Origin of the sequence: Nocardia uniformis NBRC 13702 (assembly GCF_001613345.1) — a bacterium.
Lineage (GTDB): Bacteria > Actinomycetota > Actinomycetes > Mycobacteriales > Mycobacteriaceae > Nocardia > Nocardia uniformis.
On sequence record NZ_BDCE01000080.1, the window covers coordinates 1 to 57,671 of the forward strand.

Sequence of the window (57,671 nt, forward strand, 5' to 3'; positions counted from 1 at the left end):
TCTTCCAGCTCTCCGGGCACGGCATCGCACAGGAACAGATGGATGCCGTATTCGACCGCACCCGAAGCTTTTTCGCCCTGCCCGAAGCCGCCAAGGGGCAGTACCCGCTGGTCAAGGCGAACAATGCGGGTTGGGAAAGTCTGAGCCAGGTGCGCCCCTCCATCGGTGTCCCCGATCAGAAGGAGTCCTACCAGGTCACCCGCCCCCATATGGCGGGTCTGTGGCCCAGCGACGACGAGCTGCCCGGATTCGCCGCTGCCATCCTCGATTTCGAATACGACTGCTGGACCGTGGCCATGCGTGTGCTGTCCTGCTTCGCCGACCGCCTCGGCCTACCCCGCGAGCACTTCACCGCCGCCCACAATCCGGAATCGGCGCAATACCAGAGCACGCTGCGCCTGCTGCACTACTTCGCCGTGCCCGAGGAACTGCGCGATATCCCCGGTCGTTGGCGCGCGGGTGCGCACACCGACTTCGACTGCCTCACACTGCTTTTTCAGCGCGATGGCCAAGGCGGCCTGCAGGTCTGCCCCGGGAAGGAGATGGAGGAGCGGCAGTGGACCTCGATCACGGCGTCCTCGTCGCTGATCACCTGCAATATCGGTGACATGCTGACCCGCTGGAGCGATGACCTGCTCCCATCCAACTTCCATCGCGTCCGCAGCCCGGGCCGCGACGAATACCAGGGCGACCGCTACAGCATCGCCTACTTCGCCCAGGCCGACCGGGATGCCGTCATCCAGGGACCGCGCGGTGTCTACCCACCCGTCACCGCCGCCGATTTCCTCACCCAGCGCGTCCAGGCGAACTACCGCCCACGGCTGTAATTTCGAATCGACCCGGAAAGGACCCCCATGACCGACGACGCCGGTGCCGCCCTGCTCGGCCCCTCCGTGTACCGCCAGTTGCGGCAGCTGGTGTTGTCCGGGGAGCTCGAACCCGGCGCCCCGCTGAGCGTCCCGGCCCTGGCCAGCCGCCTGGGCGTCAGCCGCAGCCCCGTCCGGGAGGCCGTCCAACAGCTCATCTACGAGGGCCTGGCCGTCAATGTCCCGCATGCCGGTGCCCGAGTCGCCGTGGTGGACGACGCGCAGATCCGCAATGTCCTCTCGGTGCGGGCCGTCCTCGACGGCCTCGCCGCCGCCGAAGCCGCGGCCCGTCTTACCGAAGCCGACCTCGAAAAGCTCGGCGCACTCCTCGCCGTCCAGGAGGAAAACCTCCGCGATATCCCCGACGCCGCCCGGGATACCGAACTCGACCTCGAATTCCACACCTCCATTCGAGACTGTTCCGGCAACCACACCCTCATCGGCGAACTGGCCCGCCTGGAAGCTCAGGCCCACCTGTACCGGGGCGATCTGTGGACGCGGAACCGCAACCGTCACATAGCCTTCCGTGAGCATCGGCGCATTTTCGAAGCCCTCGAGTGCGGTCACGCCATCGATGCGCGCACCGCCGCCGAAGCCCACGTCCACGGCCTCATCACCCGTCTCGACCGCCGCTGATCAATGCGCATTGCGGTAGGCGGGCGCCTTGCTGCTGACAGTGGGGGTGAGGGTGCGCAGCAGGGGGAGGGCGCGCCGCGCGACCACGGTGGACAGCACGATCACACTGTGCGACCGCACCACCGAATTGGTGCGGTCGATACTCAGCAGCACGTTCTGCAGTCCGGCGTGCGAATCCGCCCCGATTCGGCACAGCACATCGCTGGAACCGGTGGTGGCGTAGGCCTCGAGTACGCCCGGAATAGCGGTGAGATCGGCCGCCACCGCGTCCAGCGCACCCTGCGCGATCTCCAGTGTCACGAACGCCTCCACATCGAAACCCGCTGCGGTGACATCGATCTGCGGATCGTAGGAGGCGATCACCCCCGCCTCCTCCATGCGCGCGATTCGTGATTGCACCGTCGCGCGCGCCACCCGGGTCCGCCGGGAGAGCTCCAGAATCCCCGCCTTCTGGTGTTCGTGCATGGCCGTGAGGATGGCCAGATCCAGTTCGTCCAGCTTGGCGGGAGTGCGTGCCATGGCGGGTCTCCGTTTCGAAACAACATCGAAGGTCTTCTATTCAAATTGTCCAGCACGAACGCGAACTCGGTGGCGCAATTCACCATGGTGTCTACTCGAAATCGACGATATTGCTCATTGGCGCCCCGCAGGCCTTTCCTTGATTCATGAGCATCGAGGCACCCGCTCCGCGACCCGCCGATCTTCCGCCCGACGACGAACTGCGCCGCCTCGTCGGCCTGGTGGACCACAATGCCGCCGCCGACCCCTTCCCGGTACTGGGTTGGGACGTCCTGGTGTGGGTGGTGGGTAATGCCACCCAGGCCGCGCACTTCCTGGAATCCGCCTTCGGGCTGCGGTTGGAGGCCTACTCGGGCCCGGAGACCGGCAACCGCGATCACAAGGCGTTCGTCCTGCGCAGCGGCGGCGTTCGATTCGTCGTCAAGGGCGCGGTGGATCCGACGAGCCCGCTGGTGACGCACCACGATCTGCACGGGGACGGGGTGGTGGATATCGCCCTGGAGGTTCCGGATGTGGACCGCTGTATCGCCCGGGCCCGCTCCCAGGGCGCTACCGTCCTGGTCGAACCACACAATGAGACAGACGAATTCGGTACCGTCCGATCCGCCGCCATCGCCACCTACGGCGAAACCCGGCACACCCTCATCGACCGCTCCCGCTATACCGGCCCCTACCTCCCCGGCTATATCGCGCGCAGCTCCAACTACCGTCCGCGCTCCGGCGACCCCCGCCGACTCTTCCAGGCCATCGACCACGTCGTCGGCAATGTGGAACTGGGCCGTATGGACCACTGGGTCGAGTTCTACCGCCGTGTCATGGGTTTCGAGAATATGGCCGAATTCGTCGGCGACGATATCGCCACCGACTACTCCGCCCTGATGTCCAAGGTCGTCGCCAATGGCAACCACCGCGTCAAATTCCCACTCAACGAACCTGCTAGGGGCCCCAAACGGTCCCAGATCGACGAGTACCTGGAGTTCTACCGTGGCCCCGGCGTCCAGCACATAGCCCTCGCCACCAGCGATATCCTCACCGCCGTCGACTGCCTCCGCCGCGAGGGCATCGAATTCCTCGCCACCCCGGACAGCTACTACTCCGACCCTGAACTCCGCGCCCGTATCGGCCACGTCCGGGTCCCGGTGGAAGAACTGCGGAGCCGCGGCATCCTGGTGGACCGCGATGAGGACGGCTATCTCCTGCAGATCTTCTGCAAACCCATTACCGACCGTCCCACCGTCTTCTTCGAACTCATCGAACGCCACGGCTCCCTCGGTTTCGGCAAGGGGAACTTCAAGGCTCTCTTCCAAGCCATCGAGCGCGAACAGGAGACCCGCGGAAACCTTTGACCTCGGACGGAAGGTCGTGGTGCGCCGCAGGACCCGGGCGTCGGTAGAGTTCGGGTCATGCGGATGACGTCAGCGATCGTCACGGGGATGACCTTCGCGCTGTTGCTGTCGGCATGCGGGGGCAAGGACGAATCCGATACGCCCACCGTGCTGCGGCCACCCCCCAAAGTGGCGACACTCGGCCCCTTCGTCGGCGAATGCGGTCATGTCACCGATGACGAGGTACGCGATATCGGCGGTCTCGGTTCATTGGCGCGGGTGTTCAAGAACTCGGTCGGGTGCAACTGGCAGGCCGCCAGTTCCGCCAGTGTCACCTTCGCCTCCTACCGCGGCAGCCCCATCGACCGCGAGAAGGCGTGGGTGGCCAGTGTCGGCCGTGATCCGCAGACCATCGAGGTGGGCGGCAAGACGGGTTTCGAGGCCCTCGACCCCAGCAACCGGGTCTGCGATCTGGCCATCCAGCTCGACGACGACTTCTTCGAATGGTCCATGTCCTATGGCATCTTCGGCAGCGATGGTCTCGGCAACCCGTGCGACCGCACCCGCAGGCTGGCCGAGCTGACCGTCCAGCGGCTCGGATGAGGGGAAACGGTATGCGGCGTGGCAGCAGGGCTGCCGGTGCGCTCCTGGCGGCCCTGGCCCTGACCGCGGCCCTCAGTGGTTGCGGGAAGACCATCGAGGGCACCGCCCTCCCGGCGGGCGGCACCACCGGCGACGGCGGTGGCCGACTCAATACCAACTTCGACAAACTACTGCGCGAATGCGATGTCGTCTCCCTCGCTGACATCGGCAAGGTGGTCGCTGAGGGCAGTTACGTGAACTCGTCCTTCAACGGCGCGGTGTGTATGTGGGACCTCGAAGGCGGGGCTGTCGGCAGTGGCATGGTCACGCTGAGTTGGTATGAATTGGGCTCCCTCGCCAACGAGAAGAAGAACAACGACCGCCTCGGTTATCTGACCGATGACATCACCGTGCAGGGCCGTCGATCGCTGGAGACCAGGCGTCCGAACGATCCTGATTCCTGTGGTGTGCACGCACCCGCGGCCGATGCCGGAATTGTCGGCTGGTGGGTGAATTACCGTGCGGGAGGGGCGCATCCGGATCCGTGCGAGGCAGCACGAAAGCTCGTGGAACTCACTCTGAACCTGGCCCGATAATCCCGCCCGCCGCTCACCGCGACCCCATGAGGGGCCCTCCGGGACGCTCTCCATACCATGTCCCGACCCCGCTGCCATACCATTTCCGGGACCCCTTTTTGCCCCTCGAAACGCCGACGGGTATCGTGGACCGCTGTGCCCGGAAGCATACGGGCAAGTTTGTGCGCAGTACGTAGGCCAGCGAGAGCGGCTGACCGTCCCAGCGTGCCCGGAAATCGGATCCGCGCGTGCGTACGACACGCCCGACCTCGTGGTGAGGAAACGCCATGGGATCAGGGCGCAAAGCTCGAATGACGACGGCGTGAACGACGGGCCTGGAGGCGGCAGCTTGCGTCACCACGTAAGGCCCCGGGCACGCCGAAGTGAATACCGACATGAAGTTCCAGACATCTGGTTACTAATAAGGAAAGCCGGTCTATGCCAACCATCAACCAGCTGGTCCGCAAGGGTCGCCGCGACAAGGTCACCAAGACCAAGACCGCGGCCCTCAAGGGGAGCCCGCAGCGTCGCGGCGTGTGCACCCGCGTGTACACCACGACCCCGAAGAAGCCGAACTCCGCGCTGCGTAAGGTCGCGCGTGTTCGCCTGACCAGCGCGGTCGAGGTCACGGCGTACATCCCCGGTGAGGGTCACAACCTGCAGGAGCACTCGATGGTGCTCGTTCGCGGCGGTCGTGTGAAGGACCTCCCGGGTGTGCGCTACAAGATCATCCGTGGCTCACTCGATACCCAGGGTGTGAAGAACCGCAAGCAGGCCCGCAGCCGCTACGGCGCGAAGAAGGAGAAGAGCTGATATGCCACGCAAGGGCCCCGCACCCAAGCGTCCGCTGATCAACGACCCGGTTTACGGTTCGCCGCTGGTCACTCAGCTGGTCAACAAGATCCTGCTGGACGGCAAGAAGTCCACCGCCGAGCGCATCGTCTACGGCGCCCTCGAGCAGGCGCGTGAGAAGACCGGCACCGATCCGGTCGTCACCCTCAAGCGCGCGCTGGACAACGTCAAGCCCGCCCTCGAGGTGAAGCCCCGCCGCGTCGGTGGCGCCACCTACCAGGTGCCGGTCGAGGTCCGTCCGGGCCGCTCCAACACCCTCGCGCTGCGCTGGCTGGTCAACTACTCTCGCGCCCGTCGTGAGAAGACCATGGTCGAGCGTCTGGCGAACGAACTGCTCGACGCCAGCAATGGCCTGGGCGCTTCGGTGAAGCGTCGCGAGGACACCCACAAGATGGCTGAGTCGAACCGGGCGTTCGCGCACTACCGCTGGTGATTCGCCGCCCCGGCACCCCGTTCGGATGTGCCGGGAGACGACTCACAGTCCGGCGTGGCACCTAGACGTCGCGCCGGACGTTGACACAGTGATGACCACTGGGCAGGCCTCTTATTCAAGAGGACCAGGGTCGTTCCCGAAGATCCCAACTGACAACGAGCGGGGAAGATTTCCGTGGCACAGGACGTGCTCACCGACCTGAACAAGGTCCGCAACATCGGCATCATGGCCCACATCGATGCTGGTAAGACGACGACCACCGAACGCATCCTCTTCTACACCGGCATCACCTACAAGATCGGTGAGGTGCACGACGGCGCCGCGACGATGGACTGGATGGCGCAGGAGCAGGAGCGCGGCATCACCATCACGTCCGCCGCGACGACCTGTTTCTGGAAAGACAACCAGATCAACATCATCGACACGCCGGGTCACGTCGACTTCACCGTCGAGGTCGAGCGCTCGCTGCGCGTCCTCGATGGTGCCGTTGCCGTCTTCGACGGCAAAGAGGGTGTCGAGCCGCAGTCCGAGCAGGTGTGGCGTCAGGCCGATAAGTACGACGTGCCGCGCATCTGCTTCGTGAACAAGATGGACAAGCTCGGCGCCGACTTCTACTTCACCGTGCAGACCATCAAGGACCGCCTGGGTGCGCGTCCGCTGGTGCTCCAGCTGCCGATCGGCGCCGAGGACACCTTCGAGGGCATCGTCGACCTGGTCGAGAACAACGCCAAGGTGTGGCGGGGCGAGACCAAGCTCGGCGAGCAGTACGAGGTCGTCGAGATCCCGGAGGATCTCAAGGAGAAGGCCGCGCAGTACCGCCAGGAACTGCTCGAGACCGTCGCCGAGTCCGATGAGGCGCTCCTCGAGAAGTTCTTCGGTGGCGAAGAGCTCACCATGGAAGAGATCCAGGGCGCGATTCGCAAGATGACCGTCAACTCGGAGCTCTACCCGGTGCTGTGCGGTTCGGCGTTCAAGAACAAGGGCGTTCAGCCCATGCTCGACGCCGTGATCGCCTACCTGCCGTCTCCGCTGGACGTGGAGTCCGTGCAGGGCCACGTGCCGAACAAAGAAGACGAGATCCTCACTCGCAGGCCGAGCACCGAGGAGCCGTTCGCGGCCCTGGCGTTCAAGATTGCGACGCACCCCTTCTTCGGCAAGCTGACCTACGTTCGCGTGTACTCCGGTCGGGTCGACTCCGGCGCCCAGGTCATCAATGCGACCAAGGGCAAGAAGGAGCGTCTGGGCAAGCTGTTCCAGATGCACTCCAACAAGGAGAACCCGGTTCCCGAGGGCATCGCCGGCCACATCTACGCGGTCATCGGCCTCAAGGACACCACCACCGGTGACACCCTGTGCGATCCGCAGAACCAGATCGTGCTGGAGTCCATGACCTTCCCGGACCCGGTTATCCAGGTCGCGATCGAGCCGAAGACCAAGGCCGATCAGGAGAAGCTGGGTTCCGCGATCCAGAAGTTCGCCGAAGAGGATCCGACCTTCAATGTGAAGCTGGATCAGGAGACCGGCCAGACCATCATCGGTGGTATGGGCGAGCTCCAGCTCGACATCTACGTGGACCGCATGAAGCGCGAGTTCAAGGTCGAGGCGAATATCGGCAAGCCGCAGGTGGCGTACCGCGAGACCATTACCAAGACGGTCGACAAGTACGAGTACACGCACAAGAAGCAGACCGGTGGTTCGGGCCAGTTCGCCCGCGTCATCATTGGTCTGGCTCCGCTGGTCGATGCCGAGGACGGCGCGACCTACGAGTTCCAGAACAAGGTCACCGGTGGTCGCGTTCCGCGCGAGTACATCCCGTCGGTGGACGCCGGTATCCAGGACGCCATGCAGTACGGCGTGCTGGCCGGCTTCCCGCTGGTCAACGTGAGTGCCTCGCTGATCGACGGCGCCTACCACGAGGTCGACTCCTCGGAAATGGCGTTCAAGATCGCGGGCGCCATGGCCCTCAAGGAAGCGGCCCGCAAGGCCGGTCCGGTGATCCTCGAGCCGCTGATGGCCGTCGAGGTCATCACGCCCGAGGATTACATGGGCGAAGTGATCGGCGACCTGAACTCTCGCCGTGGCCAGATCCAGGCCATGGAGGAGCGCAGTGGTGCCCGTGTCGTCAAGGCGCTGGTTCCGCTTTCGGAGATGTTCGGCTACATCGGTGACCTGCGGTCGAAGACCCAGGGCCGGGCGAACTTCTCCATGGTGTTCAATTCGTACGCAGAGGTTCCGGCCAATGTGTCGAAGGAGATCATCGCCAAGGCGACCGGCGAGTGAGCGTAGCGAACGAGCAATCGAACGCTGCGTAATCTCATTGGTCGGTTGATCGACCCCCAGTAATTCAAACCGCACTGCTGCAGAAAAGCACGCACTAACTAGTCCAGGAGGACAACAGTGGCGAAGGCGAAGTTCGAGCGGACGAAGCCCCACGTCAACATCGGCACCATCGGTCACGTCGACCACGGCAAGACCACGCTGACGGCGGCGATCACCAAGGTGTTGGCGGAGAAGTACCCCGATCTGAACGCGGCCTTCGCGTTCGATCAGATCGACAAGGCGCCGGAGGAGAAGGCTCGTGGTATCACGATCAACATCTCCCACGTCGAGTACCAGACCGAGAAGCGCCACTACGCCCACGTAGACGCCCCCGGCCACGCCGACTACATCAAGAACATGATCACCGGTGCCGCCCAGATGGACGGCGCGATCCTGGTCGTGGCCGCCACTGACGGCCCGATGCCGCAGACCCGCGAGCACGTGCTGCTCGCCCGTCAGGTCGGCGTGCCCTACATCCTGGTCGCGCTGAACAAGTCGGACATGGTCGACGACGAGGAAATCCTCGAGCTCGTCGAGATGGAGGTCCGCGAACTGCTGGCCGCCCAGGAGTTCGACGAGGAAGCCCCCGTCGTGCGCGTCTCGGGCCTGAAGGCGCTCGAGGGCGACGCGAAGTGGTCGGAGTCGATCGTCGAGCTGATGAACGCTGTCGACGAGTCGATCCCGGACCCGGTCCGTGAGACCGAGAAGCCGTTCCTCATGCCGATCGAGGACGTCTTCACGATCACCGGTCGTGGCACCGTCGTCACCGGTCGTATCGAGCGTGGCATCGTGAATGTCAACGAAGAGGTCGAGATCGTCGGTATCAAGGAGAAGACGACCAAGACCACCATCACCGGCATCGAGATGTTCCGCAAGCTGCTCGACAACGGCCAGGCGGGCGATAACGTCGGTCTGCTGGTTCGTGGCATCAAGCGCGAAGATGTCGAGCGTGGCCAGGTTGTCATCAAGCCGGGCACCACGACTCCGCACACCGAGTTCGAGGGCCAGGCGTACATCCTGTCGAAGGACGAGGGCGGCCGCCACACCCCGTTCTTCAACAACTACCGCCCGCAGTTCTACTTCCGCACCACGGACGTGACCGGCGTCGTTACCCTCCCCGAGGGCACCGAGATGGTCATGCCCGGCGACAACACCGAGATGAGCGTCAAGCTCATCCAGCCGGTCGCCATGGACGAGGGCCTGCGTTTCGCGATCCGTGAGGGTGGCCGCACCGTCGGTGCCGGTCGCGTCACGAAGATCATCAAGTGATTCTCTGATTCGCTGAATCACTGAGAGGGCCGTTCCCCTGCGGGGGAGCGGCCCTTTCGCTATTCAGGCGGTGCATCGGTCCGTTCGGAGGCAGGTTCGTTCGGCTCGTCGATCCAGTCGGCGACCGCGGTGCCCGAGACCATTCCATCGGAGCCGGGTAGGACGGTGGCGGGCCGGTCGTCGCGGTAGGTTTCGGCCATTCGGGCGGCCTGTTCCCGGTGCCTGTCCTCGACCTGCGGCTCGGGGATCGCGGGTGGTGAATTCTGTTGCGCGTTCTGTTCTTCCGTTGTGCTCATAACGCAGAGCTGCCCCGATCGGCGTGCGGCAAACTCACCCCAGCAGGCGCGCGTGCACCTCATCGGTATCGGCGGGGGCTGCGCCGAGAATCCGTCCGGAGTCGAAAGTGGCTGCAGCGGTAGGGAGTTCGCCTGCGCGGCCACTGTGTAGGACCCGGATGGAGCCGCTGCCCGCGGTGGGGCGGCCAAGGGCGTCCATGCGTCGCAGGGTTTGGCCCGCAACGGCTTCCGCGCTGTCGAAGATGCGGATGCCCGCGGGGAGGGCGGCGAGAATGGCCTCGATGACGAGGGGGTAGTGGGTGCAGCCCAGCACAATGCCCTCGGTGCCGACGGGGGTACGTGCCGCGGCGCTGGCGATCGCCTCCTCGATGGCGGGCAGATCACCGCGGTCGATGGCGTCGGCGAGGCCGTGACAGGCCACCCCCGTCACCTCGGCGCCGCCGCCGAAACGGGTGATGAGGTCGGCCTGGTAGGCGCTGGCGGTGGTGGCCGCGGTAGCCCAGACGGCGACCTTGGCGCAGGCCGCCGCGGCGGGCTTGATGGCCGGTACGGTGCCGATGACCGGCACGTCGGGACCGACCTCGGCGCGGACGTGCTCGAGCGCGGTCACGCTGGCCGTATTGCACGGGATCACAATGACTTCGGCGCCCTCGCGCAGCGAGGTGCGGGCGGCCTGGAGCACGCGATCGACGACCCACTGCTCGGGTTTGGGCCCCCACGGGGCCCCGTCCGGATCCATTTGCAGCAGCAGATCGAGATCGGGCCGCAGTTTCCGCAACCACGCACCGGTGGGCAGCATCCCCAGTCCGGAATCAATCAGCGCGACGATCACACCTGTCACGGTAGTGAACGCTTCACTTGCGATGCGAACCGTGTCCCAAATAACGCCGAACCCACCCGACGCTCAAGGAACGTGACAACTGATCTCGCGAGGATCGGGGTAACTCGTCGGGTACGCCCGAAGTCGGTTCGGCTCCAGACCGCCGGCACGCGTGCATGCCGGTCGGCGGCTCTTAGCCGGGCGCTGAAGATTCGGGGAGGCGGGGGAGTGGCTCTCAGCCGGGCGCTGAAGATTCGGGGAGGCGGGGGAGTGGCTCTCAGCCGGGCGCTGAATATTCGGGGAGGCGGAGCAGTGCGCGCATCTTCATGACCTTGCCGGTCATGCCCGCGCCGACGACCGCCACCAGCGTCCCGTCGCGGAAGTAGTGGGCGAGGAATTTGCGGCCCTGGTCCTCGACGATCCGAATTTCGTCGGCCAGCGCGGGCAGGCCGAGGACCTGGATCTTCATGTCGTACTGGTCGCTCCACACATAGGGGACCTGTGCGGCGGGGGATTCGGTGCCGAGCAGGGCGCAGGCCGTGATCTTGGCTTGCTCTCCGGCATTGGTCCAGTGTTCGACCCGCTTGTTGCGGCCCACCCGGTGCGGCCAGGCGGCGACGTCGCCGACCGCCCAGACACCGTCGACGCCGGTGCGGCCGAATTCGTCGGTAATGATGCCGCCGCCTTCGGTGGGGGAGGCGAGTGGGATGCCGGAATCGGCGAGCCAGTCGGTGGTGGGAATCGAGCCGATACCGATGACCACGAGGTCGGCGTCGACCACGCTGCCGTCGGTCAGGCGCACCCCACGCACCGCATCGCCCTCGGTCACCAGCGTTTCCACGCCGATGCCGCAGCGCAGGTCCACCCCCTCGGCCCGGTGCAGCCGTGCCACCAGGGAACCGATCTGCTCACCGAGCGCGGCGGCCAGAGGTGTTGGTTGGGGTTCGACGAGCACAACTTCCACACCGCTCATCCGGAAGCTGGCGGCGAGTTCGCAGCCGATGAAGCCGCCGCCGACGACCATGGCGCGCGCAGCGGTGCCGAGGTGGTCGCGCATCCGCGCGGCATCGTCGTGCGAGCGCAGTACGTGGACGCCGGAGACCTCGGGCAACCCCGGAATGCGCCGGGGCCGCAGACCGGTCGCGATAACCAATTGGTCGTAGGTGAGCCGGCTGCCATCGGCGAGTGTGATCGCGTGCGCGGCGGTGTCGACCCCGGTAACAGTGGTACCGAGGCGAAGTTCGATCCGCTGCTCGGCGTAGAACTCGTCGGGGCGCAGCGCGGTGCTGTCGAGGTCCCCGCGCATGAACTGTTTGGACAGTGGCGGCCGATCGTAGGGCGGATGATTCTCATCCCCGATCAGGAGGAGTTCGCCCTCGTAACCAGCGCGGCGCAGTTCCTCGGCAGTGCGTAGCCCCGCCAGCCCCGCACCGACAATTAGAACGTGTTTCACCGACTGCGCCATACCGGCAACCATAACTGTTCGACGTGACGACGGCCGCCGCGCTGTGTCACGCACCACATTCATTCTGCTCCCGAATCGTGGCCGGACATTTATTGATCGGGCGGTCAATCAGGAATAGAACGGAAGGTAGAACAAACCACTAGGCCTTTTAGGGAGGCACACCATGTTCACCGAAAGCCGCATCCAAGGCGCGGTCGCCGTTATCCTCGGCGCCGTCGCCGCGCTCTCACCCCTCTGGGTAACCGTCAATGACAATGCCAGGTTGAGCCTGATCGTCCTCGGTGTCCTGGTGGCCCTCACCGGTCTGGCGCATCTGGCCAAACGTGCCGGGATCATGGCCGACTACGCCATGGCACTGTTCGGCGTACTGATGGTCGTTTCCCCCTGGGTGATGGGCTTCGACGGCCTCAGCGGTGCCGCCTGGACCGCATGGGTGGTAGGCGCATTGACCGTGGTCGTCGCCGTCACGGCACTGCCGCAGGTTTCGGGTCGTCTGCATACGGCTACACATCACTGATGCAGATGCCGAAGCCGCATCGAGCGGGGCGTCGCCGGACGAAGAACGTCGACGGCGACGCCCGTCAGCTCATTCTGGATGCCGCCGAAAAACTTTTCGCGGCACAGGGTTTCGATGCGACCCCGACAGCGGCCATTGCCGCGGCCGCGGCCGTCCCCAAGGGACTCGTCTTCTACTACTTCCCCACCAAGAGTTCGATCCTGTCCGCGCTCATGGCCGAGCGGGTGCCGTCCCCGCCCCTCGACGATATCGATTCCGTGGTGGCCCCTGGCGATCCGGCCGCCAGTCTGCTGAACCTCGATGCCGCGCTGAATCTGCGCGACCACCACTCCTCGGTCCTGCGCGTCATCATGTGGCGGGAGGCCGACACCCATCCGGATGTTCGAAAGCAACTGCGCCGCATGCGCGATCAACTCCTCGATGTCACCGCCCGGGTGCTACAGGCCAGCGCCGCCGTCCCCGTCAAACCGAACACCCTGCGCGCCTGCGCGGCGGCCTGGGTTTCGGCCATGTTCGCCATAGCCAGCACCGACCGCCTGCTCACCCTCGATGGTATGACCCTGCCGACCGCGGATGAACTGTTCAATGTGGCGCAGGTGGTGGCCGCGGGTATGACGCATATGGGTTAATGCTGTTGTTCGCAAAGGGGACTCGTTTCAGACCCGGAGCGCGGTACGTTCCGTGACCCGGTAAGAATGTCGGCCATGGATGCCGATTACACCAGCGACCTGGGGCACACCCTGAACCCGCGGCAGGAGAACTACCGCCTGACCCACCCGGACACCCCCGATTCCGGTAGCGGGTCGAATGCCACCCTCACCGGCATCGACACCGGCGCGCACACCACCCAGGGTCGAGCCACCCTGAATCCGCCCGACAATTCGGTGCAGTGGAGCACTTCCGGAAACCACCGCACCACGACCACCACCGAATCCGAACCCGCCCACACGAATTCCCGACCGCCCGAATACCGACCCACCGAATTCGGTACGGCACCAGCGACGAACGCCGGTTCGGCATTCGATCCCGGCACCCCCAACACGAATTCCGGTGGCTCGCCCTTCGGTACCGCCGCCCCCGCGACGAACTCCAACGGCTCGTCTTTCGCCACCACCCCCGCCAGCTCGAACAACTCTTCCTACGGCACTGCCTCGAACAGCTCGTCCTACGGCACCCGCGCCCCCTCGGCCGCCGGCGCTTCTTCGTTCGGTACCGCCGCCCCCGCCACCCATGCCGCCCCGGCCCAGGCCACTGCCAACGTCGCCGCGCTCACCAGCGCTCGCGCGGCCGGCGCCGCACCGGCGTCCACCATCGAACCGCAGCACGTGATGCGCCTGCTGCTGGCCAGCCACGATCTCGATACCGCCGCCAGCAAGGCGGAGGCGGGTGAGGGGTCGGTCGACGACCTGGCCCGCGCCGCCCACCGCACCCGCGCCGCCGCGGTCGAATTGATTTCCGCCTGGTACGGGGGGACGGACCATATGCGAAATTTCGCCGAGGCGCTGTTACAGGCGGCCTCCGAAACCGCTTGAGCGCCGCTGACACCAGGACTGTCTGATTCGGGTCGCCGCGATGGCGCGGCGTCCGGTCTCGGTGTCGGTCGATCATCGTACGATCCGATCCGGATATCCGATCGGACGAGGAGGCGGCGGTGAGTGCAGCCGATGGATCACCGAAACCGACGGCGGCAGCCGTGCGGTCGGCCTTGGCCGGGGTCGCCGATCCCGCCGACGCCATTCATCTACAACGCTTCTTCAAGACCGGCCCGGGGGAGTACGGGGAGGGGGACGTCTTCATCGGGGTGCGGGTACCGCAGACCCGTAAGATCGTGAAACACTTTGCGGAACTTCCGCTTTCGGAGATCGACCAGCTGCTCGACAGTGAGGTGCACGAGCATCGGCTGGCCGGATTGGTCATTCTCAATGGCCGGATGGCGCGGGTCTCGCGCAAGCGCGGCGCCGATGTGGCCGCACAGGAACTGATTGTGGAGTTGTATCTGGCCGCCGTGCGGCGGGGACGGGTGAACAACTGGGATCTGGTCGATGCCTCGGCCGAATTCATCCTCGGCCCCTGGCTGCTGGATCGGCCGCGCGGGTTGATTTATGAACTGGCACAGTCGGATTCGCTGTGGGGGCGGCGCGTCGCACTGCTGACCACCTTCGCGTTCATCAAAGCGGGCGATACCGGCACCACCCTGGACCTGTGCGAGCGCCTGCTCACCGACCGCCGTGACCTGATCCAGAAGGCGGTGGGGTGGATGCTGCGCGAGATCGGCAAGCGGGTGGACCAGACGATCCTCACCGGTTTCCTCGACGCACACGCCGCCGAGATGGGTCGGACAGCTCTCAGCTACTCCACCGAACATCTCACCCCGGAAGAACGCGCCCACTATCGCGCACTGCGTTGAGCGGCCGAGTCGGCTTACCGAACTGGCTTTTTTGTGTGATCCAGATCGCCTCATCGAGTCGCCGAGGAATTTCTCTCCGAATGAGGACTCCTTGTGTTCATCTTACGTTTAGCTTGCGTTCATCTGTCGCAACCATTCTGTGACTCGCCCAGAACAGACCGAAAGTCTGTAAAGCGCGAGCGGTAACCGACCTATATTCGGATAACGGCCGCAGCGACTCCGTCAATGTCACACAACAGCAGACCGCGCGTCGACGAGCGTTCTCCATCGCATTCCCGCCGGAAGAACGCCCGTACAACCCCGCGCTGTCGGAAATCCGATTCCCCCATGCCTTTACGCAAACTGATCCCCCTGGCCGTCCTCGCCGCCGCCGTGGTCGTGCCCGCCACGCAGGCACACGCCGCCGATGTTCCGGGTGTGCCGCCGGAGCTCCAGCAGCCCGCTCAACAGGTGCGGCAGCAGGCCGACCAGTGGCAGCGGGGTCTGCCCCAGCCGCAGCAGGACCAGGTGCAGCAGTTTGTCCAAACCCTGCCCGCGCCCTTCTCGCAGGTACTGCCGCCGGTCTTCGCCGACAATCTCGATGGCTGGATTCGCAATGCGCTGCACGTGATGGCGCAGCACAATATTCCGGGCGACTACGACAGTATTTTCCGCAACATCATGCGGGAATCGGGTGGCAATCCCCGCGCCATCAACCTCTACGACTCCAATGCCGCGGCCGGTATCCCCTCCAAGGGCCTGTTGCAGGTGATCGACCCCACCTTCCAGGCCTACCACGTCGACGGTACGTCCTGGGATATCTACGATCCCGTCGCCAATATCGCCGCGGCCTGCAACTATGCCGCCCACCGCTACGGCTCGATCAACAACGTCTTCGGGGCGTACTGAGTTCTCGTGTCCGAACGAACATCGGCCGCCGCGTCGAAAGACGCGGCGACCGAATTGTTTTGCCCCGCAGGCTCAGAACTGGATCTTCAGGTGATCGGTCACCGGTCGTGCCTGGCAGCCGAGGATATACCCGTTGGCAATGTCCTCCGGGTCGAGGATTTCGGCGTTCTCCATTTCCACGGTGCCCTCGAGTACGGTGCAGGCGCACGAGCCGCACTCGCCCTCGAGGCAGGAGTAGGGCACGTCGAGCCCCTTGGAAAGCATGATGTCGACCAGGGTCTGGCTGCGCGGCCAGTTCATGGCGTGGGTTTCGCCATCGAGTTCGACCTCGACACTGGCGGCGTCGGCGGCTTCCTCGGCGCTGATCTCGGCGGGTGCGACATCGGCGAACGGGTCGCCGGACAGTGAGTTGAACACCTCGGCGTGCGTGCGATTGCGCGGCACCCCGAGCTGGGCGAGCGCATCGTGCACCCGGTCCATGAACGGCTTCGGTCCGCACATGAAGGCCTGGAAATCGGTGTAGGGCCGGGTGAGGGTGGCCAGCGCGTCAGCGGTGGGCAGGCCCTGGAGGTGCTCGAGCCAGTGGATCACCGCGAGCCGTTGCGGATGCTTGTCGGCGAGCTCGCGAAGCTCGTCCGAGAAGATCACATTATTGTGATCGCGATTGGCGTACACCAGCACGACTCGTGAATTCCCGCGCGCCAGAGCCGATTTCAGAATCGACATGACCGGGGTGATGCCGGATCCGGCCGCGAACAGCAGTAGATCCGCATCGAGATCCTTGGGCGTGAAAACTCCTGAGGGCGGCAGCACTTCGATGGTGCTGCCCGCGGTCACGTTGTCGCACACCCAGTTCGACGCGTAACCGTCGACGGTGCGCTTGACCGTCACCTTGGGTGCGTCGTCGGTGTAGGGCGAGCTGGCCAGCGAATAGCAGCGCGCCACCGAGCCGGTGAGGTCGCTGGGAATCCGCAGGGTCAGGAATTGGCCCGGCTGGTAGGTGAAACGTTCACGCAGTTCGGCGGGAACGTCGAATACCAGCGAGCACGCATCGGCCGTCTCGTTGATAACCGCGGAGACCCGCAGCACGGCCGATCGCGAGCTGTGCGGTACGTCGACGGTGGTCATAGTGTCCTCTCGAACCCGGCGCTATATGGCCAAACTAGAACGTGTTCTAGTTTCATAGTACGTGGCTGTCCCGCTGCCGGACAAGCTGAGCTTCCAGACCGGCGATCAACACGTCCACGCCGAAGTCGAAGGAGTACTTCCCCCGCAGGTCCGACAGATGCTTGGTGGCCCGCTCCACGGCTTCGGGCAATGCCCGGTCGAGTAGGGCGTTGCGGTCACGCGGATTCACCCGACTGCGGCCGAAGAGGTAGGTGTGGATGGTCGCGTACGCGGCGAGCACATTGCGCTCGTTGAATCCGGCCTCGAACAGGATCTCCATCAGCGCGGCAATGAGGTCGAGCTGTTTGCCCAGCATCTGCTCGATGAGTACATCGCCGAGTCCCGGGTGTTTGCGGAGTTTTTCGTCGATCTGGTCGATGAGATCGCGCAGCCGCTGTTGCCAAGGCCCGGATTCCGGCGGGGGCTTGCGGACACCGGTGAGCGCGGCGGTGGCGACGAGGTCGAGTAGCTCACGCTTATCGGCCACGTAGTAGTACGGCGCCATCGGGGAAACACCGAGTTCGCGGGACAGTCGGCGCATGGAGAGCTTCTCCACACCGTCCTGGCGGACCACCCGCAGGGCGGCCTCGACGATCTCGGATTCCGACAGTGTGTTCCCGCCCCCGCTCGACTGCATGCGCCCGATTCCCATTCCACCTCGACCATTGCGGGAGCGGCTCGACCGTCCCTGGCTGTTCAGCTGCTGTTTTCCATCCGCAGTCTAGAGCGCCGGGTGCGGTGGTGGTCCCGGCACGTTCGGGTCCGCCCGCGAGTCTGTAAGGCGGCGCGTCGCGCGGCGCGCCGATCATGGTTGCTGGCTGTGTGCTGACCTAGCATTTCAGGTATGCGCCATGATCGCCTTCCCGATGGTTTCGGGGTGCGAATCGATCCCAGGGTGCGCACTTACTCCGGTGGACGTTTCCTGGTGGGTGGCTCGCCGACTGGGTTGCTACGGCTCGCGCCGGAGGCTGCGGCCAGGATCGGTGACGGCTACCTCGAGGTGACCGATCAGCTCTCGGCTCGGGTAGCCAGACGGCTACTCGACTCCGGAGTGGCCAATCCGCGCCCGCGGCTGCTGCCGTCATTGAAGGACGTCACGGTCGTCGTGCCGCTGCACAATGACGCCGCCGGATTGGAGCGACTGCTGTCGGCGTTGCGCGGGCACACCGTCATCGTGGTGGATGACGGGTCGGACCGTCCGGTACGAATACCCGGCGCGACGGGCACCCGGCGCCGGGTGACGGTACTGCGCACCGATCGCCGACGCGGTGCGGCGGCCGCCCGAAATCTAGGATTGCGAGCAGCTACAACGGAATTCGTAGCCTTCCTGGACTCCGATGTGGTGCCGCGCAGTGGCTGGCTGGAGGTGATGCTGGGTCATTTCAGCGATCCGAAGGTGGCATTGGTCGCCCCTCGGCTGTTGGCCATGGATCCGGATTCGACGGTCCTGGCCCGCTACGAATACACCCGCGCGTCGCTCGACCGGGGCCGCCGGGAGTCGGCGGTGCGCTCACGCGGCGCGGTACCGCACGTGCCGAGTACCGCGCTGCTGGTGCGCCGCCAGGCGCTGCTGAGCGAGAACGGTTTCGACGAGACCATGAGCGCCGGTGCCGATACCGACCTGTGCTGGCGGTTGGAGCGGGCGAATTGGCGACTACGTTACGAGCCCGCCGCCCGGGTCGCCCACGAGTGCCCCGTTTCGCTACGAAAGTGGTTCGCGCACAAGGTGACCGAGGGTGCTGCCGTGGCGCCACTGGGGCAGCGGCACCCAGGTATGACGGCCCCGCTGTCGCTACCCCTGTGGTCCGCGGCGGCCGCGGTGCTCCTCGCCACCCTGACCCGCAGTGGTCTGTTCTGCGGTGTACTCACCCTGCTGGCCACCCTGGCCCGACTACGGCGCGTCTTCGCCGAACTCGACAATCCCACCCGGGTATCGGCCATCTATATGGCCCGCGGTTTCTCCGGCGGACTGTGGCGACTCGCGTCCTCGCTGTGCCGCCACTACTGGCCCGTCACCCTGCTCGGCCTGATCCTGTCGCGGCGCATCCGGCGCATTGCCCTGACCATGGCGGTCGCCGACGGTCTGGCGGACTGGTTCACCCATCGCGAACCCGGCGGCCTCGACCCCGCCCGCTATCTGGTGTGCAAACGCCTCGACGATGTCGCCTACGGCACCGGCCTGTGGTGGGGCGCGGCCCGGGCCCGCAATACGGTCGCGCTCCGTCCGTCATTGCCGCCCAACTGAGTCGGCGTCCTGCCCGCAACCTCCCTTTACGCCCTCGACCGCCGCGAACCTCTCCCGCTGGACTCCCTGCTTCCGAACAGCCTTGCCGCCGACACCGGCCACGGGGTGATGCCGAGCGCTGGCACGGGCGGCGCGCAGGATGACGAGTGGGGCGTCGGCGCGCGGGGTAAACAAGCGAAATAGACACAGCTCACATTTCAGGCAGTGGTTGTCGCAGTGTGACCTGCGGGACAAAGAATCGGCTTAGGGGTTCCGGCAGCACCTTCGTCGGTACAGTTTGTTCCCGAAGGGAAAGGCAAATGGTCAGCAATCTCGCAGGTGGGAGCCCTAACCAGCATGGTTCCGAATCGGGCTCGCAGCTCGGTGCGCTGGAGGCGTATGCCGCACAGGCCCACGGATACCTCAGTGTAGGAACCGAACAGCTGGGTCAGCTGGCGGGTTTGTTGCGCCCGGCGGTGCTGGAATCGTGGCTGCGCAGTCTGCGCGGCGGCGTCGATCCCATGGACGACGGTGACGGTCGCGGCCTGAGAGGCCCTGACCTGCAACGCTATCGGGACAACCATTCGATAGCCGCCGTAATGCCGCTCGTCGACAAACTGCTCCTGCGCGACGCCACCAGCACCGGACTCATTGTGGTGGTGGCCGACCAGTTCGGCCGGGTGCTCTCGGTACACGGCAATCCGGATCGCGTGGCCGCCGCCTCGGACGCCGGATTGCGTGAGGGCAATGACCTTTCCGAACGGCGGGTCGGCACCAATGCGGTCGGCCTGGTGGTGCGCACCGGCCGTGCGGCCTGGATCCACGGCCCGGAACACTTTCTGCACCGCATGCACCAGATCACGGGAGCCGCCGCACCCGTTCATGATCCGGACGGCCGACTGGTCGGCGTACTCATGATCGCGGGTGGGGTGCGGGTGGCGCGGCCGGAGATTCTCGCACTGGTCAAGGCGGCGGCCACCGCCGCGGAGATGGATCTGCTGCTGGCCGCGGTGCGATCCGGGCAGGACCGCTCGGCTCGGCGGATCGGCGGTGGTGCGGACGCGCCCATGCCCGAGCGCCTCGGTCTGGAGGTCATCGGTCTCGGCCAACCGCAGCTGACCGTGGCGGGGGAGCGAGTTCCGTTGTCGCAGCGGCATGCCGAGATCCTGTTGCTGCTCGCCGAGCACGCCGAGGGGCTCAGCGCCGACCATATGGCGCTACTGCTCGACGACGCCGATTTGGACAATGCCACGATTCGCGCGGCGGTCTCACGGCTGCGGTCGGTGGTGGGGTCCAAGGTTTTCGGCTCGCGGCCCTATCGCCTACTGGTTCCCATCGCCACGGATGTGGACGCGTTGCGCGCATCCCTGGATTCCGGTGATGTGGAGACCGCTGTGCGGCTCTATTCCGGCCCGGTTCTGCCCCGTTCGACCGCTCCCGGAGTTATAGACATTCGCGATGAATTGCGCGTCCGACTGCGTACTGCTGTGCTGCGTTCCAGTGAGGCAACGGTGCTGAGTCGATGGACCGCGGGTGCGGAAGGTCGCGACGACGCTGCGGCGTGGGCCGCGTATCGCGCCACGGTCGATCGGGAATCTCCGCTATATGCGCAGATAGAAGCCAAAATTCGCGTTCTCGATCGGCGCCTCGGTGCCGATGCAACGCAGATGCAACGTTTCGGCTCCTAGTCTCCAGATTCGAAAGTGCAGTCAGTCACATCTGACGGCTAATTGTGGCGGTTCCCACATTCGCAGTGGCTGCCACGGTCTCGCGGCGCCCAACTAGACGCTCGTCCAACTTTTTTTCAGGAAAAAGTTCCGTTTTATTCTTTTAGCGCTTAGTCTTCGCAATGCATGGACCGCATCCATGTGACCCAGGTGATAGTGCGGCCGTTTTTTGGACAGTGTCCAGACGACACCGCGTGAAGTTGGAGGAAGAGCTAGAGCAGTAGATCCAGATGCGGGAAGCGCCCGGGCCGAGTCTTGAAGGGCAACAACACGAATTCGGTCCGCCACCGCACCCGCTACCCGGCCGAGATCTGAGGGCAGGAGATCGGAGGCCACGGCCGGGGCGTCCGCAGAGTCGATTTCGAGCGTGGACACCTTTGCACGGTGTCGCGCATTCGTCGCATTCCCATGGTGGTTTCGCGGCTCGGCACCGCTCCACGGTGCTGGAGCCCTATTTGTGCTGCCTGAAAAACGTTCGGCCGCTTGTCTATTCGTCATATCGAGGAGGCTCTGGTGCAGGGTACGGAGTTGGATGGTGTCGGGGTGGCTCGGCCGAGCGAGACGGTGTCGCCGGTGGCGGATGTGCCGACCGAGCCCAGACCTTTCCCGCTCGCACCCGCCCAGTTGGGCGTCTGGTACGCCCAACTCCTCGATCCCGAAGTGCCGATCAATGTCGCGCAGTACGTGGATATCGCGGGCGACCTCGATCCCCGGGTGCTCAATGACGCGGCGGATGCGGCGGCCCGTGAGTTCGGTTCCACCCTGGTGCGATTCGTCGAGATCGACGGGCAGCCCTTCCAGGTGGTGGACCCCGGGCTATCGGTCGAGCACCAGATCATCGACCTGCGCGATACCCCCGATCCGATCGCCGCGGCCCACGCCTGGATGCGCGCCGACGCCACCGCCCCGGTGGATCTGCTCACCGATCGACTCTTCGCGGGTGCGGTCCTGCGCGTCGGCGACCGGCGCTGGTTCTGGTACCTGCGGGCCCACCACATCGCGCTGGACGGATTCGGCGCGATCACCAACACCATGCGGGTGGCCGAGCGCTACACCGCGCATATGCGCGGTAAGTCACCGGAGCCGGTGCGGCCCGGGACCATGGCGGAGCTGGTCGAAGGCGAGCTCGCCTATCGAGAGAGCCGTCGCTTCGAGACCGATCGCGCGTACTGGATCGAGCGCATCCGCGGTATCGAGCCGACCACCCTGTCGCGACGCAGCGCCGCGCCCGCTGCCGGAAATCTGCGGTACGGCCGGGCCCTGCCGCGGCGGGTGCTGGATTCGTTGAATTCCCTTGCCGCCACCTATGATTCCTCTACCGCCGTGGTACTGCTGGCGGCGTTCGCCGCCTATCTGGCCCGCCTCACGGATAAGCCGGAAGCGGTGCTCAGCATGCCGGTGATGGCGCGCACCACCGCGGTTATGCGGCGCTCGGCGGGCATGCTGTCCAATATCGTGCCGCTGCGACTGCCGGTCGGTGCCGATGCCAGCTGGGCGGAGCTGCTGAACGCCACGCGCCTGGAGGTATCCGGGGCGCTGCGGCATCAGCGCTATCGGCTCGAGGATATGCACCGCGATACCGATCGCGAGGGCGGTCCGAGTGGGCGTGCGCTGTACGGCCCGATGGCCAATATCATGCTGTTCCACACCGATCTGACCCTCGGCGATACCGTGGGCCGCCTCCATGTGCTGGCCAGCGGTCCGGTCGAGGACCTGGGCATGCAGGTCTACTACGGCGAGAGCGACCGGGTGCACCTGGAGCTCGAGGCCAACCCGAACCTGTACAGCGCCGATGAGATCGCAAGGCACCACGGACGTTTCATCGCATTTCTGGAACGGCTACTGGACGCCGATCCCGTGCTTCCGCTGGCATCGGTACCGGTGACCACCGATCTGGAACGCGCGGTGAGTCTGCGCACCTGGAACGACACCGCGCGTCCGGTGGATCCGGACGCGACGTTGGTATCGATGTTCAGTGCACAGGTGGCGCGTACGCCCGATGCGGTCGCGCTGCGCTACGCGGAGGCGCCGGAGTGCGCGCTCACCTATCGAGAACTCGACGAGCGGGTGAATCGGCTTGCCCGGCACCTGATTTCGATCGGCGTCGGCCCTGAATCACTGGTCGGCCTGCATCTGCGCCGTGCGCCGGAGTTGGTAGTCGCCATGTATGCCGTCGAGGCGGCCGGTGGCGCGTATGTGCCGCTGGATCCGGATCATCCGGCCGAGCGTCTTGCCCATATTCTCGATACCGCGCACCCGGTGTGTGTGCTCACCCGGACGGCGGATCTGCCCGCCGACGACCTGAGCGTCCCGGTGCTGTGTGTCGACACCGTCGAACTCGACTGCTATGCAAGCGAATCCGTCACCGATGCCGAACGCATCACGGCGCTGCGCCCCGCGAATACCGCCTACGTCATCTTCACCTCCGGTTCGACAGGTCGTCCCAAGGGGGTGGCCGTCAGCCATCGCTCGATTGTCAATCGCCTGGTCTGGATGCAGGACGGCTACGTGGCGTTGCACGCCTCGGATCGAGTGCTGCAGAAGACGCCGTTCACCTTCGATGTTTCGGTACCGGAGTTCTTCTGGCCGCTGCAGGTGGGTGCGCGCCTGGTCCTGGCCCGCCCCGACGGCCACACCGATCCGGCCTATATCGCGGACGTGATTCGCCGCGAGGGCATTACCTCGGTGCACTTCGTACCGTCCATGCTTTCGGTCTTCGTGACCGAACCGACCGCCGCGCACTGCACCAGCCTGCTCCACGTATGGTGCTCGGGCGAGGCGCTGCCGATACCCACGGCACTGCGCGTCGCGGAACTGACCGGGGCTCGGGTACACAACCTGTACGGGCCCACCGAAGCCGCCGTCGAGGTCTCCTTTCACGAGGTGACCGGCGGGGACGCCGAATTCGCGCCGATCGGCGCGCCGGTGTTCAACACCCGGCTGTACGTGCTCGATTCACGTCTGCGGCCGGTTCCCGTAGGAACCCCGGGTGAGCTGTATCTGTCGGGGGTTCAGCTCGCCCGGGGCTATGTGGAGCGATCGGGTCTGACGGCCGAGCGCTTCGTCGCCGATCCCTTCACCGGGCCCGGTGAACTCATGTACCGCACCGGTGATCTGGTGTGCTGGAATGCCCGCGGCGAGGTGGAATACCTGGGCCGCACCGACTTCCAGGTAAAGGTGCGCGGTCTGCGTATCGAACTCGGCGAAATCGAGACGGTGCTGGCCGCGGTCTCGCAGGTGGTCCAGGCCGTGGTGCTGGTGCGTGACGATCAGCTCGTCGCCTATGTGGTGCCGTCGGTCGCGGGCGCGGTGCCGGAGGCGAAACTGCGTGCCGCCGCCGCGCGCACGCTGCCCGCCTACATGGTCCCGTCGGTATACGTGCTGCTGGATGAGCTGCCGCTCAATAGTTCCGGCAAATTGGACCGCAAGGCGCTGCCCGATCCGGAGCGGGTGGTCGCGGAGTACACCGCGCCGATCTCGCCGGTCGAAGCGACCGTGGCGCGTGTCTTCGGCGAGGTACTCGGTCGCGAACAGGTCGGCCGCACCGATGATTTCTTCGCCCTCGGTGGCAATAGCCTGGTCGCCACCCAGGTGGCGGCGCGGCTCGGCGCCGAACTCGGCTGCCGCCTCGGCCTGCGAGAGCTGTTCAGCGCGACCACGGTTGCCGCGCTCGCCGCACTGGTGGAGCAGCAGTTCACCGATGAGGATGCCGCCCTCGGTGCGAGCGTCCCGGCGCTCGGTACGCGGGAGCGGCCCGAGGTGCTGCCGCTGTCACCGGCACAGCAGCGCATCTGGTTCCTGAACCGCTTCGAAAGCTCCAGTGCCGGCTACAACATGCCGTTCGTGGTGCGTTTGCGCGGTGCGGCCGATGTGGTGGCGCTGCGGGCGGCGGTCGCGGATGTGATTGCCCGGCACGAGGTATTGCGCACGGTTTTCCCGCAGACGGAGTCGGGCGCCTGCCAGCAGGTGCTCCCCATCGATGCCTTGCTGCCATCCCGCGATGTCCGCAATGCCCGTGATGCCCGTGACGTCGCATCGAGCGAGCCCCCGATCTCGTCATCCCGGCATGCTTTTGGCCGGGATCCACACCCCGTGACGCAGGAACCGACCGCAGCGGATTCCGGCCAAAAGCACGCCGGAATGACGGAGGGCGTCCACGCCGGATCGACGGAGGACCTCTTCGATTGCGGTCTGTTCGGTGGAGCCGCGTCAATCGACGATGACCCCATGCTCGGCCCGGCCGAGCCGATCGCCGAATCCGACCTTGACGCCGAGCTGCGCTATTTCGCCGCCGAGGGTTTCGACCTGGAGAACGAGATCCCCTTCCGGGCACGACTGTTCATGCTCGACGCCCAGGACCACGCGCTGGCTCTGGTCCTGCACCACATTGCCGCAGACGGCCTCTCGCTGCCGGTTCTGGCCAGCGACATGATGACCGCCTACGCGGCGCGGCTCGCCGGGCACGCGCCGGGGTGGGCTCCGCTGCCATTGCAGTACGCGGATTACACACTGTGGCAGCGGGAGCGGCTCGGCGAAGCTACCGACGAGTATTCGCTCGCCGGGCGGCAATTGGCGTTCTGGACCGACGCGCTCGCCGGTGCGCCCGAGCAGTTGGACCTCCCTACGGATCGGCCCCGGCCGGCGGTGGCCAGTGGTGTCGGCGGTGTCCATCTACTTGAGATACCTACCGGTCTCCATGCTCGGCTGGTGGAATCCGCTCAGGATCATGGGGTTTCGACCTTCATGCTCGTGCACGCCGTTGTCGCGGTACTGCTGGCGCGACTCTCCGGTGGCGACGACATTGTCATCGGCACTCCGGTCGGCGGTCGCGGTGAACGCGAGCTCGACGAACTGATCGGCATGTTCGTCAATACCCTGCCGCTGCGTACCCCCGTCGACGGGCGGATCTCCTTCGCGGAACTGCTGGCCCAGGTGCGGGAGCGCGATCTTGCGGCGTTCGCGCACGCCGATATTCCATTCGAACAGCTAGTCGAGGCCCTGAACCCGACGCGCTCGCAGGCGCGGCATCCGATGTTCCAGGTGATGCTCTCCTTCACCGCCGCTGGGAATATCGGTGTCGAACTGCCCGGATTGCTTGCCACGGCGGGTACGCTGGACACCGGAGTGACCAAGTTCGATCTTTCGATCGCGGTCACCGAAAGCTTCGCCGGTGCCGGTCCCGGGGAAGGTCCGGCACCGGCGGGGATCCAGGCGGAGTTCACCTTCGCCACGGATCTGTTCGATACCGCCACGATTTCCGAGTACGCGCGATCATTTCTGCGCCTGCTCGATGCGGTGACGCGAACCCCCCGTACGTCGATCTCCGATCTACCGCTCCTCGCTCCCGAGGAGAACGCACACGTAATCGCGCTCGGTGCGGCCCCCGCCCCGGCACTGCTGGGCGATACCGTAATCGCCGCCTTCGAACGTCAGGTGCGACTCTCACCCGCCGCCGCGGCGCTCATCGACGGGCCCTGGACCCTCACTTACGGGGAGATGTCCGCGCAGGTCAACCGGCTCGCCCGGCTACTCGTTTCGCTCGGCGTCGGCCCCGACACCCTCGTGGTGCTCGGTATGCGACGTTCGGCCGAATTCGTGCTGGCCGCCTATGCGGTGCTCACCGCGGGTGGAGCGTATGTGCCGGTCGATCCGGACCAACCCGCCACCCGTCTGCGCCAGGTGGTGGAGACGGCGCGACCGGTCTGCGTACTCACCACCTCCGACGACGGCTGGGAAGCCGAGATCGCGGTGGCCGTGGTGGTCGTCGATACCGCCGGGCTGTCGAGCTTCTCGGCTACCTCGCTCACCGATGAGGACCGCCGCGCACCGCTGCTTCCCGAACACCTCGCCTACGTCATCTTCACCTCCGGCTCCACCGGGCAACCTAAAGGCGTTGCGGTACAGCATCATTCGGTTGCCAACCAGATCTCCTGGATTGCGGACGAGTATGACGTCACCGCCGCCGATGTAGTGCTGTTCAAGACACCTGCCACCTTCGACGTCTCGGTGTGGGAACTGTTCGCGCCACTGGTGCGCGGTGCGACCCTGGTGGTGGCCGCCCACGACGGCCATCGCGATACCGGCTACCTGGCCGAGACCATCGCGCTCTACGGCGTCACCATGACCTCGTTCGTGCCGTCCATGCTCAGCGTCTTCGCCGATACCGTACGCGCCGGCGAGATCGCCTCGTTGCGAACGGTTCTCGTTGCCGGTGAGGCTTTCACCAGCGCGGACGCGGCCGCCTTCACCACGGTCAGCGCCGCCGCCCTGCACAATCTGTACGGACCGACCGAGTTCACGGTGCACGCCACCCACGCCCCCGCCGATCCGGCCGGATCCGGTCCGGTGCCAATCGGCCGCGCCGTACCCGGCGGCCATATCTACGTCCTCGACAACCGGCTGCGTCCCGTGCCCGCGACCGTGGTCGGTGAGCTGTACCTGTCCGGTGTCCAGGTGGCGCGCGGCTACCACGGCCGCACCGATCTCACGGCTGAGCGATTTGTCCCGAATCCGCATGGTCCGGCCGGATCTCGCATGTACCGCACCGGTGACCTGGTGCGCTGGAATCGTGCTGGCGCGCTGGAATACTTGGGCCGCAGCGACTTCCAGGTGAAATTGCGCGGTCAACGCATCGAACTGGGAGAGATCGAGGCCGCACTGGTATCCGCACCGGATGTACGGGCCGCGGCGGTCCTGGTTCATCGGCACAATGCCGGTGAGTTGCTGGTCGCCTACGTGGTCGCCGATATCGACGACGGCGACCTGGCCGAGGTGCTTTCCGATCGGCTGCGCGGTGTCCTGCCGTCGTACATGGTGCCCACCGCCTATACGCGGCTCGCGGAGATGCCGCTCACCCCGTCGGGCAAGTTGGATCGCAGGGCGCTGCCGGAACCGGAACTGCGGGCCAGGCAGTTCCGCGCCCCGGTGACGCCGGTGCAGCGCGCGGTCGCGGAGGTATTCGCACAGGTATTGGGTGCCGAACGAGCCGGTCTCGATGACGACTTCTTCGCCCTGGGCGGCAATTCGCTGGTGGCCACCCAGATTTCGGCACGGCTGGCCGAGGTACTCGGTGCGGAGGTGCCGGTGCGGTTGCTGTTCGAGCAGCCGACGGTCGCGGGACTGGCGGGCAATCTCACCCTCGATGCGGGGCGCGATCGGTTGCCGCTGGTGGCGGGGGAGCGGCCCGAGAACGTGCCACTGTCCTACGCGCAACAGCGCATCTGGTTCCTCAACCGCTTCGACTCGACCTCAGCGGCAGACAATCTGGTCGCGGCACTGCGCTTGGACGGACCTCTCGACCTGGCGGCGCTGACCGCAGCCGTCGCCGATGTGATCGACCGCCACGAAACGCTACGCACCATCTACCCCTCGGTGGGCGGTATCGGAAGTCAGCGAGTGCTCTCGGCGAGTGCGGCGGCTGTCGGCATAGTCGTCGAGGACGTAGATCCGTCCGACCTGAAGGATCGGGTTCGCGCACTCGCGGCAGTGCCTTTCGCGGTGAGTGACCAGGTGCCCATTCGTCTGATACTGCTGCGTATCGCACCGCCTGATCAGCCGGACTCGGTTGAGAACGGTGGGGGTACAAGAGGTGTGGATTCCGGCCGAACCCACGCCTGGATGACGGATGCGAGGCCCGATGGGATGGCAGTGGCGCCCGCCGGAATGGCGGAGGCGTGGCCTGCCGGGACGGACGGGCGAGGACATGTGCTCGTTGTCGCGGTCCACCACATTGCCGCCGATGGCTGGTCGATCGCCCCGCTCACCCGCGATCTCTTTGCCGCCTATGCCGCGCGCTGTGCCGGTGCCGCTCCGCAATGGACGCCGCTGCCGGTGCAGTACGCGGACTACACGCTGTGGCAGCGAGAGCTGCTCGGCGACGCGAACGACTCGGAATCGCTGCTGGCCGAACAGATCCGGTTCTGGCGGGCCGAACTCGCCGGGCAGCCCGAGGTGCTGGAGCTGCCGACCGACCGGCCACGTCCCGCGATCCCGTCCGGGCGCGGAGTCGCGCACTACCGCACCGTCGATGCCGGACTGCACGAGCGGCTGCGGGACCTCGCCGAGAGCCGCAATGCCTCGCTGTTCATGGTCGTGCACGCGGCCTTCGCGGCCTTGCTATCGAAACTGACGGGCCAGCAAGATATCTCGATCGGCGCGCCGGTGGCGGGCCGCGGTGAACGCGCTCTCGACGACCTCGTCGGGATGTGCGTCAACACGCTGGTGCTGCGTACCGACGTGCCACCCGACCGGTCCTTCGTCGACCTGATCTCCGCTGTCCGCGATGGTGATCTGCGCGCTTTCGCGCATGCTGATGTGCCGTTCGAGCGCCTGGTCGAGGCGCTGGCTCCGGCGCGGGTGGCCAATCGCCATCCGCTGTTCCAGGTGGCGCTGACCTTCCAGAACCACGCGCTGCCCGCCGGTGAACTGGCCGGGTTGTGCGTGGCGGCCCTGCCGGTCGAGACCGAGGCCGCCAAGTTCGATCTGCAATTCACTGTCGGCCAAGCCGATGCGGGCGATCTGGAAGTCGAGATCACCTACGCCACAGACCTCTTCGACGCGGCCACCATCGAGCTGTTGGGCGATCGGTTCGAGCGCATGCTCGAGTTCGTCGCCACCGAACCCACCGCCCTGGTCGGTGACATCGCATTGCTCGGCGACGAGGAGCGCGATCGCGTCCTCTACGAATGGTCCACCACCGCGCCGGGGGTGACCGAGGCGGCGACACTGGCGGATCGCTTCGCCGCCGCCGCGTCGATCGATCCGGCCGCCGTCGCGGTGCGGGCCGGGGATATCGCACTCACCTATGCCGACCTGGACGCACGGTCGAACCGTCTGGCGCGCCGCCTGATCGCGGCGGGTGTGGGCCCGGAATCACTGGTCGCGGTGGCTCTTCCGCGCTCCGCCGAACTGGTTGTCGCCATGCTGGCCGTGATGAAGGCGGGTGGCGGGTACCTGCCGATCGATCCCGACTACCCGGCCGACCGCATCGAGTACGTGCTCGGTGATGCCGGTCCGATCTGCGCCCTCACCAGTCACGCGGCGGGGCTGCCCGCCGGTTGGTTCGATGGGCCGGTCCTCGATCTGGATGCGGTGGAGCTCAACGGCTACGCCGCGACGCCGGTGACCGATCGCGATCGGCGCGCCCGGCTCGATCCGGCGAATGCCGCCTACGTCATCTACACTTCGGGCTCCACGGGCCGCCCCAAGGGCGTGCAGATTCCGCATCGAAATGTGTTGCGGCTCTTGGACAACACCCAGGCCGACTACGGCTTCGGCCCCTCGGACGTGTGGACCATGTTCCACTCCTACGCCTTCGACTTCTCGGTCTGGGAGCTGTGGGGCGCTCTGATCCACGGCGGCACGGTCGTGGTGGTGGACTACTTCACCTCGCGGTCCCCACAGCAGTTTCGTGAATTGCTCGCCGCCGAGGGCGTTACGGTCCTCAACCAGACCCCGTCCGCCTTCTACCAGCTGATCGCGGCCGACGCCGACGCCACCGCCGAGCTGGCGCTGCGCTACATCATCTTCGGCGGTGAGGCGCTCGAACCGCAGCGGCTGCGCGACTGGTTCGCCCGGCACCCGCAGGCACCGGCGCTGGTGAATATGTACGGCATCACCGAGACCACGGTGCATGTGTCCTACCGGCCCATCACCCCGGAGACCGGTTCGGCGAGCGTCATCGGCGGCCCACTACCGGGTCTGACTGTGCGGCTGCTGGATTCGCGTATGCGTCCGGTGCCGACCGGTGCGCCGGGGGAAATCTACGTTTCGGGTGGCCAGCTGGCCCGCGGCTACCTCGGCCGCGCTGCCCTGACCGCCGCACGCTTCGTCGCCGACCCGTACGGCCCGGCGGGGACACTGGCCTACCGTTCCGGCGATCTCGCCCGCTGGACCACCACCGGCGACCTGGAATACCTGGGCCGCGCCGATCAGCAGGTCAACCTGCGCGGCTTCCGAGTCGAACTCGGTGAGATCGAGGCGGTACTGCTGGACCAGCCGCTGGTACGCGAGGCCGCCGTTATCGTCCGCCGCGACAGTGCCGTGGACGAGGCCCGCATCGTGGGCTACGTCGTCGCGACGGGTGCGGTCGATACCGCCGAGCTGCGGCACCGGGTCGGCCGTCGACTGCCGGAATACATGGTCCCCGCCGCCGTCGTCGTGGTCGATCGAATTCCTTTGACGGTCAACGGCAAACTGGATCGCGCCGCATTGCCCGCGCCGACCTTCGAGGCCACCGAATACCGCCGCCCCGCCGGACCGGCAGAGGAGGTTGTCGCGGGGGTGTTCGCGGAACTGCTCGGATCGGCCCGGGTGGGCGCGGCCGACGACTTCTTCGACCTCGGCGGCAGCTCGCTGCTGGCCGCGCAGGCGGTCGCCCGCATAGGCGCGGCTCTCAATGCCGATATCTCGGTGCGATCGCTGTTCGAGAACCCCAGGGTGGCAGCGCTTGCCGCGTACGCCTCCGCGAATACCGGTGCCGGAAACCGTATTCCACTCTCGGCGCGGATGCGTCCGGAGCGACTGCCACTGTCCTACGCCCAGCAGCGTATGTGGTTTCTCAACCGCTACTGGATCACCTCCGCCGATGGCGCGGAGGGCGCGGCCGTCGACAATATCCCGCTGGTTATCCGGCTTACCGGCGATCTGGATACGGCGGCGCTCGCGGCCGCCCTCGGCGATGTGGTGGAACGCCACGAATCCCTGCGCACCGTCTATCCGGATGGTCCGGACGGACCCGCACAGGTGATTCTGTCCGCGGCGGGCAAGGTTCCGGCGCTCACGGCCGTTCCGGTGAGCGCGGCCGAGCTACCCGCACGGGTATCGGACTTCGTGACGGTCGGATTCGATCTGACCCGCGAAACCCCGTTGCGCGCCGCCCTGTTCCGGCTCGATACGCCGCAGACGTCCGCACGCGAGCACGTACTCGCCCTTCTGCTGCATCACATCAGCGCCGACGGATTCTCCCTCGGCCCCCTCGCGGCCGACCTCATGGCCGCCTACGCCGCCCGCCGCTCCGGCGTGGCCCCGACCTGGCAGCCGCTACCGGTCCAGTACGCCGACTACACGCTGTGGCAGGCCGAAACCCTGGGCTCCGACTCCGATCCGGCCTCGTCGCTGTCCCGACAGCTGACCTACTGGCGCACTCGACTGGCCGGACTGCCCGAAAACCTCCCGCTGCCGACCGACCGCCCCCGCCCGGCCGTCTCCACCCAGCGCGGTGGCACCCACCGGGTGACCGTCGACTCCGACCTGCACAGCGGCCTGTCCGAACTGGCCCGCAAGCATGACGCCACCCTGTTCAGCACCGTGCACGCGGCTCTCGCGGTGCTGTTGTCGCGGCTGTCGGGTACCTCCGATATCGCCATCGGCACCCCGGTGGCCGGACGTGGTGAGCAGGCCCTCGACGGTCTGGTCGGCATGTTCGTGAACACCCTGGTGCTGCGGACCGAGATCGACCCGCGCAGCGGTTTCGACACCCTGCTGGCGCAGGTGCGGGAAGGCGATATCACCGCGCTGTCCAATGCCGACGTCCCCTTCGAGCGGCTGGTCGAGGTGCTCGCCCCGGCACGATCGCAGAATCGGCACCCGCTGTTCCAGGTCGCGTTGACCTTCCAGAACTTCGCGCTGCCGACCCTGGAATTGGCCGGGCTGCGGGTGCGGCCGGAAGCCACCGATACCGGCACCGCCAAGTTCGATCTGCAGTTCACCATTACCGAATCCATTGACGCCGACGGTCGCGCCGGTGGCATGACCATCGAAATCACCTATGCGCGTGATCTTTTCGATGGCGACAGCATCGCGGTGCTGGCTCGGCGCTTCGAACAGGTGCTCGCCGCGGTGGCGGCCGACCGCACCGTGGTGGTCGGGGATATCCAGTTGCTCAGCGCCGAAGAACAGCAGCGCACGCTCTACGAGTGGACGACCCTCGGTGCCGATAGCGCCGAAATCGACTCCATCGCCGATCGATTCGCGGTTGCCGCGGCGGCGCATCCGCGGTCCGTCGCGGTGCGGGCCGGGGATATCACGCTCACCTACGCCGAACTCGACTCCCGCGCCAATCGTTTGGCCCGCCGCCTGATCGCGGCCGGTGTGGGACCGGAAGCCCTGGTGGCCGTGGCGCTTCCGCGCACCGCCGAGGTGGTGGTGGCGCTCCTCGCGGTGCTCAAGGCCGGTGGCGGCTACCTGCCCATCGATCCGAACTACCCCGCCGACCGCATCGAGTACGTCATCGACGATGCCCGGCCGGTGTGTGCGCTCACCAATGGCGTGGCGAATCTGCCCAGGAACTGGTTCGGCGGACCGGTCATCGACCTGGACACCGTCGATCTGGACGGCTACGCGGATACGCCCGTCACCGATCTGGACCGGCGTGCGCCGCTCGTTCCCGGCAATGCGGCCTACGTCATCTACACCTCCGGGTCCACCGGCCGCCCCAAGGGCGTCGTCATGCCGCACCGCAATGTGATTCGGCTGCTCGACAATACCCAGCGGGACTACGGTTTCGGGCCTTCGGATGTGTGGACCATGTTCCACTCCTATGCTTTCGACTTCTCGGTGTGGGAGCTGTGGGGCGCGCTGTTGTCCGGCGGCACGCTGGTGGTGGTCGACTACTTCACGTCGCGGTCGCCGCAGCAGTTCCGCGAACTGCTTGCCGCCGAGGGCGTTACGGTCCTCAATCAGACGCCGTCCGCCTTCTACCCGCTGATCACCGCGGACGCCGAGGCGGCCGACGACCTGGTCCTGCGCCACGTCATCTTCGGTGGCGAGGCTCTCGAACCGCAGCGGCTGGCCGACTGGTTCGCCCGCCGTCCGCAGTCCCCGGTGCTGGTGAATATGTACGGCATCACCGAGACCACCGTCCACACCTCCTATCGGCCCATTACCCCGGAAACCGGTGCCGCCAGTGTTATCGGCAGCGGCCTACCGGGTTTGACCATGCGCCTGCTGGATTCGCGACTGCTGCCCGTGGCCGTCGGCGTGCCCGGCGAGATCTATGTCTCGGGTGGACAACTCGCCCGCGGATACCTGAATCGGCCGGACCTCACCGCCGCCCGCTTCGTGGCCGACCCGTACGGTCCGGCGGGCACGCGGGCCTACCGCTCCGGCGACCTCGCCCGCTGGACCGTGGACGGTGAACTGGAGTACCTCGGCCGGGCCGATCAGCAGGTGAATCTGCGCGGCTTCCGCATCGAACTCGGCGAGATCGAGGCCGCGCTCCTGGCCGAACCGCGGGTGCGGGAGTCCGCGGTGGCGGTTCGTCGAGACGAGGCCGTGGACGAGATCCGCATTGTCGGTTACGTCGTGCCCGAGGGCTCCGCCGTCATCGATGCGGCGGAGCTGAAGCAGGCGGTGGCCCGGCGGCTGCCGGAACATATGATTCCGGCCGCCATTGTGGTGCTCGACCGAATCCCCCTGACTGTCAATGGAAAACTCGATCGCGCCGCGCTGCCCGCGCCGGTATTCGAAACCACCGCCTATCGCAAGCCCGCCACCTTCGCAGAGGAGATTGTCGCGGGGGTATTCGCGGAGCTGCTCGGACTCGACCTGGTGGGCGCGGACGACGACTTCTTCGAACTCGGCGGCAGTTCATTGCTGGCGGCCAAGGCGGTGGCCCGTATCGGCGGTGCGCTGAATGCGACCGTCGGCGTACGCACACTCTTCGAAACCTCAGGCGTAGCCGAGCTGGCCGCCCGTATCGGCACCGACCCGGCCGCCGGGCCGCGCCCGGTGCTGGCCGCGGGGGCGCGGCCGGAACGACTGCCGCTCTCGCCCGCCCAGCAGCGCATGTGGTTCCTCAACCGCTTCGATCGCACCTCCACGGCGTACAACATCCCGCTCGCACTGCGGCTTTCGGGGTCGTTGCGGGTAGCGGACCTGCGGAATGCCCTCGCCGATGTGATCGAACGGCACGAGACACTGCGCACGGTCTACCCGGAAACAGTGGACGGCGCGGCACAGGTGATTCTTCCGGCCGCACAGGCCGCCCCGGCCCTGGAACCGGTGACGGTCACCGAAGCGGAACTGCCGGAACGCATTCGCGAACTGACCGATACGACCTTCGATGTCACCACCGATATTCCGGTCCGAGTTCGGCTCTTCCGGCTCGCGGGAACCGATACCGACTACGTGTTCGCCGGTGTACTGCACCATATTTCGGCCGATGGCTCCTCGCTCGTCCCGTTCGTCCGCGATCTCGTGGTCGCCTATGAGGCGCGGCTTTCCGGCGGCAAACCGTCGTGGGCTCCGCTCGCGGTCCGGTACGCCGACTACGCACTGTGGCAGCACACGCTGCTCGGCTCCGAAAACGATACCGAATCCGTTGCCGCCCAACAGCTCGACTACTGGCGCGGCACCCTCGCCGGATTACCCGATCAGCTGGACCTGCCCACCGACTATCCGCGTCCGGCCAGGCAGAGCCTGCGCGGCCGGCGCATTCACTTCCCGATCGACGCCGATCTGCATGCCCGACTGATCGCGGTCGGTCGTGGTCAGGGCGCGACGCTGTTCATGGTCGTGCACGCCGCCTTCGCGGCGTTGCTGGCTCGGCTGTCGGGTACTTCCGATATCGCGGTCGGCACCCCAATCGCCGGACGCGGCGACAGCGCACTCGACGATGTGATCGGCATGTTCGTCAATACCCTGGCGCTGCGCACCGAAATCGATGCCGCCGAGCCGTTCTCGACGCTGCTGGCACGGGTGCGGTCCACCGATATCGCCGCTTTCTCACACGCCGACGTGCCGTTCGAGCGCCTGGTCGAGGTGCTCAATCCGGTGCGCTCCACCGCCCGGCACCCGCTTTTCCAGGTCGGCCTGTCCTTCCAGAACCACGAGCGCGCCACCCTGCGCTTGCCCGGCCTCACCGTGTCGGAAATCGAATTCGACAACGACATAGCGCAATTCGATCTGCACCTCTTCGCGGTGGACAACTACGGCGAAGCCGGGGTTCCCGCCGGTATGGCAATGACCCTCGGCTACGCGACCGACCTGTTCACCGATGTCACCGCGCACCGCATTGCCGACGCACTACGGCGGGTGTTGGAAGCCATCGCCGCCGATGCGAATACGCCGGTCGGAGCGATCGACCTGCTGGGTGCCGAGCTGCGGCGCCGGTTGCTGTGCGAGTGGAACGACACCACGCACGCGGTGGCCCGGGGAACCCTCGCGGATCTGGTGGACAGCCAGGTGGCGAGTACCCCCGACGCGGTGGCGATCCTGGATGCCGACGGCGAGACCTCGCTGACCTACGCCGAATTCGACACCCGGGTGAACCGGCTGGCGCGCAGACTCATTGCCGACGGTGTGGGACCGGAGAGCACTGTGGCGCTGGCCATGCGCCGCTCCATCGACCTGGTTGTCGCCTTGTACGCGGTGGTCAAGGCAGGGGGCGCGTATGTGCCGATCGATCCCGATCACCCGGCCGACCGCATTGCCTACATTGTCGAGACGGCGGCACCGGTGTGCGTGCTCACCACCACCGCCGACGGGGTCCCACTCGAGACCGAAGTGCCGGTGCACGAGATCGATTCCCTGGATCTCAGCGCACTGTCCGCCGCCTCGATCGATGACGGCGAGCGAGTGCGACCGCTGCGCGACCACAATCCGGCATACGTGATCTTCACCTCCGGCTCCACCGGCAAACCCAAGGGTGTGGCCGTGCCGCACGCCGCCATTGTCAACCAATTGCAGTGGCTGAGCGACACCTTCGAGCTCGATGCGGGTGACCGCGCGCTGCTCAAGACCCCGGCCACCTTCGACCTGTCGGTGTGGGAGTTCTGGTCGCCGCTGGTTACCGGCGGCAGCCTGGTGGTGACCGCACCCGGCGACGAGCGCGATCCGGACCGACTGCGCGCGCTCATGAACCGCCACGGCGTGACGGTGCTGCATCCGGTCCCATCCCTGCTCGGCATGCTCCTCGCCGGTGGTCCGCTGCCGGCTTCCGTACGCTCGGTACTCACTATCGGCGAGACCCTGCCATCGGCCACGGCCACCGAGTTCCTGGAAAAGTCCAGCGGCGCGGCCCTGTTCAATCTGTACGGCCCCACCGAGGCGGCGGTATCCATTACCGCCCACCAGGTGCGCGAGCCCGCGCACAGCGTGCCCATCGGCGGCCCGGCTTGGAATAGCAATGTCTACGTCCTTGATCAGCGGCTGGAACCGGTGCCCGTGGGTGTACCCGGTGAGCTGTACCTCGCCGGAACCCAGCTGGCCCGCGGCTACCACGGGCGGCCCGCACTCACCGCCGACCGCTTCATCGCTGATCCCTTCGCGGGCGGCCGGATGTACCGCACCGGCGATATCGTCCGGTGGCGCCCGGACGGCGAACTCGAATACCTGAATCGGGCCGACTTCCAGGTGCAGATCGGCGGCCATCGCATCGAACTCGGCGAGGTCGAGACCGCACTGCGGCGGCAGCCCGGGGTGACCGCCGTCGTGGCGGTGGCGCATACGACCGCGGATGCGGGGGCGCGACTGATCGCCTACGCGGCCGTGCCGGATGCCGCCGCGCAACGCTACCCGGAGGTGGCGGCCGAACTGCGCGACGGCTTGACCGAGGAGCTGCCGAAGTACATGGTTCCGGCGGCCATCGTGGTCCTCGATGCCCTGCCGCTCAATACCAATGGCAAGGTCGACCGCGCCCGGCTGCCCGAGCCGGAATTGACCGCCGCCGGGTATCGCGAGCCGGTCACCGGCGTCGAGCGTCGGGTGGCCGCGGCCTTCGCCGAGGTCATCGGTACCGCTGCGGCCGTCGGTCTGGATACCGATTTCTTCGCCCTGGGCGGCAATTCGCTCATGGCGACCCGCCTGGCCGCCCGGCTCGGCGCGGACCTGGGTGTACAGGTGCCGGTGGCGGCGGTATTCGAAGCCACCACCGTCGCCGCCCTGGCCGCACATCTGGCCACGGCCGACAGGGCCGATGCGCGCCCCGCCCTCACACGTCGCATCGACTATGCCCCCGCACCGCTCTCGCTTTCGCAGCAGCGCATGTGGGTACTGAACCGTCTGCATCCGCATTCGGCCGCCTACAACATCCCCATCGCGATTCGATTGACCGGCACCCTCGATGTGCACGCACTGACCGCCGCCGTGCGAGATGTGCTGGCACGCCACGACATCCTGCGTACCCGCTACCCGGAGCACGATGGTGAACCGGTGCAGCAGGTACTCACCGTCGACGAAATCCCCCTGGACCTCAACCCGATCGCGGTCGTGAACGGCGAACTCCACACCAGCATGGTCGATTTCGTCGGTCTCGGCTTCGATGTCACTGTCGCCCCGCCTGTTCGGGCGCGGCTGTGGCGCTCCACCCCGACCGACCATGTGCTGGTGGTGGTGCTGCACCACATCAGCGCCGACGGCTACTCGGTCGCGCCCATGACCCGGGATCTGGTGCTCGCCTACACGAGCCGTTCGGGAGGGGCCGCCCCCGACCAGCGGCCCCTCGATATCCAGTATGGCGACTTCAGCGCCTGGCAGCGCGAAGTCCTCGGCTCCGATACCGACCCCGACAGCCTGCTGTCACGGCAGCTGGCGTTCTGGACCGGTGAATTGGCCGGTGTCCCCGAGGTATTACCGCTGCCCACCGATAGGCCGCGGCCATCCCGACGCGAAATGCGCGGTAACACACTCGATTTCGAGGTGGGCTCCGATCTGACCGCCCGGCTGGCGGCGCTCGCTCGCGAGCACAACAGCACCCTGTTCGGTGTGGTGCACACCGCCTTCGCGGTACTGCTGTCCAAGCTGTCCGGGGTGCGCGATATCGCCATCGGCGCACCCGTGGCGGGTCGCGGGGAGCGCGCGCTCGACGACCTCATCGGCATGTTCGTCAATACCGTGGTGCTGCGCACCGACGTGGATGCCAAAACCCCGTTCCACGAACTGCTTCGGCAGGTGCGCGACCGCGATCTCGTGGCCGTGCAACACGCAGACGTGCCATTCGAACGGGTGGTGGAGGCCATGGGCCGCACCCGGTCCAGCTCCCACACCCCGCTGTTCCAGGTCATGCTCACCTTCCAGAACATGCCGACCGGAAAGGTCACCCTGCCGGGTGTGGAGGTGGAGGTACTCGAACCCGAACTCGGCGAGACCAAGTTCGACCTCCAGCTCACCGGTATGGAGCGCTACGACGAACACGACCGAGTAACCGGGTTGCGTATGCAATTCGCTTACGCCACCGATATTTTCGATGCCGCCACCGTCCGGCTGCTTGCCGACCGACTACTGCGCGTGTTCCAGGCCGTCGCCGACGATGCCGCGATTACGGTGCGCTCCATCGATATCCGCACCGAAGCCGAGCTGCACCGGCGCAGCTCGAATACCTCGGCCACGGCGGAACTTCCGGCCCTCATCACGGCCGCCGCCGCCATTGCTCCCGACGCCGTCGCGCTCGCGCACGACGGTCTCAGCCTCACCTACCACGCCCTCGACACCAAGATCGCCGCTGTGGTCCGCGCCATGGGCGCGGCGGCGAAGCCGGAGGCGCTGGTGAATGTAGCCATTGCCGGGCTCGCGCCCGGCATGGTGGCCGCCCTCGGCGCGGGCGGACTCAACCAGGCGCTGCGCACCCTCGCGGGGGATGCCCGGGGCCTCCTTCAGGAAAGCACGTCGGAAGGAAACCATTGATGTCTCACACAGATTCGGTAGCTCTGAGCCGTTTCGGAAATCATGCGGCGCTACGCCGCGCCTACGGCATCGCGGACCTACCGGGCTTGATCGATACGGTGGCAGTTCTCGACCCGGACCGAATAGCGCTGCGGCATGCGGAAACCACCGTCGCATACGGTGCGCTGGCCACCGAGATCGCCGCACTGTCCGACGCCATGGGCGGCGCGCTGGAGCCGGACGCGCTGGTCCAGGTGGTCGTCTCCGGCCAGCTGCCCGGACTCATGGAGGGCGCGGAGGGCGCACTCGCCACCGTGCTCGAGGAATTGCTGTGCGATGCCATCGACGCGGCGGCCGAGGTGCTCTCCCCGAACCTCGCACCGGTCGAAACCCTGGTCACCCTGTTCGAAGAGCAGGTCGGCCGCACCCCCGACGCGGTGGCGCTGCGATTCGGCGACCAGACCCTCACCTACGCCGAATTCGATGTTCGCGCCGAAGCCCTGGCGCGTCGACTACTCGACTACGGCGTCGGCCCGGACGTGCTGGTCGGCCTGTCGGTGCGGCGCTCCTTCGAACTGCTCATCGGCATGTACGCCATCCTCAAGGCGGGCGGCGCGTATGTGCCCGTCGACCCGGATCATCCGGCCGAGCGCATCTCCTACGTACTGGATATCGCCGCGCCCGCCGTTCTGCTCACCACCACCGCGGATCAACCCGATCTCGACTCCGCCGTGTCGGTACTGCGAATCGACGAATTCGAACGCACCGCAGCCGATTCCGGTCCGGCCGCGAATGTGTTGAGTCCCGATCCCTTCCTACCGCAGTCGGTCGGCTGCAATATCGCCTACGTCATCTTCACCTCCGGCTCCGTCGGCCGCCCCAAGGGTGTGGCGGTCTCGCACCGGGCGATCGTGGCCAACCTGCGCTGGCGGCAACGCCTCTACCGCCTGAATGCCGATGATGTGGTGTTGCAGAAGACGCCCTTCACCTTCGACGTTTCGGTGTGGGAGTTCTTCTGGCCCCTACAGGTCGGCGCGAGCCTGGTGATCGCCGAGCCCGAGGGGCACCGCGATCCGGCCTATCTGCTGCGGACCATTGCCGAGCACGACGTCAGCATCGCGCATTTCGTGCCATCCATGCTGTCGGTCTTCGTGGCCGAGGCGACCGCGGCGATCGGCCGCGGCGAGCACGGTGTATCCGAGTCGCTGCGCGCGGTTTTCGCATCCGGTGAGGCCCTGCCCGCCGCGACCGGCGCGGCCTTCCGGGATATCAGCGGCGCCTGCCTGCACAACCTCTACGGGCCCACCGAAGCGGCCGTGGATGTCACCGCCCACGAGGTCACCGCCGCCGATATCGATATGGTTCCGATCGGTTCCGCCGCCGACGACACCGAGCTGCTGGTGCTCGACGACGACCTGCGCCCCGTCCCGGCCGGGGTGGTGGGCGAACTGTATTTGGCCGGAGTGCAATTGGCGCGGGGCTACGTCGCTCGCCCGGGTCTCACGGCCGAGCGGTTCGTCGCCAATCCCGAAGGCGCACCCGGTGAGCGCATGTATCGCACCGGCGACCTGGTGCGTTGGGTACCCGCCCTCGACGGCGGTCCGAATGAGCTGGAATATCTGGGCCGCAGCGATTTCCAGGTGAAGCTGCGCGGTCTGCGTATCGAACTCGGGGAAGTGGAGGCCGCGCTGCTACGGCACGCGTCGGTGGCACAGGCGGCGGTGGTGCTGCACCGGCACGTGAGTGGCGACCACCTGGTCGGCTACCTGGTGGCGGAGAGCGAGCTCGATACCGCCGCGGTGCTGGCGGCTACGCGCGACCACCTGCCCGAATACATGGTGCCCTCACTACTGGTGGTGCTGCCCGAGATGCCGGTGAGCGCCAATGGCAAGCTGGATCGCCGCGCGTTACCGGAGCCGGAATTCGTCGACAACACGACGCGATACCGTGCGCCCGAGACGCCACCCGAGCAGGCGGTGGCCGCCATCTTCGCCGATCTGCTCGGCGTCGAACAGGTCGGCGCGGACGACGACTTCTTCGCCCTCGGCGGCAATTCACTCATTGCCACCCGTGCCATCGCCCGGACGTCGGAGGCGTTGGGTATCGCCATCGATGTCCGTGATTTCTTCGATCGCCCCACGGTCGCGGCGCTGGCCGCACTGCCGGGCGCGGTCTCGGCGGTCTCCGCAGCCGCCGAGCGTCCCGCGCTCACCGCCCGCCCGCGCCCCGATCAGGTCCCGCTGTCACCCGCGCAGCAGCGCATGTGGTTCCTCAATCGGCTGGCGTTCACCGAAACCGACTCCACCACAGACGGTTTCGACGCCGCTGCGGTGGACAATATTGTGGTGGCCCTGCGACTGCGCGGCGATCTCGATACCGCCGCACTTGTCGCGGCCGTGGCCGATCTGATCGAGCGCCACGAAATCCTGCGCACCTACTACCCGCAGACATCCACCGGCCCGGTCCAGGTGATCCGGGCCGCCACGAATATCGATCTCACACCCGTCGATATCGCCGTGGACACACTGTCCGATACCGTGCGCGTCGCGGCTGGCCGAGGTTTCGATGTGGCGGACGAGGTTCCGGTGCGCATCCAACTGCTGCGCATCGGTCCCACCGATCATGCCCTGGTCCTGGTCGTGCACCACATCGCCGCCGACGGTGTCTCCCTCGCACCGCTGGTCCGCGATCTGGTCGCCGCCTACAGCGCACGGCGCGACGGCGCGGCTCCTGGATGGGAGCCACTCGACATCCAGTATGCCGACTACGCCCTGTGGCATCAGGAAGTGCTCGGTGCCGAGAGTGACTCCGACTCGACCGCCGCCAGCCAAATCGCTTTCTGGACGCAAGAACTCGACGATCTGCCCGCACAGCTGGAGTTGCCGACCGACCGCCCACGTCCCGTCGCCGCCAACTACCGCGGTGCCACCATCGAATTCGCCATCGACGCCGACCTGCGCACCGCCATCGACCGAGTCGCCACCGAGGCCAGGGCCACCCCGTTCATGGTGCTGCACGCCGCGCTGGCCGCCCTGCTGGCACGGCTGTCCGGCAGCACCGATATCGCGATCGGTACCCCCGTCGCCGGTCGCGGTGATCGCGCGCTGGACGACCTGGTCGGCATGTTCGTCAATACCCTGGTGCTGCGAACCCGGGTGCACGGCGGCGAATCCTTCACCGAACTGGTCACCCATGCCCGAGAACGCGATCTGCGGGCGTTCGCGCACCGCGATATTCCATTCGAGCGACTGGTCGAGGTACTCAATCCGGCACGCGCCCGCAATCGCCACCCGCTGTTCCAGGTGGCGCTGTTCATGCAGAACCTCGGTGCGGTCACCCCGGTACTGCCGGGCCTGGATACCGAGTTGGTGGAATTCGACGGCGAATTCGCCAAATTCGACCTGAATCTCACAATCTCCGAGCGCGCCGCCGGGTACCGAGCCGAATTCACTTACGCCACCGATCTTTTCGACGCCGAGACGGTGCGTGAGTTCGCGGCCAAGTTCACCCGTCTGCTGACTGCCGCCACCGCCGACCCGAGCCGTCCCGTCGGCGATATCGACGTCCTCGACCTGGGCGAACTGGATTATGTCGTCGACAGCTGGAATGCCACCGGCAGCAAGGTCGCCGACCTGTTCCTGCACGAGGGTTTCGATGCCCAGGCTCGGCGTTCCCCCGGGGCGCGTGCGCTGGTCTTCGGTGACGACACGCTCACCTACGCCGAGCTCTCCGAGCGCGCCAATCGCCTGGCCAGGCTGCTGATCGCCGACGGGGTCGGACCGGAATCCCTGGTCGTGCTGGGGATGGCGCGTTCGGTCGAACTCGTGGTCGCCATGTACGCGGTACTGCGGGCGGGCGGCGCGTATGTGCCGGTCGATCCCGCACATCCGGCCGAACGCATCGCCCATATTCTCGCGACCGCACGCCCACTGGTGGTGCTGACCACCCGCGCCGACGACTTCGTCCTGCCCGCGGGCATCGAAGTCCCGCTGTACCGCGTCGACGCCCTCGACCTCTCCGCCTACTCGCCCGACCGGATCGCCGACGCCGAGCGCCGCGCCGCACTGCACCCGGAACACCCCGCCTACGTGCTGTTCACCTCCGGCTCCACCGGTAAGCCCAAGGGCGTCGCCGTGAGCCACCGCGCCATTGCCAATCAGCTGGCCTGGATGGGGTCCGAGTACCGGATTCGCCCCACCGATATCTACCTCCAGAAGACCGCCACCACCTTCGACGTCTCCCTGTGGGGCTACTTCCTGCCGCTGCGCGCGGGCGCCACCATGGTGCTCGCCGCCCCCGACGGCCACCGCGACGCCCGCTATCTGGCCGAAACCATTGCCCGGCACGGCGTAACCCTCACCGACTTCGTACCGTCCATGCTCGCGGTCTTCGCCGCCCACGCCCAGTCCGGCGAACTCGATTCGCTGCGTGAGGTTTTCATAGCCGGTGAAGCCTTTCCACCCGAGACCGTCACCGCCTTCCGCGCGGTCAGCGACGCCGGACTGCACAACCTGTACGGCCCCACCGAGGCCGCTGTCACCGTCACCTACCGCGAGGTGGACGAGGCCGGGAACCAGCCGGTGCCGATGGGCGAGCCGGAGTGGAATACCCGCACGTACGTATTGGATTCGCGGCTGCGCCCCGCGCCGATCGGAGTACCGGGGGAGCTGTATCTGGCGGGCGTGCAATTGGCGCGCGGCTATCACGGCCGCGTCGACCTGACCTCGGACCGGTTCGTGGCCAACCCGTTCACCCCCGGCCAACGCATGTACCGCACCGGCGACCTGGTGAAGTGGACCGCCGAAGGTGAACTGGTCTACCTCGGCCGCATCGACTTCCAGATCAAATTCCGTGGCCAGCGCATCGAACTCACCGATATCGAGACCGCGCTCACCACCGCACCCGAGGTGTCCCAGGCCGCCGTTCGCCTCATTGCCACCGACACCGGCGACTACCTCGCCGGATACGTAATCCGCACGGCCGGAGCTCAACTCGATACCGAACGGCTCCGTGGCGACCTCGCCCGACTGCTACCCGCCTATATGGTCCCGACCGCGATTGTCGAGCTGGATGCCTTCCCACTGGGTACCAGCGGCAAGCTCGATCGCAACGCGCTGCCCGTTCCGGTGTTGGCGGCAAGGGAATTTCGACCACCCGTCGATGCCGCGCAGCGGCTGGTCGCACGCGTCTTCGCCGAGGTGCTGCAGCTGGACGGCGTCGGCCTCGATGATGACTTCTTCGCGCTCGGCGGTAGTTCGCTCCATGCCACCCAGGTGACCGCACGTGTCGGTGCGGAGATGGGTGTGCGCATTCCGGTGCGCACACTTTTCGAGGCCGCCACCGTGGCGGGATTCGCTGGGGCCGTCGGTGCGCTGTCGGAGGTCGCACCGCATCCCCCGCTCATCGCCGCGCCACGTCCCGATCGGGTCCCGCTCTCCCTGGCGCAGCAGCGCCTCTGGTTCCTCAACCGCATGGAGAGTGAGGAGGGCGGGTCCAGTCTCTACAACCTACCCACGGTGCTGCGCCTCACCGGTCGCCTCGATGTGACCACTCTGGAGCAGGCGGTGCTGGATGTACTGGCCCGCCACGAATCCCTGCGCACCTATTTCCCGGATACCGAATTCGGTCCGTACCAACGCATTCTCGATGCCCTCGATGTGGGCCTGAGCCTCTCACCGGTACCCGTGGGCGTCGCTGAGGCGGCGCAGGTCGTCGCCGCCATTGCTCAGGCCCCGTTCGATGTAACCCGGGAACTGCCGTCCCGCATCGCCCTACTGGTAATCGATTACGGCGACGGTGCGGAGGCCGACGCCGACGAGTATGTACTCATCGTGGTGTTGCACCATATCGTCGGTGATGCGCTCTCCATGGCACCGCTGGTGCGAGACCTCATGCGCGCCTACGCCGCCCGTCTCACGGGCGCCGAGCCCGGTTGGGAGCCGCTGGCCGTCCAGTACGCCGACTACACCCTGTGGCAGCGGGCGCTGCTCGGATCCGACACCGTACCGGGAGACCCCGCATACCAGCAGTTGGCCTTCTGGCGCGATACCCTCGCCGACCTACCCGCGCAGCTGACCCTGCCGACGGACCGCCCACGTCCCGCGCAGCCGCGAAACAGCGGCGGCACAGTCGTGTTCGAGGTCGGCAGCGAGGTGTTGTCGAGCCTGCGTGAGATTGCTCGCGGCCACGGGGCAACCCTGTTCATGGTGGTGCACGCGGCCTTCGCGGCCACACTGGCACGGTTGGCGGGCACCGATGATGTGGCCGTCGGTTCCCCGATCGGTGGGCGCGGTGAGCGGGCACTCGACGATCTCATCGGCATGTTCGTCAATACCCTGGTGTTGCGCACCCGGGTCGACGGCGGTGCGTCGTTCGCCGAGCTCCTGACACACGTGCGCGATACCGATCTGGCGGCTTTCGCCAATGCGGATCTGCCCTTCGAACGACTCGTCGACGATCTGGTGACCGATCGCTCCACCGGTGCGCACCCGCTGTTCCAGGTGCTGCTCAGCTTCAACGACGAAGCTGGGACGCAGGCGGAGCTGAAGTTGCCGTGGCTGACCATCAGGCCCGTCGAAATCGAGGATGACACAGCTAAGTTCGACCTCCAACTGGTAGTCGGAGAACGCGCTGACGGTGGCCTCGGCGGCAGCCTGCGCTACGCCGCGGAACTATTCGATGCCGTGACCGTGGAGGCATTCGTCGCACGATTCGTGCGCGTGCTGCGCGCCGTGGTGGCCGATCCGCGGGTACGGATCGGTGATATCGATCTGCTCGGAGCCGCCGAACGCGCGCTGGTACTGGAGCAATGGAACGACACCACCAGGACCGCGCTCGGCGCTGCCACACTGCTGTCGGCATTCGAGTCGCGGGCGGCGCGGAGCCCATTCGCGACCGCTGTGGTGTCCGAGGGCATCAGTCTGACGTACGGCGACTTCGCGTCCCGCGTGAATCGACTCGCCCGCTACCTCGTGTCACAGGGGGTGGGTCCGGAAACGCTTGTCGCACTGGGGATGCGGCGCTCCATCGACATGGTCACAGCTATCTATGCCGTGCTGACCGCAGGCGGTGCGTATGTACCGCTCGATCCGGACCACCCCGCCGAGCGCACCGCGTACGTACTCGATACCGCACAACCGGTCTGTGTCCTGACCGCTGGCGACGCACCGGACGCGGTGGGCGAGCGCCGGATTGACATCGACCAGCTGGATATCGCGAACTACGACGACACGCCCCTCACCGATGCCGATCGCCTGGCACCGCTGCGACCGGGCAATACCGCCTACGTCATCTTCACCTCCGGTTCTACCGGCCGCCCCAAGGGCGTCGCGGTGCCGCACGCTGCCGCGGTGAACCAGATCCGTTGGATCACTGCCGAATACGGCCTCAACCTCGACGATGTTGTCCTATTCAAGACACCGGCCACGTTCGATGTGTCGGTGTGGGAATTGTTCGGCTCGCTTGCTGCTGGTGCTCGCCTGGTGGTCGCCGCTCCGGACGGGCACCGTGATCCGCAGTACCTCGCGGAGAAGATTGCTGCGGAACGAGTAACCATCACCTCGTTCGTGCCGTCCATGTTGACGGTATTCGCGGGTGAAGCGGCGGCATCGGACCTGCGTTCGCTGCGGACCGTGCTGGTCGCCGGCGAGGCATTCACCGCTGATGCCGTCGCCGCCTTCCGTCGCATCGGGACCGCCGCGCTCCACAATCTGTACGGCCCCACCGAATTCACCGTGCATGCCACCAATGCGGCGGTCCCCGCTGACCTCCAGGGCTTTGTGCCCATTGGTCGCCCGGTCTGGAATTCGCGTGCCTACGTGCTGGATTCGCGCTTGCGGCCGGTCGCTCCCGGACTGGTCGGCGAGCTGTACCTCGCAGGTGAGCAGTTGGCGCGGGGCTATGTCGGACGCGCAGATCTCACCTCGGATCGCTTCGTCGCCAACCCATTCGGTAGGGGCGAGCGCATGTACCGCGCCGGTGACCTGGTGAAATGGACGACCGACGGACAGCTCGTCTATATGGGCCGCAGTGACTTCCAGGTCAAGCTGCGTGGTCTGCGTATCGAGCTCGGTGAGATCGAGGCGGCGCTCACCGCCCTCGAGTCGGTGGCACAGGCCGCCGTTATGGTGCGCGAAGAGAATCACGAGGGTGGTCAGCTGGCCGCCTACCTGGTGGCAGCTACGGATGTCACTATCGACATCGCGAGCGTGAAAGCAGCTCTTGCCCAGCGGTTGCCGTCGTATATGGTGCCGCTGAACTACGTGGTGCTGTCGGCATTCCCGCTCAATTCGTCGGGGAAGTTGGACCGCAGGGCGCTGCCCGCCCCCGCTGCCACCACGCGCGAATTCCGTGCACCCGATTGCCGGGCCGAGCGCACTGTCGCCGGGGTCTTCGCCGACGTACTCGGACTCGAGCGGCCGGTGAGTGCCGATGACGACTTCTTCGAACTCGGCGGCAATTCGCTCATCGCCACTCGCGTGGTGGCGCGGTTGGGTGCGGCTCTCGATACCCGGATTCCCGTGCGTACGCTCTTCGAGTCGCCCACGGTCGCGGCGCTGGCTGACCGCATCGGCAAGCACGCCGGTTTCGGTGCGCGCAAGGCGCTGGTGGCGGGACCGCGGCCGTCGCCCCTGCCCCTGTCGCTGGCGCAGCAGCGCATGTGGTTTCTCAATCGCTTCGATCCAGCTTCGGTCGCGGACAATATCCCGCTCGCGGTGCGGCTGATCGGCGACCTCGATATCGACGCGCTATTGACCGCCATCGGTGATGTGCTCGATCGGCACGAGGTGCTCCGCACCGTCTACCCGGCAACAGCACAGGGCCAGGGCGTACAACGGATTCTGCCGGTCGGTCACCGGCTTTCGGACCTGGGACCGGTGACGGTAACCGAGGCGCGCATCTCCGAACGGATCAGCGAGTTGATCCGCACCGGATTCGATGTGACCGCGGAGGTCCCGGTGCGCGCCAAGCTCTTTCATATCGTTGATACGGAAGAGCACACGCATATCCTCGTTTTCGCCGTTCACCACATCGCCGCGGATGGTTGGTCGATGCGTCCGCTCGCCGGCGATGTCATGGCCGCGTACACGGCACGGGTGAACGGCGAAGCCCCGGCGTGGACTCCGCTGCCTGTGCAGTACGCCGATTTCGCGCTCTGGCAGCGTGATGTGCTCGGCTCCGCAGACGACGCGGATTCGCTCATCGCTCAGCAGGTCGCCTACTGGTCCGCCGCCCTCGGCGGATTGCCCGATCAGCTCGACCTGCCGTCGGATCGTCCCCGGCCAGCCGTCGCTTCCTATCGCGGCGGTGTTCACGGGTTCTCCATCGACGCGGAACTGCTCAATTGTATGAACGGACTCGCCCGCGAGCACGGTGCGAGTTTGTTCATGGTCGTGCACGCGGCTTTCGCCCTGCTGCTGTTCCGACTATCGGACCAGGACGATATCGCCATCGGTACGGCGGTCGCGGGACGCGGTGAGGAAGCCCTCGACGACGCCGTGGGCATGTTCGTCAACAGCCTCGTCCTACGCACCCGACTGTCGGCGGGGGAGTCCTTCGGCGAGTTGCTCGCCCGTATCAGGGATACCGATCTCGCCGCTTTCGGGCAGGCAGACCTACCGTTCGAGCGCCTGGTCGAAATCCTGAACCCCACCCGCTCACCGGCTCGGCATCCGCTGTTCCAGGTCATGCTGACCCTCCAGAACCTCGATGCGGCCACCTTCGCGCTGCCCGGTCTCGAGGTCACCGGGCTGCCGATCGAGGCGATCACCGCCAAATTCGATCTGCACCTCACGCTGTCCGAGCGCGGCGATGGCGCGGGTATGCACGGCGAATTCGTCTATGCCGCAGACATGTTCGATGCGGACACTATTGCCGCCTGCGCGGATCGCCTGGTGCGGGTGCTGGCGGCCGCCGTCACGAATCCGCACCGAGCACTCGGCGATATCGATCTCATGGCCGCCGATGAGCGGCAGCGGGTGCTGACCGACTGGAATGCCACCGCCTTCGACCTCGCCACCGCGCTACCGGAAAAGGCTGTCGCGACGCTGGTTTCGCTATTCAACGCACGGGTGCCCGTCAGCGCGAATATGCCCGCCGTCGTATTCGAAGGGACAGCTCTGTCCTACGCCGAGTTCGCGGCGCGCGTACATCGCCTGGCTCGCCATCTGATCGCACAGGGTGTCGGACCGGAATCGCTGGTGGCGCTGGCTATTCGTCGCTCGCATGACCTCGTGATCGCCATGTACGCCGTGCTGGAGGCCGGGGCGGCGTATGTGCCGCTGGACCCGGAGCAGCCCGTCGAACGCATCGATTACGTGCTCGATACGGCGGAGCCTGTGGTCGTGCTGACCACAAGTCGCGACGACTTCATCACCAGTCGCATGGTGAAGGTGCTGCCCGTCGATCTCCTCGACGTGGGCCGCTACGACGATGCGCCCATCCTCGATGCGGAACGTCGGGCGCCGCTGCGACCGTCGAATGCCGCGTACGTCATATTCACATCCGGCTCGACCGGTCGGCCGAAGGGCGTGGCCGTCAGCCATGAGGCCATCGTCAATCGTCTGGTGTGGATGCAGTCGGAGTACCGGCTGACCGCCGATGACATCGTGATGCAGAAGACCCCGGCCACCTTCGACGTGTCGGTCTGGGAGTTCTTCTGGCCGCTCCAGGTCGGTGCGACCCTGGTGGTCGCCAAGCCGGACGGACATCGCGACCCGGCCTATCTCGCGGAAATCATTGCCCGCGAAGGCGTGACGGTCGCCCATTTCGTCCCGTCCCTGCTGGCCGTATTCCTGGCCGAGACCGCGCAAACGCCTACTCTACGACAGGTATTCGCCTCCGGCGAGGCGCTACCCGCCATTACCGCCCGTCAGTTCAAGGAACGTACCGGGGCCGAGCTGCACAACCTGTACGGGCCCACCGAAGCCGCCGTAGATGTCACCTTCCATCAGGTGACCGATGCCGATGTCGTATCCGTCCCGATCGGCGGGCCGGTCTTCAACACCCGTGTGTACGTCCTGGATTCGCGCCTCGCACCGGTCCCGGTGGGCGTCCGCGGTGAGCTGTACCTGGCCGGCACGCAGTTGGCGCGTGGGTACGTGGCGCGACCGGATCTGTCCGCCGACCGCTTCGTTGCCAGCCCCTTCGCAGCGGGAGAACGCATGTACCGCACCGGTGATCTGGTGAAGTGGACCGGCAAAGGCGAACTGGAGTACCTGGGCCGCACCGACTTCCAGGTGAAGCTGCGCGGTCTGCGCATCGAACTCGGTGAAATCGAATCCGCGCTCACCGCACTCGATTCCATTGCCCAGGCGATCGTTGTGGTCGATACCGACGAACGCCTCGGTGATCAACTGGTCGCCTACCTGGTTCCCGCCGTTGAAGTCGTCGACGTGAACGACGTGAAAGCGGCGTTGGCGCGGCAGCTCCCGAGCTATATGGTGCCCGCCACCTGCGTGGTGCTCGGCTCCTTCCCACTCAATAGTTCCGGCAAGCTCGACCGCAGGGCACTGCCCGCACCGGTGTTCGAGGCCAGGGGATTCCGTGCTCCCGTCACGGCGATAGAGGAGATAGTCGCGGGCACCTTCGCCGACATTCTCGGCATCGACCGCGTGGGTCGCGACGACGACTTCTTCGAACTCGGTGGCAACTCGCTCATCGCGACCCAGGTCACCGCCCGACTCGGCGCGGCATTGGCTACCCGACTCGTGGTTCGCGACCTGTTCGAAGCCCCTACCGTTGCCACCTTGGCCGCCCGATTGGAAACCTCGGTCGGCACCGGCACCGGCCGTCCGGCACTTGTCGCAGCCACTCGCCCGGAACAGCTTCCGCTATCGCTGGCGCAGCAGCGCATGTGGTTCCGCAACCGTTTCGATCCCGCATCGGCGGTCGACAATCTTCCTTTGGCCGTGCGCCTCAGCGGTGATCTCGACACCGGCGCCCTGCGACAGGCCATTGCCGACGTCATGGACCGTCATGAGGTACTGCGCACGCGCTACCCGGAAACCGAAGACGGTCAGGGTATTCAGGTGGTGCTGCCCGCCGGGCAGACGCTGCCCGATCTCGATCCCATCCCGGTGACCGACGGCGAACTCCGCACCCGCATTACCGCGGCCGTACTCACCGGCTTCGACGTGACCGCCGAAATACCGGTCCGTGCGATTCTCTTCGAACTCACCGATGGTGAGTGCCGGGACCATGTGCTGGTCCTCGTACTGCATCACATCAGCGGAGACGGTTGGTCGTTGCGCCCGCTGGCCCGCGACCTGATGGTCGCCTACGAGGCCCGCGTGTCCGGCTCGACCCCGCAGTGGACGCCACTGCCGGTGCAGTACGCCGACTTCGCGCTCTGGCAGCGGTCGGCGCTGGGCTCGGAGGACGACAGCGACTCGGTCCTCGCTCGTCAGCTCGGCTACTGGAGCGACGCCCTCGCGGGCCTGCCCGACGAACTGCGGCTGTCGACCCGGTCGCGCCCCGCCGCGGCCTCACACGGTGCCGGAACGCACCGCTTCCAGGTGCCCGGCGCGCTGCTGGCTGATCTGAACGGTATTGCCCGCGCCCAGGGCGCGACGTTGTTCATGGTGGTGCACGCCGCCTTCGCCGCACTGCTCGCGCGGCTGTCCGGCACCACCGATATCGCCGTCGGTATTCCGGTCGCCGGCCGTGGCGATCAGGCCCTGGACGACCTGGTCGGCATGTTCGTCAACACCCTGGTGCTGCGTTCCCGGATCGATGGCGGTGAATCCTTCGCCGACCTGTTGACCCAGGTGCGTGAACGCGATCTCGCCGCCCTGGCGCATGCCGATGTGCCGTTCGAACGGCTCGTGGAGGTGCTCGACCCGCCGCGTTCGCAGGTTCGGCATCCGCTCTTCCAGGTCATGCTGTCCTTCCAGAACCAGCACGCCGCCACTCTGGAACTGCCGGAACTGACCGTCACCGAGCTCGCGATCGAACAGCCGAGTGCCAAATTCGATCTCCAGCTCTCGCTCGGCGAGGTCGGTGCGGGTGCCACGGCGACGGCCGAACTGATCTACGCCACAGATCTTTTCAACGCCGACTTCGCGGCGGATTTCGCCGCCCGCTTGCTACGCATGCTCGCCGCTGTGGCCGCCGACCCCGCGGTACGCGTCGGTGATGTGGACCTGCTCGGTGTGGGGGAGCGGTCCCTGATGCTCTACGACTGGAACGACACCTCAGCCGATATGCGCGTAGACGGTCCGGCCCCGACGCTCATTTCGCTGTTCGAGGCACAGCTGGCGAGTGATCCGCACGCCACCGCGCTGCGTTTCGAAGGGACGAATCTCTCGTATGGGGAGTTCGCCGAGCGCGTCCACCGCTTGGCCCGCCACCTCATCACGCAGGGTGTCGGACCGGATTCCCTTGTCGCACTGGGTATGCGGCGGTCCGTCGATCTGGTCGTCGGCATGTATGCCGTATTGGCTGCCGGGGGCGCGTACGTGCCACTCGATCCGGACCAGCCCGCCGAACGCATCGAATACATCCTCGACATCGCCGATCCGGTGGCCGTGCTGACCTCCGGTGCGGATCTGCCGATCGATATCGCGCAGGTGCGCATCGATCTGCTCGACCTGACCGGATACTCCGACGCCCCGATCACCGACCGGCAGCGGCGCGACCGGCTGCGGGCGGAGCACACCGCGTATGTCATCTTCACGTCCGGTTCGACCGGTCGACCGAAGGGCGTGGGGGTGAGCCACGCGGCCATTGTCAACCGTCTCGTCTGGATGCAGTCGGAGTATCGGCTCACCGCCGATGACATTGTGTTGCAGAAGACTCCGGCCACCTTCGATGTGTCGGTGTGGGAGTTCTTCTGGCCGTTGCAGGTCGGCGCGACGCTGGTCGTCGCCAGACCGGACGGTCACCGCGATCCGGTCTACCTGGCGGAACTCATTGCCCGCGAAAGCGTCACGGTCACGCATTTCGTGCCCTCGATGCTCGCCGTCTTCGTCGCGGCGGAAGCCGCCGCGGCGGCCACCTCGCTGCGGCAGGTCTTCGCATCGGGTGAGGCGCTATCGCCCAAGTCCGCGCACCGCTTGCGCGATCTGACCGGTGCCCGGGTACACAACCTGTACGGCCCCACCGAAGCCGCTGTCGATGTCACCTATCACGAGGTGATCGATACCGATATCGATACGGTCCCCATTGGTCGGCCGGTACTCAATACCGAAGTGTACGTTCTGGATTCGCGGCTGCTTCCGGTGCCGATCGGCGTCGCGGGCGAGCTCTACCTCGCCGGTGACCAGTTGGCGCGTGGTTATGTCGGGCGGGCGGACCTGACCTCGGATCGGTTCGTGGCCAGTCCGTTCGGTACAGCAGAGCGTATGTACCGCACCGGCGACCTCGTCGCGTGGACCGCACACGGTGAGCTCGAGTACCTGGGCCGCACCGACTTCCAGGTGAAGCTGCGCGGCCTGCGCATCGAACTCGGCGAAATCGAATCCGCGCTCACCGCAGATGGGTCCGTCGCGGCGGCCGTGGTCGTACTGCGCTCCGATGAGCGCACCGGAGACCAACTCGTCGGCTATATCGTTCCCGTCGCGAGCGCCGTGGATACGGACGCTCTGCGCGCGCACCTGACCGACCGGTTGCCGACATACATGATCCCGGCCGCGTTCGTGACGCTGGATGCGCTGCCACTCAGCGCGAATGGCAAGGTCGACCGCCGAGCGCTGCCTGCCCCGATCTTCGCCGCCACCGAATACCGCGCTCCCATCGGGGAAGTCGAGTCCCTGGTCGCCGGAGTATTCGCTGACTTGCTCGCCGTGGACCGGATCGGCGCGGACGACGACTTCTTCGCTCGCGGCGGCAATTCGCTGATCGCCACCCAGCTCGCCGCCCGCCTGACCAAGGCAATCGGGGTCGCGGTGCCGGTCCGCACCGTCTTCGACGCCCCGACCGTGCGGGAACTCGCGATCAGTATCAATGCCCTCGACACCGAGACAGGCCTGCCGCCGCTGGTCGCACAGGAACGCGGCGACACCATCCCGCTGTCGATCGCCCAGCAGCGCATGTGGTTCCTCAACCGCTTCGACGCCCAGGGCGGCGGTTACAACATTCCTTTCGCGCTGCGGCTCACCGGTTCACTGGAGATAGCCGCGCTGTGTTCCGCCATCGCCGACGTGGTCGATCGGCACGAAACCCTGCGCACCCTGTACCCGGAACGCGATGGCGAGGCGCGCCAGCTCATCCTGCCGTCCGGCACTCGGCTCGTGGATCTGGTACCGGAGACGGTATCGGCGATCGATCTGACGGGGATAGTGGAAGCGCTGGCGCGCACCAGCTTCGACGTCACTGTCGAGGTGCCTATCAGGGTGCGACTGCTGCGTTTGGCGGATGAACCGCAGACCCACATCCTGCTGTTCGTGGTGCACCACATCGCCGCTGACGGCTGGTCCTTCGCACCGCTGACCCGTGATCTCGCCATGGCGTATGTGGCCCGATGTGCCAATGTCACACCGAAATTCGGGGCGCTTCCGGTGCAGTACGCCGACTACGCGCTCTGGCAGCGCAAGGCGCTCGGTGCGGTGGCCGACGAGAACTCGGCGCTGGCGCGGCAGCTGCGCTACTGGAGGCGCCGCCTCGACGGTATGCCCGATACGCTCACCCTGCCCACCGATCGTCCGCGTCCGGTGGTGGCCAGCAATCGAGGTGGCGCGGTCATCGGCGAACTGGATGCCGAGTTGCACGCCGAAATAGTGGAATTCGCTGCCAGCCACCGCGTCACCACCTTCATGGTGTTGCACACCGCCCTCGCCGTACTCCTGGCCCGGCTGTCCGGCACCGGCGATATCGTCCTCGGCACACCGATCGCGGGGCGTGGTGATCAAGCCCTTGATGATCTGGTCGGCATGTTCGTCAACACACTGGTGCTGCGCACCGAAATTCGATCCGACGCCACGCTGACCGAGGTGCTCGCGCATGTTCGCGATACCGATCTCGGGGCCTTCGATCACGCCTCAGTGCCGTTCGAAACCCTGGTCGACACCCTGAATCCGGTTCGTTCCCAGTCATATTCGCCGCTCTATCAGGTGGCTTTCACGCTACAGAATCATGCCCAGCCCGAATTCCGGTTGCAGCGACTGGCGATTGCCGGGGTCGACCCTGGCGTACCGCCGATCCAGTTCGACATGGACTGGACCCTGCGCGACCGTCACGAAGGCGGTGCGCCCACCGGTATCGACGTGCACATTCACTACGCGCTCGACCTGTTCGAAAGCGATACCGTCACTGGCTTCTTCACCTGCTACGAGCGGTTGCTGCGCGCCATGATCGCCGACCCGCGCGTCGCGGCCGGGGATGTGGAGATCATGTCCATGGCCGAACGCGGCCACGTGCTCTCCGATCGCAATGCCACCGCCGTCATGCTGCCCGGGGAAACCCTTGCCGATCTGCTGGACCGGCGCTCCGCCTCCGACCCGGATGCTGTGGCGGTGCGTTTCGAGGATGAGACACTCCTCTGGTCGGAACTGGCCGCGCGGGCGAATCGCTTGGCCCGCAGGTTGATTGACGAGGGCGTCGGCCCTGATGTGATTGTCGGGATCACGGCGCAACGCTGCCTCGACATGGTGGTCGCCATGTACGCCATCGTGCAGGCCGGCGCGGCCTACCTTCCGGTGGATCCCGCACATCCGGCGGAGCGCATCGCGCACGTGTTGCGCACCGCCGGAACCACTTTGGTGCTCACCGTCGACGGCGTAACGCTGCCGGAGGTCGCCGGGATACGCACCCTCGCCGTCGCGGAGTTGGATGTCGCGGCACTGTCCGCCGCCCGGGTCACCGACGCCGACCGAATCGCGACGCTGCGTCCACAGCACCTGGCCTATGTGCTGTTCACCTCGGGCTCCACCGGTTTGCCCAAGGGAGTCGCCACCGACCACCGCGCCATCATGAACCAGCTGTGCTGGCTCGAAAATCGCTATGGTGTCACCTCCTCCGATCGCATCATGCAGCGCGCCCCGCTGTCCTTCGATGTATCGGTCTGGGAGTGCTTCCTGCCCGCCCTGGTCGGGGCGCCGCTGGTACTGCTGCGACCGGGCGGTCATCAGGACCTCGACTACCTGGCTCGCATGATGGGTGAGCACGGCATCACCATTGCCGAACATGTGCCGTCGGTCCTGGCCGCGCTCATTGCCGAGGGCAAGGGCGATGCCCTGCGGTCCTTCCGGCATCTGCACACCGGTGGTGAGGCACTGTCCGCCGAACTCCTCGCCGCGCTGCGTGAGTACGTGGGCGGGTCGGTACACAATGCCTACGGCCCCACCGAGGCCGCTATTTCGACCATCTACCACGAATTCACCGATGCGGATCCGGATTACGAGGTCGCCATCGGCCGCCCCAACTGGAACACCCGCGCCTATGTCCTCGACAACCGGCTGCGGCCGGTGCCGACCGGCGTGGTCGGCGAGCTGTACCTCGCCGGTGCCCAGCTGGCCCGGGGCTATCAGGGACGGACTGAACTCACCGCGGAACGTTTCGTGGCCGACCCGTTCGGAGTTCCCGGCACCAGGATGTACCGCTCCGGTGACCTGGTGCGTTGGAATCGCGACGGTGAGCTGGTATATCTGGGCCGCAATGACTTCCAGGTGAAACTGCGTGGCCAGCGCATCGAACTGGGCGAGATCGAGGCGGCGCTGTCGACCGTGGACGGTGTCGCCAACGCCGCCGTGCTGCTGGACCGGGACAGTAGCGGAACCGATTGCCTCGTCGGCTATGTCGCGGGCTCGGGACTATCGGCGGATGCCGTGCTGGCCCGGGTACGCACCCAGCTGCCCGCGTACATGGTGCCGTCACATCTGGTCGTACTCGACGATATGCCGCGCACCAGTGTCGGCAAACTCGATCGCAAGGCATTGCCGCGGGTGGAATTCACCGCTACCGCGGTCGCTTACCGCGCTCCACGGGAGGGCGCGGAAGCGGTTCTGGCCGATATCGTGAGCGACCTGCTCGGAGGTGAGCGGATCGGCGTCGACGACGACTTCTTCGATCGCGGCGGCAATTCGCTGCTCGCCATGCGTCTGGTGGCCCGCGCCAATGCGGCCTTCGGTGGCGACTTGAGTGTGCGCGAGGTTTTCGACGCTCCGACCGTCGCCGAGCTCGCTGCCCGCGCGACCGGAACCAGCGGCCGCAAGCTGCCGGTGCTCGCCGCGCGGCCGCGTCCGGAACG

Annotated in this window: 24 protein-coding genes (1 of these 24 running past the window's edge); 18 read left to right on the forward strand and 6 right to left on the reverse strand. The window is 66.4% G+C overall.

Going from position 1 to position 57,671, the window contains the following annotated elements:
• The coding region (locus tag NU1_RS30915) for a 2OG-Fe(II) oxygenase family protein (protein ID WP_067527010.1) at positions 1-827 on the forward strand (827 nt) is incomplete at its 5' end.
• Between the two features lie 27 nt (positions 828-854).
• Positions 855-1,502 carry a GntR family transcriptional regulator gene (locus NU1_RS30920; RefSeq protein ID WP_067527011.1) on the forward strand — a complete coding sequence of 216 codons (648 nt, stop codon included), beginning with the start codon at positions 855-857 and terminating at the stop codon, positions 1,500-1,502.
• Here NU1_RS30920 and NU1_RS30925 read toward each other — a convergent pair whose 3' ends face one another.
• Positions 1,503-2,021: an Lrp/AsnC family transcriptional regulator gene (locus NU1_RS30925; RefSeq protein WP_067527012.1), complete on the reverse strand. Its 519-nt coding sequence runs from the start codon at positions 2,019-2,021 to the stop codon at positions 1,503-1,505.
• Between the two features lie 146 nt (positions 2,022-2,167).
• On the opposite strand from NU1_RS30925, the gene hppD reads away from it, so the two are divergent.
• The 7 genes from hppD to tuf all read left to right on the forward strand — a co-directional run bounded on the left by hppD (position 2,168) and on the right by tuf (position 9,376).
• Positions 2,168-3,367 carry a 4-hydroxyphenylpyruvate dioxygenase gene (gene hppD / locus NU1_RS30930; RefSeq protein WP_067527013.1) on the forward strand — a complete coding sequence of 400 codons (1,200 nt, stop codon included), beginning with the start codon at positions 2,168-2,170 and terminating at the stop codon, positions 3,365-3,367.
• Between the two features lie 57 nt (positions 3,368-3,424).
• The gene (locus NU1_RS30935; RefSeq protein WP_067527014.1) at positions 3,425-3,949 is read left to right on the forward strand and encodes a DUF3558 domain-containing protein; all 525 of its coding nucleotides are present in this window, start codon (positions 3,425-3,427) and stop codon (positions 3,947-3,949) included.
• An 11-nt stretch (positions 3,950-3,960) separates the two neighbouring features.
• A complete protein-coding gene (locus NU1_RS30940) occupies positions 3,961-4,524 on the forward strand; it encodes a DUF3558 domain-containing protein (protein WP_067527015.1) in 564 nt (187 codons plus the stop codon).
• Between the two features lie 417 nt (positions 4,525-4,941).
• Positions 4,942-5,316 carry a 30S ribosomal protein S12 gene (rpsL, locus tag NU1_RS30945; RefSeq protein ID WP_067527016.1) on the forward strand — a complete coding sequence of 125 codons (375 nt, stop codon included), beginning with the start codon at positions 4,942-4,944 and terminating at the stop codon, positions 5,314-5,316.
• Position 5,317: 1 nt separating this feature from the next.
• Positions 5,318-5,788, forward strand: coding sequence for a 30S ribosomal protein S7 (gene rpsG / locus NU1_RS30950; RefSeq protein WP_040739280.1), 471 nt, complete (start codon positions 5,318-5,320; stop codon positions 5,786-5,788).
• A 174-nt stretch (positions 5,789-5,962) separates the two neighbouring features.
• On the forward strand, positions 5,963-8,068 hold the full coding sequence (gene fusA / locus NU1_RS30955; RefSeq protein ID WP_067527017.1) for an elongation factor G: 2,106 nt from the start codon (positions 5,963-5,965) through the stop codon (positions 8,066-8,068).
• A 117-nt stretch (positions 8,069-8,185) separates the two neighbouring features.
• Positions 8,186-9,376 carry an elongation factor Tu gene (gene tuf / locus NU1_RS30960; protein ID WP_067527018.1) on the forward strand — a complete coding sequence of 397 codons (1,191 nt, stop codon included), beginning with the start codon at positions 8,186-8,188 and terminating at the stop codon, positions 9,374-9,376.
• 59 nt (positions 9,377-9,435) lie between these two features.
• Here tuf and NU1_RS30965 read toward each other — a convergent pair whose 3' ends face one another.
• From NU1_RS30965 to NU1_RS30975, 3 genes are all read right to left on the reverse strand, one after another.
• Positions 9,436-9,672 (reverse strand): hypothetical protein, encoded by a 237-nt coding sequence (locus NU1_RS30965; RefSeq protein ID WP_067527019.1) that lies wholly within the window; start codon positions 9,670-9,672, stop codon positions 9,436-9,438.
• 34 nt (positions 9,673-9,706) lie between these two features.
• Complete coding sequence (locus tag NU1_RS30970) at positions 9,707-10,504, reverse strand: glutamate racemase (protein WP_067527020.1); 798 nt, start codon at positions 10,502-10,504, stop codon at positions 9,707-9,709.
• 265 nt (positions 10,505-10,769) lie between these two features.
• Complete coding sequence (locus tag NU1_RS30975) at positions 10,770-11,957, reverse strand: NAD(P)/FAD-dependent oxidoreductase (RefSeq protein WP_067527021.1); 1,188 nt, start codon at positions 11,955-11,957, stop codon at positions 10,770-10,772.
• A 163-nt stretch (positions 11,958-12,120) separates the two neighbouring features.
• Between NU1_RS30975 and NU1_RS30980 the strand changes: the two genes are divergently transcribed.
• The 5 genes from NU1_RS30980 to NU1_RS31000 all read left to right on the forward strand — a co-directional run bounded on the left by NU1_RS30980 (position 12,121) and on the right by NU1_RS31000 (position 15,769).
• A complete protein-coding gene (locus NU1_RS30980) occupies positions 12,121-12,474 on the forward strand; it encodes an SPW repeat protein (RefSeq protein WP_067527022.1) in 354 nt (117 codons plus the stop codon).
• Positions 12,474-13,103: a TetR/AcrR family transcriptional regulator gene (locus tag NU1_RS30985; RefSeq protein WP_084521961.1), complete on the forward strand. Its 630-nt coding sequence runs from the start codon at positions 12,474-12,476 to the stop codon at positions 13,101-13,103. The genes NU1_RS30980 and NU1_RS30985 overlap by 1 nt, the downstream gene beginning before the upstream one ends.
• Positions 13,104-13,178: 75 nt before the next feature.
• Positions 13,179-14,006: a hypothetical protein gene (locus tag NU1_RS41925; protein WP_157553276.1), complete on the forward strand. Its 828-nt coding sequence runs from the start codon at positions 13,179-13,181 to the stop codon at positions 14,004-14,006.
• A gap of 119 nt (positions 14,007-14,125) precedes the next feature.
• Positions 14,126-14,881, forward strand: coding sequence for a DNA alkylation repair protein (locus tag NU1_RS30995; protein WP_067527024.1), 756 nt, complete (start codon positions 14,126-14,128; stop codon positions 14,879-14,881).
• A 327-nt stretch (positions 14,882-15,208) separates the two neighbouring features.
• The gene (locus NU1_RS31000; protein WP_067527025.1) at positions 15,209-15,769 is read left to right on the forward strand and encodes a transglycosylase SLT domain-containing protein; all 561 of its coding nucleotides are present in this window, start codon (positions 15,209-15,211) and stop codon (positions 15,767-15,769) included.
• A gap of 72 nt (positions 15,770-15,841) precedes the next feature.
• Here NU1_RS31000 and NU1_RS31005 read toward each other — a convergent pair whose 3' ends face one another.
• Complete coding sequence (locus NU1_RS31005) at positions 15,842-16,897, reverse strand: ferredoxin--NADP reductase (RefSeq protein ID WP_067527026.1); 1,056 nt, start codon at positions 16,895-16,897, stop codon at positions 15,842-15,844.
• Positions 16,898-16,949: 52 nt separating this feature from the next.
• Positions 16,950-17,573, reverse strand: a complete 624-nt coding sequence (gene mftR2 / locus NU1_RS31010) for a mycofactocin system transcriptional regulator MftR2 (RefSeq protein WP_084521971.1) — start codon at positions 17,571-17,573, stop codon at positions 16,950-16,952.
• Positions 17,574-17,780: 207 nt separating this feature from the next.
• Between mftR2 and mftF the strand changes: the two genes are divergently transcribed.
• The 4 genes from mftF to NU1_RS31030 form a co-directional block, all read left to right on the forward strand.
• The gene (gene mftF, locus NU1_RS31015; protein WP_067527027.1) at positions 17,781-19,181 is read left to right on the forward strand and encodes a mycofactocin biosynthesis glycosyltransferase MftF; all 1,401 of its coding nucleotides are present in this window, start codon (positions 17,781-17,783) and stop codon (positions 19,179-19,181) included.
• 299 nt (positions 19,182-19,480) lie between these two features.
• Complete coding sequence (locus NU1_RS31020; RefSeq protein WP_067527028.1) at positions 19,481-20,848, forward strand: GAF domain-containing protein; 1,368 nt, start codon at positions 19,481-19,483, stop codon at positions 20,846-20,848.
• Between the two features lie 552 nt (positions 20,849-21,400).
• Positions 21,401-39,508, forward strand: coding sequence for a non-ribosomal peptide synthetase (locus NU1_RS31025; protein ID WP_067527029.1), 18,108 nt, complete (start codon positions 21,401-21,403; stop codon positions 39,506-39,508).
• A protein-coding gene (locus NU1_RS31030) for a non-ribosomal peptide synthetase (RefSeq protein ID WP_067527030.1) crosses the window boundary here: on the forward strand, positions 39,508-57,671 show its 5' portion. It continues 10,561 nt past the right edge of the window; only the first 18,164 of its 28,725 coding nucleotides appear in the window; it begins with the start codon at positions 39,508-39,510; its stop codon lies off the right edge, out of view. The genes NU1_RS31025 and NU1_RS31030 overlap by 1 nt, the downstream gene beginning before the upstream one ends.

What these genes read in the sequence shown, in the direction of transcription:
- NU1_RS30920 (WP_067527011.1), top strand. Translation starts at nt 855, where the DNA reads ATGACCGACGACGCCGGTGCCGCCCTGCTCGGCCCCTCCGTGTACCGC.
- NU1_RS30925 (WP_067527012.1), bottom strand. Translation starts at nt 2,021, where the DNA reads ATGGCACGCACTCCCGCCAAGCTGGACGAACTGGATCTGGCCATCCTC.
- hppD (WP_067527013.1), top strand. Translation starts at nt 2,168, where the DNA reads ATGAGCATCGAGGCACCCGCTCCGCGACCCGCCGATCTTCCGCCCGAC.
- NU1_RS30935 (WP_067527014.1), top strand. Translation starts at nt 3,425, where the DNA reads ATGCGGATGACGTCAGCGATCGTCACGGGGATGACCTTCGCGCTGTTG.
- NU1_RS30940 (WP_067527015.1), top strand. Translation starts at nt 3,961, where the DNA reads ATGCGGCGTGGCAGCAGGGCTGCCGGTGCGCTCCTGGCGGCCCTGGCC.
- rpsL (WP_067527016.1), top strand. Translation starts at nt 4,942, where the DNA reads ATGCCAACCATCAACCAGCTGGTCCGCAAGGGTCGCCGCGACAAGGTC.
- rpsG (WP_040739280.1), top strand. Translation starts at nt 5,318, where the DNA reads ATGCCACGCAAGGGCCCCGCACCCAAGCGTCCGCTGATCAACGACCCG.
- NU1_RS30965 (WP_067527019.1), bottom strand. Translation starts at nt 9,672, where the DNA reads ATGAGCACAACGGAAGAACAGAACGCGCAACAGAATTCACCACCCGCG.
- NU1_RS30975 (WP_067527021.1), bottom strand. Translation starts at nt 11,957, where the DNA reads ATGGCGCAGTCGGTGAAACACGTTCTAATTGTCGGTGCGGGGCTGGCG.
- NU1_RS30980 (WP_067527022.1), top strand. Translation starts at nt 12,121, where the DNA reads ATGTTCACCGAAAGCCGCATCCAAGGCGCGGTCGCCGTTATCCTCGGC.
- NU1_RS30985 (WP_084521961.1), top strand. Translation starts at nt 12,474, where the DNA reads ATGCAGATGCCGAAGCCGCATCGAGCGGGGCGTCGCCGGACGAAGAAC.
- NU1_RS41925 (WP_157553276.1), top strand. Translation starts at nt 13,179, where the DNA reads ATGGATGCCGATTACACCAGCGACCTGGGGCACACCCTGAACCCGCGG.
- NU1_RS31000 (WP_067527025.1), top strand. Translation starts at nt 15,209, where the DNA reads ATGCCTTTACGCAAACTGATCCCCCTGGCCGTCCTCGCCGCCGCCGTG.
- NU1_RS31005 (WP_067527026.1), bottom strand. Translation starts at nt 16,897, where the DNA reads ATGACCACCGTCGACGTACCGCACAGCTCGCGATCGGCCGTGCTGCGG.
- mftR2 (WP_084521971.1), bottom strand. Translation starts at nt 17,573, where the DNA reads ATGCAGTCGAGCGGGGGCGGGAACACACTGTCGGAATCCGAGATCGTC.
- mftF (WP_067527027.1), top strand. Translation starts at nt 17,781, where the DNA reads ATGCGCCATGATCGCCTTCCCGATGGTTTCGGGGTGCGAATCGATCCC.
- NU1_RS31020 (WP_067527028.1), top strand. Translation starts at nt 19,481, where the DNA reads ATGGTCAGCAATCTCGCAGGTGGGAGCCCTAACCAGCATGGTTCCGAA.